49 protein-coding genes, 6 pseudogenes and 1 other annotated feature (1 of these 56 only partly in view) are annotated in these 57158 nt (G+C 65.5%); of the genes and pseudogenes, 26 read left to right on the top strand and 29 right to left on the bottom strand.

The features are described from left to right. Positions 1-24: 24 nt before the first annotated feature. A pseudogene (locus DK389_RS15010) lies at positions 25-807 on the bottom strand (IS5 family transposase). 804 nt (positions 808-1611) lie between these two features. Between DK389_RS15010 and DK389_RS15005 the strand changes: the two are divergent. Next, positions 1612-1890 carry a DUF6522 family protein gene (locus DK389_RS15005; RefSeq protein ID WP_109890717.1) on the top strand — a complete coding sequence of 93 codons (279 nt, stop codon included), beginning with the start codon at positions 1612-1614 and terminating at the stop codon, positions 1888-1890. A gap of 2165 nt (positions 1891-4055) precedes the next feature. Then, entirely contained in the window at positions 4056-4763 is a 708-nt protein-coding gene (locus DK389_RS14995) for a Crp/Fnr family transcriptional regulator (RefSeq protein WP_236960890.1), read from the top strand. A 460-nt stretch (positions 4764-5223) separates the two neighbouring features. Here the strand turns inward: DK389_RS14995 and DK389_RS14990 are convergent, their stop codons facing one another. The 4 genes and pseudogenes from DK389_RS14990 to DK389_RS32410 all read right to left on the bottom strand — a co-directional run bounded on the left by DK389_RS14990 (position 5224) and on the right by DK389_RS32410 (position 8747). Beyond that, on the bottom strand, positions 5224-6432 hold the full coding sequence (locus DK389_RS14990; RefSeq protein WP_109896011.1) for an IS256 family transposase: 1209 nt from the start codon (positions 6430-6432) through the stop codon (positions 5224-5226). 253 nt (positions 6433-6685) lie between these two features. Next, a pseudogene (locus tag DK389_RS14985) lies at positions 6686-7267 on the bottom strand (transglutaminase-like domain-containing protein); the annotation flags it as partial. Positions 7268-7560: 293 nt separating this feature from the next. Next, positions 7561-7908: a 4-fold beta flower protein gene (locus DK389_RS35635; RefSeq protein ID WP_418292036.1), complete on the bottom strand. Its 348-nt coding sequence runs from the start codon at positions 7906-7908 to the stop codon at positions 7561-7563. 656 nt (positions 7909-8564) lie between these two features. Then, positions 8565-8747 (bottom strand): hypothetical protein, encoded by a 183-nt coding sequence (locus DK389_RS32410; RefSeq protein WP_162560660.1) that lies wholly within the window; start codon positions 8745-8747, stop codon positions 8565-8567. Between the two features lie 741 nt (positions 8748-9488). Between DK389_RS32410 and DK389_RS32405 the strand changes: the two genes are divergently transcribed. Beyond that, on the top strand, positions 9489-9860 hold the full coding sequence (locus tag DK389_RS32405; RefSeq protein ID WP_162560659.1) for a hypothetical protein: 372 nt from the start codon (positions 9489-9491) through the stop codon (positions 9858-9860). 472 nt (positions 9861-10332) lie between these two features. Here the strand turns inward: DK389_RS32405 and DK389_RS14975 are convergent, their stop codons facing one another. The 3 genes from DK389_RS14975 to DK389_RS14965 form a co-directional block, all read right to left on the bottom strand. Continuing rightward, entirely contained in the window at positions 10333-10533 is a 201-nt protein-coding gene (locus DK389_RS14975) for a hypothetical protein (RefSeq protein ID WP_109890711.1), read from the bottom strand. Positions 10534-10720: 187 nt separating this feature from the next. Then, positions 10721-10939, bottom strand: coding sequence for a DUF6481 family protein (locus DK389_RS35630; protein ID WP_418292035.1), 219 nt, complete (start codon positions 10937-10939; stop codon positions 10721-10723). Positions 10940-11040: 101 nt separating this feature from the next. Beyond that, positions 11041-11250 carry a cold-shock protein gene (locus DK389_RS14965; RefSeq protein ID WP_109890709.1) on the bottom strand — a complete coding sequence of 70 codons (210 nt, stop codon included), beginning with the start codon at positions 11248-11250 and terminating at the stop codon, positions 11041-11043. A gap of 362 nt (positions 11251-11612) precedes the next feature. On the opposite strand from DK389_RS14965, the gene DK389_RS32400 reads away from it, so the two are divergent. Further along, a complete protein-coding gene (locus tag DK389_RS32400; protein WP_162560658.1) occupies positions 11613-11849 on the top strand; it encodes a hypothetical protein in 237 nt (78 codons plus the stop codon). 30 nt (positions 11850-11879) lie between these two features. Here the strand turns inward: DK389_RS32400 and DK389_RS14960 are convergent. Further along, a pseudogene (locus DK389_RS14960) lies at positions 11880-12068 on the bottom strand (integrase core domain-containing protein); the annotation flags it as partial. Positions 12069-12463: 395 nt separating this feature from the next. On the opposite strand from DK389_RS14960, the gene DK389_RS14955 reads away from it, so the two are divergent. From DK389_RS14955 to DK389_RS14945, 3 genes are all read left to right on the top strand, one after another. Continuing rightward, the gene (locus tag DK389_RS14955) at positions 12464-12697 is read left to right on the top strand and encodes a hypothetical protein (RefSeq protein ID WP_109890707.1); all 234 of its coding nucleotides are present in this window, start codon (positions 12464-12466) and stop codon (positions 12695-12697) included. 101 nt (positions 12698-12798) lie between these two features. Continuing rightward, complete coding sequence (locus DK389_RS14950; protein ID WP_109890705.1) at positions 12799-13044, top strand: hypothetical protein; 246 nt, start codon at positions 12799-12801, stop codon at positions 13042-13044. Between the two features lie 338 nt (positions 13045-13382). Beyond that, positions 13383-14440 (top strand): IS630 family transposase gene (locus DK389_RS14945; RefSeq protein ID WP_109888638.1). Its coding sequence is split into 2 segments (ribosomal slippage): positions 13383-13875 and positions 13875-14440, totalling 1059 coding nucleotides; the frame shifts between segments, so codons are not numbered across the junction. A gap of 652 nt (positions 14441-15092) precedes the next feature. Here the strand turns inward: DK389_RS14945 and DK389_RS14930 are convergent. Further along, positions 15093-16444, bottom strand: a protein-coding gene (locus tag DK389_RS14930; protein WP_109889188.1) for an IS3 family transposase whose coding sequence is annotated in 2 segments (ribosomal slippage) — positions 15093-16106 and positions 16109-16444 — 1350 coding nt in all. Because the reading frame shifts where the segments join, the coding sequence is not laid out codon by codon here. A gap of 326 nt (positions 16445-16770) precedes the next feature. Between DK389_RS14930 and DK389_RS14920 the strand changes: the two genes are divergently transcribed. Continuing rightward, the gene (locus DK389_RS14920) at positions 16771-19200 is read left to right on the top strand and encodes a DUF927 domain-containing protein (RefSeq protein ID WP_236960888.1); all 2430 of its coding nucleotides are present in this window, start codon (positions 16771-16773) and stop codon (positions 19198-19200) included. Between the two features lie 1392 nt (positions 19201-20592). Here the strand turns inward: DK389_RS14920 and DK389_RS34260 are convergent. Then, complete coding sequence (locus DK389_RS34260) at positions 20593-20955, bottom strand: hypothetical protein (RefSeq protein ID WP_109890697.1); 363 nt, start codon at positions 20953-20955, stop codon at positions 20593-20595. A 222-nt stretch (positions 20956-21177) separates the two neighbouring features. Between DK389_RS34260 and DK389_RS14910 the strand changes: the two are divergent. From DK389_RS14910 to DK389_RS14900, 3 genes and pseudogenes are all read left to right on the top strand, one after another. Beyond that, positions 21178-22838, top strand: a pseudogene (locus tag DK389_RS14910) (IS1182 family transposase). Between the two features lie 169 nt (positions 22839-23007). After that, positions 23008-23154 (top strand): hypothetical protein, encoded by a 147-nt coding sequence (locus DK389_RS14905; RefSeq protein WP_194075210.1) that lies wholly within the window; start codon positions 23008-23010, stop codon positions 23152-23154. Between the two features lie 46 nt (positions 23155-23200). Further along, entirely contained in the window at positions 23201-23836 is a 636-nt protein-coding gene (locus tag DK389_RS14900; protein WP_109890695.1) for a MarC family protein, read from the top strand. Positions 23837-24200: 364 nt separating this feature from the next. On the opposite strand, the gene DK389_RS14895 is transcribed toward DK389_RS14900, so the two are convergent. From DK389_RS14895 to DK389_RS14860, 8 genes and pseudogenes are all read right to left on the bottom strand, one after another. Next, positions 24201-24629 (bottom strand): SPW repeat domain-containing protein, encoded by a 429-nt coding sequence (locus DK389_RS14895; protein WP_109890693.1) that lies wholly within the window; start codon positions 24627-24629, stop codon positions 24201-24203. Positions 24630-24745: 116 nt separating this feature from the next. Further along, positions 24746-25492, bottom strand: coding sequence for an NADH dehydrogenase ubiquinone Fe-S protein 4 (locus DK389_RS14890; protein ID WP_109896408.1), 747 nt, complete (start codon positions 25490-25492; stop codon positions 24746-24748). A 26-nt stretch (positions 25493-25518) separates the two neighbouring features. After that, complete coding sequence (locus tag DK389_RS14885; RefSeq protein WP_109890691.1) at positions 25519-25863, bottom strand: hypothetical protein; 345 nt, start codon at positions 25861-25863, stop codon at positions 25519-25521. Between the two features lie 14 nt (positions 25864-25877). Beyond that, a complete protein-coding gene (locus tag DK389_RS14880; RefSeq protein ID WP_236960886.1) occupies positions 25878-26288 on the bottom strand; it encodes a hypothetical protein in 411 nt (136 codons plus the stop codon). A gap of 115 nt (positions 26289-26403) precedes the next feature. Next, complete coding sequence (locus DK389_RS14875) at positions 26404-26925, bottom strand: Hsp20/alpha crystallin family protein (RefSeq protein ID WP_109890689.1); 522 nt, start codon at positions 26923-26925, stop codon at positions 26404-26406. Between the two features lie 92 nt (positions 26926-27017). Beyond that, entirely contained in the window at positions 27018-27500 is a 483-nt protein-coding gene (locus DK389_RS14870) for an Hsp20 family protein (protein ID WP_109890687.1), read from the bottom strand. A gap of 289 nt (positions 27501-27789) precedes the next feature. Beyond that, positions 27790-29130, bottom strand: a pseudogene (locus DK389_RS14865) (HWE histidine kinase domain-containing protein); the annotation flags it as partial. 77 nt (positions 29131-29207) lie between these two features. Beyond that, a protein-coding gene (locus DK389_RS14860) for an IS3 family transposase (RefSeq protein WP_236960848.1) occupies positions 29208-30559 on the bottom strand; the annotation gives its coding sequence in 2 pieces (ribosomal slippage) (positions 29208-30221 and positions 30224-30559; 1350 coding nt in all). A gap of 20 nt (positions 30560-30579) precedes the next feature. Here DK389_RS14860 and DK389_RS14855 point away from each other — a divergent pair. Then, positions 30580-31059 carry a RusA family crossover junction endodeoxyribonuclease gene (locus DK389_RS14855; protein WP_109890685.1) on the top strand — a complete coding sequence of 160 codons (480 nt, stop codon included), beginning with the start codon at positions 30580-30582 and terminating at the stop codon, positions 31057-31059. Continuing rightward, the gene (locus DK389_RS14850) at positions 31056-31721 is read left to right on the top strand and encodes a HepT-like ribonuclease domain-containing protein (protein ID WP_109890683.1); all 666 of its coding nucleotides are present in this window, start codon (positions 31056-31058) and stop codon (positions 31719-31721) included. The genes DK389_RS14855 and DK389_RS14850 overlap by 4 nt, the downstream gene beginning before the upstream one ends. Positions 31722-32182: 461 nt before the next feature. Here DK389_RS14850 and DK389_RS14840 read toward each other — a convergent pair. The 8 genes from DK389_RS14840 to DK389_RS14805 all read right to left on the bottom strand — a co-directional run bounded on the left by DK389_RS14840 (position 32183) and on the right by DK389_RS14805 (position 43873). Beyond that, positions 32183-33411, bottom strand: a protein-coding gene (locus DK389_RS14840) for an IS3 family transposase (protein ID WP_109890679.1) whose coding sequence is annotated in 2 segments (ribosomal slippage) — positions 32183-33123 and positions 33123-33411 — 1230 coding nt in all. Because the reading frame shifts where the segments join, the coding sequence is not laid out codon by codon here. After that, positions 33014-33130 (bottom strand) — a sequence feature (AL1L pseudoknot). Its footprint overlaps the gene before it by 117 nt. 277 nt (positions 33412-33688) lie before the next feature. Continuing rightward, positions 33689-35971, bottom strand: a complete 2283-nt coding sequence (locus DK389_RS14835; RefSeq protein WP_109896406.1) for an AAA family ATPase — start codon at positions 35969-35971, stop codon at positions 33689-33691. Positions 35972-36305: 334 nt separating this feature from the next. Beyond that, positions 36306-36722 carry a hypothetical protein gene (locus DK389_RS32395; protein ID WP_162560656.1) on the bottom strand — a complete coding sequence of 139 codons (417 nt, stop codon included), beginning with the start codon at positions 36720-36722 and terminating at the stop codon, positions 36306-36308. A 638-nt stretch (positions 36723-37360) separates the two neighbouring features. Next, positions 37361-38716, bottom strand: a complete 1356-nt coding sequence (locus DK389_RS14825; RefSeq protein WP_109890675.1) for a TAXI family TRAP transporter solute-binding subunit — start codon at positions 38714-38716, stop codon at positions 37361-37363. Positions 38717-38728: 12 nt separating this feature from the next. Further along, on the bottom strand, positions 38729-39700 hold the full coding sequence (locus DK389_RS14820; protein ID WP_109890673.1) for a DMT family transporter: 972 nt from the start codon (positions 39698-39700) through the stop codon (positions 38729-38731). 34 nt (positions 39701-39734) lie between these two features. After that, on the bottom strand, positions 39735-41006 hold the full coding sequence (locus tag DK389_RS14815) for an arsenic transporter (RefSeq protein WP_210206763.1): 1272 nt from the start codon (positions 41004-41006) through the stop codon (positions 39735-39737). 74 nt (positions 41007-41080) lie between these two features. Next, a complete protein-coding gene (locus DK389_RS14810) occupies positions 41081-41935 on the bottom strand; it encodes a hypothetical protein (protein WP_335645553.1) in 855 nt (284 codons plus the stop codon). A gap of 732 nt (positions 41936-42667) precedes the next feature. Beyond that, complete coding sequence (locus DK389_RS14805; RefSeq protein WP_109890671.1) at positions 42668-43873, bottom strand: DUF2252 family protein; 1206 nt, start codon at positions 43871-43873, stop codon at positions 42668-42670. Between the two features lie 300 nt (positions 43874-44173). Here DK389_RS14805 and DK389_RS14800 point away from each other — a divergent pair, with 300 nt between their 5' ends. Further along, positions 44174-44878 carry a GntR family transcriptional regulator gene (locus DK389_RS14800; RefSeq protein WP_109896402.1) on the top strand — a complete coding sequence of 235 codons (705 nt, stop codon included), beginning with the start codon at positions 44174-44176 and terminating at the stop codon, positions 44876-44878. A gap of 18 nt (positions 44879-44896) precedes the next feature. Here DK389_RS14800 and DK389_RS14795 read toward each other — a convergent pair whose 3' ends face one another. Beyond that, positions 44897-45313 (bottom strand): nuclear transport factor 2 family protein, encoded by a 417-nt coding sequence (locus DK389_RS14795; protein ID WP_109890669.1) that lies wholly within the window; start codon positions 45311-45313, stop codon positions 44897-44899. Positions 45314-45539: 226 nt separating this feature from the next. Between DK389_RS14795 and DK389_RS14790 the strand changes: the two are divergent. The 12 genes and pseudogenes from DK389_RS14790 (at position 45540) to DK389_RS14740 (ending at position 56296) form a co-directional block, all read left to right on the top strand. Continuing rightward, positions 45540-46752, top strand: a pseudogene (locus tag DK389_RS14790) (ABC transporter substrate-binding protein). Between the two features lie 22 nt (positions 46753-46774). Next, a complete protein-coding gene (locus DK389_RS14785; protein ID WP_109890667.1) occupies positions 46775-47644 on the top strand; it encodes a branched-chain amino acid ABC transporter permease in 870 nt (289 codons plus the stop codon). 4 nt (positions 47645-47648) lie between these two features. Beyond that, on the top strand, positions 47649-50141 hold the full coding sequence (locus tag DK389_RS14780) for a branched-chain amino acid ABC transporter ATP-binding protein/permease (RefSeq protein ID WP_109890665.1): 2493 nt from the start codon (positions 47649-47651) through the stop codon (positions 50139-50141). 47 nt (positions 50142-50188) lie between these two features. Beyond that, a complete protein-coding gene (locus tag DK389_RS14775) occupies positions 50189-51088 on the top strand; it encodes a polysaccharide deacetylase family protein (protein WP_109890663.1) in 900 nt (299 codons plus the stop codon). An 87-nt stretch (positions 51089-51175) separates the two neighbouring features. Next, positions 51176-51364, top strand: a complete 189-nt coding sequence (locus DK389_RS14770) for a DUF4089 domain-containing protein (RefSeq protein ID WP_109890661.1) — start codon at positions 51176-51178, stop codon at positions 51362-51364. Next, on the top strand, positions 51361-52767 hold the full coding sequence (locus DK389_RS14765) for an AtzE family amidohydrolase (protein WP_109890659.1): 1407 nt from the start codon (positions 51361-51363) through the stop codon (positions 52765-52767). The genes DK389_RS14770 and DK389_RS14765 overlap by 4 nt, the downstream gene beginning before the upstream one ends. Positions 52768-52776: 9 nt before the next feature. Further along, complete coding sequence (gene hpxZ, locus DK389_RS14760; RefSeq protein WP_109890657.1) at positions 52777-53157, top strand: oxalurate catabolism protein HpxZ; 381 nt, start codon at positions 52777-52779, stop codon at positions 53155-53157. Positions 53158-53389: 232 nt separating this feature from the next. Then, positions 53390-53593, top strand: a complete 204-nt coding sequence (locus tag DK389_RS32390; protein ID WP_162560654.1) for a hypothetical protein — start codon at positions 53390-53392, stop codon at positions 53591-53593. Between the two features lie 21 nt (positions 53594-53614). After that, positions 53615-54675, top strand: a protein-coding gene (locus DK389_RS14755; protein WP_109890655.1) for an IS630 family transposase whose coding sequence is annotated in 2 segments (ribosomal slippage) — positions 53615-54119 and positions 54119-54675 — 1062 coding nt in all. Because the reading frame shifts where the segments join, the coding sequence is not laid out codon by codon here. A 15-nt stretch (positions 54676-54690) separates the two neighbouring features. Next, on the top strand, positions 54691-55257 hold the full coding sequence (locus DK389_RS14750) for an FkbM family methyltransferase (protein ID WP_109890653.1): 567 nt from the start codon (positions 54691-54693) through the stop codon (positions 55255-55257). Positions 55258-55416: 159 nt separating this feature from the next. Continuing rightward, positions 55417-55806, top strand: coding sequence for a hypothetical protein (locus DK389_RS14745; RefSeq protein ID WP_109890651.1), 390 nt, complete (start codon positions 55417-55419; stop codon positions 55804-55806). 208 nt (positions 55807-56014) lie between these two features. Continuing rightward, positions 56015-56296 carry a hypothetical protein gene (locus DK389_RS14740; protein WP_162560653.1) on the top strand — a complete coding sequence of 94 codons (282 nt, stop codon included), beginning with the start codon at positions 56015-56017 and terminating at the stop codon, positions 56294-56296. Positions 56297-56317: 21 nt separating this feature from the next. Here the strand turns inward: DK389_RS14740 and DK389_RS14735 are convergent, their stop codons facing one another. Further along, a protein-coding gene (locus tag DK389_RS14735) for a helix-turn-helix domain-containing protein (RefSeq protein ID WP_236960884.1) crosses the window boundary here: on the bottom strand, positions 56318-57158 show its 3' portion. Its footprint extends 98 nt past the window's final position; 841 of the gene's 939 nt are visible here — the last part of the coding sequence; the start codon falls outside the window, past its right edge; its stop codon occupies positions 56318-56320.

Raw genomic sequence — 57158 nt, 5'->3', positions numbered from 1 at the left:
TATTGCTACGCTCGCTACGGCCTGTTATGACTTGAGCCAGTCGAGTGCGGCGGCAAGGCAGAGGACACCGGCGAAGCTGGTGGCGGTCTTCTCGTAGCGGGTGGCGACGGCGCGCCATTCCTTTAACCGCGCCCAGAGACGCTCGACCCGGTTGCGGTTGGTGTAGATCCAATCCGGACAGGCGACAGGCGCCTCGTGCCGCTGCGGCGGGATCGCAGGCCGTGCACCCATGCCCCAGATGTGCGCGCGGAAGCGATGGCTGGTGTAGCCCCGGTCGGCCACCACCCACTTGGGCACGCCCGGCAGCTGCTCGAGCAGCGGGATGGCCTGAGGCAGTTCATGTGCTTGCCCAGGCGCGATCCGGAACGCGATGGCGCGACCAGCGCCATCAGCGATCACGCAAGCCTTGGTCCCTGAGAGGCCACGAGAGCGGCCAAGCGCCTCACGCTTGCTCCGCTCAGCTTGAGATCCCCCCTTCGCGCAGCCCCAGCCGCCTTCTGGTGCGCGCGCACGCTGGTGCCGTCGAGGAACACCATGCCGAGTTGCACCCCGCGCTCTTGCACAAGGCTGAGGAGCCGCTCCCAAACGCCGGCACGTGCCCACCGGATGAAGACCTGAGCGGCCCGCCACCAGGGTCCGAGTTCGGCTGGCACGGCGCGCCACTTGGCGCCGTTCTGATAGCGCCAGAGGATGGCCGAGACGGTGCGGCGCAGATCCTGTGGTGGCGTCTTGCCCTTCGGCCGGCAGGCTTCCAACCCTTCCACACACCAGCGGCTCCAACTCGGCCCATTGTGCGTCCGACAGCATCGCTCCTCCGCGCTCAGGAGAGGCGAAACGCTCACCACATCAGGTGGTTCAAGCGATCACAGGCCGTAGCCGAGAGGAGGCCCGCACCGCCGCCGAGCAGGGTCTGCTGGAAATCCAAAAGACCCTCAGGCTCGCGCGGGCCCAACGCGCGCTGATCCGAACCCTTGATGTTTAGCAAACGGCGGGCGAGCGCCCAGCCTGCCCAGCTGTATCTCAGCGCACCAAGTGCGACCTCCGCCAGGTCGAACTCTGGCCTGTGCTCATGTCACTTGCTCCAGTTTGCTGCAGCTCGGTGGTGACCGCGCCGATTGCTTAAACGGCGGCCGTCCAGCGGATGGCCGTGGTGGTGCCAACGTTGAAGCTTGCGGCCGCCTGACGAGGCGAGCTTGCCGCCGTCACACACGCTCCAGGAGATCCTTGTGGTTGCCGGGCAATGCGACGCTTCGCCTCCTGAACGGCGCGTTGCATTACCCAGGAGCTTGCTCGGGCAGCCCACTCCTGTGGCTCAGACAAAATGGAAGACGCTGAATAGCCGTCAACCTGAGCTACAGACGGAGCTGGGTAACGGCCGCCGTGCCCAGGCGCTTGAGGTACACCCGAGCGGCGCGTACTTGTGATGCTAGGGCTTAAAACCATCGTTGATCACGTGCGACCATCCAGCTGGCGCTCACATGGAATAGCGTGACAGTAGCAGTTCGGGAAATATTTCTATGATAAAGTGCTGGTATTACAAAAAATACTAATTAAATCGATGAAGGAGGCTCCATCGCTGCTTTTGCCGCTGAGCTGAGAGAGGTCCTTCCTATGCACTTTGAGTTAGATGAGCATGGCGATTGGATCGTCGACTTCGACGAACTTGGCGGCAGGTTTGGCACCTCAGCCGGCTATCTCCAGCATCAGATCAAGCTTGGCCTTCTCAAAGGATTTCTGGAGGCGGGAAGCGGCGAGAACGCGGGTCGATCCAGGATCACCATTCGAGCAGGCAGATCGGCATGGCAGGGCACATTCGACCGCGCGGGGTTCCTCGTGGAGGAGATCATGTTCCCCGAAGCACCATGGTTGCCGGACAGAACTTTGCGCTGACGGATGCTCCTTTCAAAGATTGAGCGACTGGGGCTCGCAATCGCAGCACTCCACATCGGCGGAAAGACTGACGGCACACCTCAGTGAACCGTGAATACCGACATCAACGTCCCGTAGGCTGAGTTGCTCTCAATTTCTCGACGCTCCTTCCGTCGTGGGAGCGCACGTTGCGGGCACTCGGTCGCCTGTCTTTTCTGGATGATCGGAGGGCTCCCGCTCGGGCCGAGCCGTGGCTTTACTGCGCAGGCCGCCGAGTATCGTCCCGCCACCGGAGGTGAAGTGTAGGGTCCGGAGCTTTAACTTCTGGCGGGTCAGCCAGGTGGCTGCGCACGTTCATAGTCCCCGAAGAACCGGACTCACTCGCCCTGATACGATCAGGAATGGTCTCGTGTCTCGGAGCCATGTTCGGCGATTGCGCGGCACTCGACCCCCCTCCGGTCGGCGCTTGAGCCAGTGCAGAAGCAGTCAAAATTCCGAAGAACGCGAACGACATGAGTAGATATCTCATAACATGTTACCTGCGCATGACTAAAGTAAGGGCAAGAGCTGCCAGATCGTTCCTGCTGAATCCTTTTATTTTATCGTGTTTACCTTAGCCGTGTGGCCTCGCGCTTTGGTCCTCCGAGCCTTCGGAGTACCAGCAGATCGTGTCGCTCACGTCGCCCAAAGCCCATGTGGGAAGCAGCATTGTCGTGCGGCACTGAGCATCGCACCCTTTCAAGCGCTAGTACCGGGCAACTCTATTGTGTCGTCGATCTATGTGCTGCTAAATATCAATGGCGGCTTAGCCAGATTGTCGCGCTCCGCTGCAATATAGAGAGAGCCGGATCGAGAATAATAACAAATGATGCTTGTGAATTATTATTTTGAATTGCGGTTGAAATTCTTTATGGATCGCCCTACATCAAGCTGAGGAAGGATTTCCCTCGCTTGCGTTCGGTTCTACCGAAGCGCACATAATTTCTTTCAGTTTTCCCGCATACCTCTCGGACGCCCTCAAATGCGCGGTGATGTATATGTCTGCTGTTCATGCGAAGTCTTGGATTGATGACCGTCTCAATCAGGTTTTAGTCGCGACCATGCTTGCTGGTATTGGGGCAATGTATTTTGTTATAGGGATGGATTTACGATGGTAGGATGGGATCTGCATGCCTCACTTGCAGCTTTGCTCGAACATAGCGCCCAAGCATGATAAATGAGCCCAATCTCAGGGGCTGCAAACATGGAACCGCGCCCTACCACCATTAGCAGGTCCGGCCACCTCTCCATTGGAATGGTGATGTTCTGGGAGCGTCTCTGGCGGCGGATCGCTCCGGAAGGAGCCCGACTTTGACGCACATAGACCATCTTGCGCAGCTCGATGAGCAATTTGCCGCTGCCGACGAGGCTTGGGCCCGCGAAGTTCGAGGGCACTATGGTGGCAACCCGTTCTTCCATCATGACAAACCAAGCGGGCGTGGTGAGCCAAGCAGCCGGCTGCGCTCAGCACACGAGGCACGCGAGCGCGCCTTCGCGGCCTGCTGCGCTGCACGCGGGCTCCACGCAGCAACGCGCCCGCGCGAGGATGAAGAGTTCGTCCATCTACGTACATAAGGATCGGACATGGCGGGCGACTTGGAACATGCAGCCTTGCAGCACGATCGGGTAGCCTGGGCCGAAGATGCAACCGACGCGATGCTGAAGACCATCGTGGAAAGCGAAGCAACAGGCTCCGTTTTTAGTGCTGTGAGCGACGGCGGAATGCTCACTACATGGCGGGAGCCCGGGAGAACGCAACTGGGTCCCGACTTCAGCTGCCTCTTCATCACGTCGGTCGACGTGGACCACTGGGCAGAGTTGCACCGGCTCGGTGAGGACATCTACGAGGCCGGGGGCTGGATGCATTGGATGAGGCCATCATTCACGTCGTCCAGCTGGCCCCAGCTCAGGCTGACTGGCGGTCCAGGGTGCTGGAGAGTGTCTGGTTCGACGTCGGGCGCACCGCGCGACCTCCATGAGGCGCGTCGTACTTTCAGCCTCGGAAGAGAGGCGCAGCTGAGGTTCTGCCGGTTCCGATGGGAGCCCGACCCGCGGTTTGACCCCCGATCGTTTGGCTATCTAGCTGAAGAATGATCGAGGCTACCTGGCACTCACCACACCTTCAGCCGCCGTCAAACCCGCTGGTCATGAAGCTCGAACGCGGCGCCGACCTCTCCGAGGCGGACAAGCGTACGCTGGAAACTCTGTCCGCTCGCACACGCGAGGTCGAGGCGCGGCAGGACCTCATCCAGGAAGGCGAGCGTCCGGAGGTGGTCCATCTTGTCATGAGTGGGCTGGCCTGTCGCTACAAGGTTCTGCCAGACGGCAAGCGTCAGATCCTGGCCTTTCTGGTCCCAGGCGACTTCTGCGATCTGCATGTCGCCATCCTCGGCTTCATGGATCACAGCATCTGCACGCTGACCCCATGCACAACCGTAGCGATCTCAAGCGAGACCATTGCGGAACTAGCCCTGAACCATCCCCGCATCACCCGAGCCTTGTGGTGGGCGACCTTGGTCGATGAGGGCGTCCTGCGCGAATGGCTCACCGGCATGGGCCAGCGCTCCTCAGAAGCTCAGACAGCTCACCTCTTCTGCGAGCTGCTGGTGCGGCTCCAAGCGGTCGGGCTCGCAGCATCAAACAGCTGTTATCTTCCGCTGACGCAGAACGAACTGGCCGACGCGCTGGGGATCTCGCCCGTTCACATGAACCGCACCCTGCAGCAGCTGCGCACCGTTGGCTTGATTGTTCTGGCCAAGGGCATGCTCACGGTGCCGGATGTTGCCCGTCTACAAGCCTTCGCTCACTTCAATCCCAACTACCTGCATCTCCTCCGCCGAGCCAGGCAGGCTTGAGGATGGCAGGCTGCTCTGAGTTGGAAGCCTGCCTCAGAGCAGCACCACCAGCATGCCGATGCTGAACAGCGAGCCCGCTGCAGCTGCAGACAGAGCGAGGAGTTCAAGGAGATCCAAAGGCTGCTCCTAGAGATGCAAACAACGGCTGCAGAGGCCGGGCTGCGCGCGGTTCAGAGGAAGCTTGGGGACACCGACCACGTCGCTTCTGGGGATGCGTTGAGCGCGACCGGTGCCTGCCGTCCCGAGTGGGTCGACCGGGGTGCCCCACGATCCTCTGCCCTGTAGACAGACCAGGCAATGCCAAAAGTTAGTGACCTCTCCACGAGCGCCCCGGAGGATCCTGACGGGCGCATTTGTGGGAGCGGTGTAACTGGCCGCAGCGACAGGGGGCGCGTAAGCGCGGCCGGGTTACGTCCGTCAATGAGGTGGACTTTCGGGGTGGAATTGGAGCCGCCATCGGTCAGGCAGCCTGTGGTGGAAGTGTCGTGACGCTCTCCTCGATCAACGCCGGAGCAAACCCGGCCATGCCCTCGATCTGCATATAGCGGTGCTGAAGCTGCCACTCGTCGTTGGCCTCCAGAAGCACCGCACCGATCAGGCGTTGGATCGAGTCCGTGTTGGGGAAGATGCCGACCACATCGGCGCGCCGCTTGATCTCCTTGTTGAGGCGTTCCAGCGGGTTCGTGCTGTGAAGCTTGGCCCGATGCTGGAGCGGGAAAGTCAGGTAGGCCAGCACGTCCTCGCACGTGGCCTCGATGAAGACCTTCAGCTTCGGCCAGCGGTTGTGCAGTTGCTCGCCCAGGTGCTGAAGGGCGGCCCGGGCGGCGTCCTGATCGGGCTGCTGGAAGGCGTGGCGCAGGCCGGCAGCCACCATGGTCTGCTGGGTCCGCGGCACGTAGGCCAGCGCGTTCCGGGTCCAGTGAACGCGGCAGCGTTGCCAGGTCGCCTTCAGCACCCGGCGGATGGCCGCCTTGAGCCCCTCGTGGGCATCCGAGATGACGAGCTGCACGCCCGAGAGCCCGCGCTTGACCAAGCTCCGCAGAAAGTCTGTCCAGAACACCTCGGCCTCACTGGGGCCGATGTGCAGGCCGACGATCTCGCGCCGGCCTTCGGTGTCCACCGCGACGGCGACTATGGCGGCCACCGAGACGATGCGACCGCCCTCGCGCACCTTCAGGTAGGTGGCATCGAGCCAGAGATAGGGCCACGCACCCGAGAGAGGGCGCGTCAGGAAGGCGTTCACGCGCTCGTCGATCTCCTTGCACAGCTTCGACACGGAGGACTTGGAGATGCCCGACAGACCCATGGCCTGCACCAAGTCGTCCACGCGCCGGGTCGAGACGCCGGCGATCCACGCCTCCTGGATCACGGCGACCAGCGCCTTCTCGACCGTGCGGCGCGGCTCCAGGAAGCCGGGGAAGTAGCTGCCGGTCCGCAGCTTGGGGATCTTGAGGTTGAGTGAGCCGAGCCGTGTGTCGAGGCTGCGCTCGCGATAGCCGTTGCGGTAGGTGCTGCGTTCGCCTGTGCGCTCGTAGCGGCCCGCGCCGATCAGGCCCTCCACGTCGGCCTCCATCAGGATCTGCAGGACCGTCTCGGCCAACGAGCGCAGGAAGTTGCCGTCGTCAGCCTTCTGCAGCGCCTCGATCAGTGCCACTCTGTCGTCGGTCATCGGGTGCTCCCGGCTCAGGTTGAAGTCCGCAAACTCCACCTTAGCCGCCGGCCCCGATGGCCACCCCAATCCCCACCGAAACGGTCCCGGAAATTACACCTCGTCCGTGGACGCTACCCGCGGCCCGGCGCTGGCGCCTTGAATGTTGACTGTTCCCGAGAGCCGCAACAGGCGTCGTTTGGTCGTGCTGTTCCCTGGCTTCTCTTCATCGCATCTGTGCCGGGGCCACGGGAGGAAACGAGCTTTGCCCACCTCATTGCGCGGTGACGCTGACCTCGACCGTCATCTCCTGCAGGGCGTGGGCAGATCCGTGGAAGCTCCCTACAACCGGCATGGCCTGTGGGAGGTTGCGGGCGACGGCGACCGGGACCAGGTTCGCGCCGCCCATGCTGCGGTTCGTGGGATCGAAGGTGATCCAGCCCGCCCCGGGCAGGTAGACCTCGCCCCAGGCGTGGGTCGAGCCTGAACCCGCCGAGCCCACCAGGGTTCGCGTTGGATCATGCAGGTAGCCCGAGACAACGCGAGCGCCGAAGCCCAGACTACGAGCCGCCTCGACGAACAGGGTCGCCAGATCCCGGCAAGAACCCTCACCGAGAGAGAGGGTCCGACCCGGCGGCTGCGTTCCCTCGTTCTCCCGTGCCCTGTAGGCGATGCTCGCTGCGACGCCGGTGTTCAGGTCCTGGAGGAGTGCGAGGGTGTCGGTTCCGAAGCCCGCGACCTAGCCCTTCGCCCAGGCCAGCAGATGGCCATCGTCCGGATATTGCTGAACCGTCAGACCGCCGAGGTCGGTCCACTCGTCATTGGAGTAGCGGAAGGGGTAGGAGATCACGCCGGCAGTTCCAGCTCGGCCAAGCCGATCATCGGCTGTCTCCTGCGGACGTGTTGCACCGCACAATGATAAAGTAAACGGAGGCAGAACTGTTCCGCCAGGGCATGGGCAAGCCTCCCATTGCCTCTGCGTCACTTCAACCGTGGCCTCAACTCGCGTGAAGCGGACTTTCTGTAGAACGGCTGACGGTAAATTCGGCGGTATCCCGCTAGCCCTCTGCCGGTGCGCGAGTTCGTGTCGGATGCCCTCTGGATAGCCCAATCAGAGAGTTTCAAGTAATCGAGAAATGTAAATAGGTTTCACGCCAACTCGGCGAATTTTGAGTCGGACCATTCTGCAGACCCCGCAGGACGCGCAGGAACTGCTTGGCGTAAGCACCGGGGTGGCGGGGTTTGGGGGCTAGATTTATAAGGCCCGCCCCTGCGCGACGGTTTTCCAGGGCCGCGAATGGCATCGGATTCGAACAGGAGGCAATGGCCCTCATCGTCGATAATCCAGCCGTCTGTGAGCCAACCTACGAAGCGGCCGGAGAATGCAAATACCTTGTCGTCAAGAAGATAGGCGACAGCGCGGCCTTCCCAGAGATAGATGGTCCGCCCATCGCAAAAGGCAGTAGCTCTGCCCTGGTCGTCGTAAAGGTCGATCATAGCTGCCTCGGTTCCGCGCGAGGTTTGCAGCGAAGGTACAGGCGAGACGGTTACTGCCTCTCAGGCAGCATAGTCTCGCTAACGATGAACCCAACGTGATCCAAAATGGCATACCGCCTCGAATCGCCGCTGCGAATGGTGGTCCTAGACCGACCGGCATTCTTACCGCTGCCCGCCTCCAGAGTGCCTATAAAACGTCGAGCTTTGTCTGGCTCTGAAAGCAATTGTCTGAGATGCCGAATTTGCCACAGGTTTCGGCAGAATCAAATATCTAAGAGCTTCTTCGTTTTAAACTCGTGATTTGCGTCGAGTGTGACTAATGCTCTCGTCTGGCCGCCACTTTGTCTCCGCTTGAACTTTGGCGCTGCCTCGGATGCCGCACGAACAGTAGCTTCTACATCAGCCGCCAACTTTGCGAGCCGCAACGTTCTAAGACGAGCCGTCTTCTCGTCGCGAGCCAGGAGACCCGCGTTGTGCGCAGCCCAAGCCTCCGCGCGCTCCTGTGTCCAGCGCTTCCGCCGGTCCGCAAGAGGCTCGCGGCTAAGCGGCACGTATTGGGTTAGGTTGCTCAGGACTGACTCCTCTTCGGACGGTAGACCTAAAATCTGCAGAGCTGAGAGACAGGCCGTCTACCGATAGCTTGTGAAGCAATGCACTCAGGCTCTTTTCTCAGCGTCTCGGGCTTGGCGTAGAGCTTTGAGATAGGAAATTTTATCGTCGAGTTGCTGAATGGCTTCGTCTTGCTCTGCCTGCTGACGAGCAACTTGATCCGCATGTAGTTTCAAATCCAAATCGGACTTTCCGCTCTGTCGCGCCTTGGTAAGTCGATCCATGCTCATCGGACACAGCCCTGCATCATGAGACCGTCACTGCTTGACACTAGCGGAGATGCTCGAGCGCGCCCCTTCTCATATCCAATGCAAGCAAAATTCTTTGCCGCGATCTCGTCTAGGATAAAATTAATATCTCTGAGATCCAAAACTATTTTAGCGAGATCCGTTGGCCTGCATGTTTCCGAATGCATGCGTTCTAGCACAGTATCAGATACAACCATCAGATTAAGCTCGCACTTACCCCGCACAATCGAGAGCATTGCAGTTCCCCGCCCGAAACGCGTGGAGCATTCCATGCATACACTCCTAACATAATCATGGCTCTGCTAAGCCACTCGGCAAATTCTCGAAGCAAAAAATCTACATCTCGATTACAAATAATTCACGGAAAGTCGGTCGGTTCCAAAATATTATTCGATTTCCAGCTTGCGCGATTCCGGATTTCGTTTAATTTCCTAGGCGCGCGTTGTGGCATCCTGCGCTCAGCATCGGGAGCAAGAGTGAGGCCTTCCCTGCCTCGCATGCAAACAGCGTTTTGGTCCTCGATCGCGTCAATTCCCGTACAATGCGAGCTGATCCCAGATCGGCCCGCGAGGACAAGATCGTTGTTAGCAATACTGGATTCGATGACGCGCCGCTCCGCAGCGAGCGGCTCTCGCAACGGTGGACTTTGCGGGTTTTAGTAGGGGTCGAACCATGAAAAGATCTGTGGCAGTTTCGATTTTTCTTCTACTCGGATCAAGTGTAGTGTCTGCACAATCGGCAGATAACCACACGCGAACCTGCGAGCAAGAAGATCATGTCTGTCAAGCAACACGTAGTGAATTCAATGCATCATTTCCAAAAGCCTTTGCCGGAGAGCATGAGGCGCAACGCAACGTGTCGTCGTGCTTGACCAACGGGTGCGACGACGCGGTTCAGAGAGATCGCGTCTTAGGGTGTGCTTGGCGGTTGATGATTATCAAATTCATGGCGGAGGCATCAGAGCTTGCCGATAAGGCCTTTTTTAGTGCAAATTGCACAGGTAGCCTCACCGACGCGGATATTGGCCAGATAGAGAAACAGGCCGACGGCTTGTTACACACAGTCTATAGAAAATCGATGCGGCCGACGGACTGATCAATTGTTGATCTAGCGTGGTCCTTTTGCCGCCCAGCCATAGACGTTAAACTGCATTATTACAACGCCACGGTCTTAGCACTCACCTCGCGCCCGACGGCCTGTCCCAAATTGTGATTCTGCGTATTGTTGGTCCGTCCCGATTCGGCCGAGCATCCAATATCAGCCATCGCCTCCTCTGCGAGTGCCTGCTGGTCCTGACTCCGGGTGAAGATCCGTCGCAGCGTTCGTGGACCTCGACTGAAGGCGGTGACGCGCGGAACGGACCTCGCATGCGGCGATCATTTCCTTCTGCATGTCGTTCAAGTCTCTGACGCGTGGCCTCTTCGCTGAGATGCGGGCGAGTACAGGGCGCTCGTGGCGCTGATTTCCACCCCGGCCAGGATCGCGATGGCAAACACCACGAGTGTGCCTCTCGATCGCTGCCAGTGTGGCGTCGCGGGAAGCGTGCGGACTGAGGTGTTCCCTCTTTTCAGGGGGCGAGGGTGAGTTCGCCCTCTAGCACGGCGCGCTCGCCTAGGGCCGATTTCACGCGGTACGCTGGCTCGCCCGAACGCTCCTCCGGCATGAGCCGAACGATCTCGTAAATGCTGCTGACAGCACCCCCGCGATCGGCGGAGCCGTGCTGCCGGGCCTGCCGCACCTGCTGACCGATCTTGAACTTGTGAGACATCTGCAATCCTCCTGACTTGGCCATTCTGCGGAACGTGGCCGTCCTAACGCCGCGCTCTGGCCTTACGGGCAGCAAAGCGTGCGTCGCGCGCTGCCTTCTGCTCGGCAGCGAGCGTGGCTTGATGCTCCGTCTTCTCGGCGGCCTGATGGACAGCTTTGGCCGCCGCACGCTCCCGCGCGGCAAGGGCCTAAGCCTCGTGCTGAGCCTCGGCTGCAAGACGGGCCATCCCCCGCTCGTTAATTCGAGCTTCTCGTGCCTGGATGACAGCTCGCCGTGCAGTTTTCTGTGCGAGAACAAGTGGGTCATCTGCTGCGGGGCGTGCCCGGAACCGGGCTAGCGTCATCTGCCGCGCCTTCGCCACGGCCTCAAGGCGGTCAACGAGTTGGTTGGCTTTGAATTGGCCCACGGGAAACCTCCTGCGCAGCACGGGTTGGCTTGGATGCCTAGGAAAAAAGAAAAGCCGCTCCAGGGGGAGCGGCTTCCATAATGATCAGAGATGAGGAGACCTCATGCGGCTTGCAGGCTTCCAGCTGATTGCTTGCCGGTGCGGCGGTCCGTTTCCATCTCGTAGGAGACCTTCTGGCCTTCATCGAGGGTCTGCATGCCGGCGCGCTCGACGGCCGAGATGTGGACGAACACGTCCTTGCTGCCGTCCTCAGGTTGGATGAAGCCAAAACCCTTGGCTCCGTTGAACCACTTCACAGTGCCGATGCTCATAGGTATTTCCGTATCTCGGTAGGCAATAAGGCATGACGAGCGCATGCAATCACGCGCTCGGTCGCTCGTCGTCGAAATAAGGGAGAAATGCAGAACGCGCGCCCAAGCGGGCGGCACGGCCGGATATCTGGCCGAAAATCGATATTTGACATGTACGCCGCCAAGGAGGCATTTACAAGCGCGCAAGGGCGAGCTTAGAAAAAAGATAAAAATATTATCTGACGAAGGAAATGGAACGCTGCTTTTTCGCAAAAATTACCTGTAATATGTGTCGGGAGCTGAGAGTCTCAAGCAGGTAGCTGACCTCTTTGAGGCTCCCCGCATCTACGTGTAGGAGGCGAAAACGTATAATGTTACGCTCCATGAAATTCGGCCGCAAGGTTCCTATGCCTTCGATGATCCAGATCAAGCACGGTCTCAGGAAGATGGCCGCGACAGATGCGCTGGTTGCGGCAGTGCGCGAGATGAACTTTACACCAGAAGAACTTTCTCAGCTTATTTCTGTTCTCGCTGAGACGCATGGCATTCCGCCGAATGAAGCGCAGATGCTGTCTGCTCGCTTTGGAGCAGCGCAGAGGACCGCAGCAACAGTGACCTGACCCGTATTTTGGGCCGGGCCAGATGGGAAGTTACTGCATGGTAGCGGCCATGGGTAGGCGGAAGGCCAGATCCGGGAAGCTGACGGGCGCGGGCGGCTGGTAGCCCAGTGACGAGTGCGGCCGCACGCGATTATAGCTGATCTGCTAAAGCCCAATCACGGCCTGTGCCTCCTTCAGCAAGGAGAAGATCTCTTGGCGTAGGCACTCGTCGCGCAGCTCTGCTCGCAGATGCCCGCCTCTTTGCAGGCAACCGCGATGCTCTTGCCCTGGGCTGTCTGCACCTCGATCTGGCGCAATGTTAGCACCACGGGCTCGGCACTCAGCCTCTGTCCTCGCCTCATTTCCAGCTCCTCCGGTCCTGGCTGATCCTCGCAATCAGCCTGGTCCAAAACCAGCCGGTCAGGTCAGATAGCCTTCGAGGCTAAATCGAGATCGTATAATGAGGCCGGGTTCCTTCGCGTGAGCGCGGTTACAGAACGCTAAAAGCAGCCCTCCGGACCGTCCCCTCTAGCTCAAAGCTGATGTTGATTGGTGAACCCGCCCCCTCGCCTTGGCCCTCGGCCGGATACAGCGTAGGGTGTGCGCCTCAGCGATGTCCGCCGGGAAGGAAGGCTATGCCCATCACCTCCGGCGCCGACGACGCGCCAACTTACACCTTCGCGGTCTACAATCCGCCGGCACCCGGGTTGCCGTGGGTCTGTATGTGCTTGCACCCGGACGGGCGCGTCATCGCTGCCACGACCTTCAGGACGCGCCGCGAGGCTGATGCCGAAACGGAGCGCTGCGCCTCGGACATGGCGGACTTCATCGAGGCGCGGAAGCAGAAGACCGTGAAGTCCCTGCACTAGGCCGGGTCTGCTCGCAGGCGAACGGCTTGTGGGCGCTCATCTACTTGCGAACAACACGATGGGTGAGGCGTTGGCGGAGATAGGTCGCCGGAGATCGCCCCATGCTCCACAACGCCGAGGCCGAGTTCGCCCGCTACCTGTTCGCTGTGTATCCGCCGCCGATGCCAGGGATGCCTTGGCTGAGCGTCTGCATCGCGCCGAATGGGCATGTGCTCGACTCAGAGGCGTTCGCGACCGTCGAGGAAGCGAATCTCGTGACCTGCAGAGCGCAGGCAGTCCTATTCGACAGCCTCTCGCAGCGAGTAGAGATCGCGCACGTCCCGGTCGCGGATGGCGCCTTGCACTAAGCCGCCACTGCTGCAGCCGGCTGATTGCCTTCTGCCGGAGCCGTTCGTGCAGGTCCTTCGCCTCGGCCTTGAGTGAGCCAGTGCCGGTGAGAACAGAAAGCCGACCACTGAAGTGGCCGCCAGCGGCGTTGCAGTGGGCATCAAGAGTGCAACTGCGATACGGAGGCAAGAGGTCCCCGGCGATTGCGGAGGCGAAGCGGCGCGGCATGATCGAGCCGAAGGCCGGGGCATAGTGGCTGTAATACCAGTCCTCGGTGAGGGTGACTCACGTGGGGTGAGTAGCCCAGCGAACCCGGGTGTGATTCCTTCTCTGGGCGTGGTTGCCCGAGGAGGATGTGATGGCCGCTCCCGTGCCGCTCCGGTCAGATTTCGATGCGCCGAGGCTGCGCGCGCTCGCCAAGACCTCACGGACTCCAGCCCAGACACGCCGTCTCCTGGCACTCTCAGCCATCTATGCCGGCCGATCGCGCTCGGAGGCGGCGCAGATCGGCGGGGTCGGGCTGCAGACCGTGCGCGATTGGGTGCTGGCCTTCAACACACGGGGACCTGACGGCCTGATCGACGGCAAAGCGCCCGGTGCGCGCCCGCGCCTGAATGCGGCCCAATGCGAGGCGCTGCGGGCCATGGTGGAGCAAGGCCCGACGCCAGCTGCCCACGGTGTGGTGCGCTGGCGCCTGGTCGATCTGGCCCAGATCCTGTGTGAGGACCACGGTGTCTCGGTTTCCGAGCAGACGCTGAGCCGCGTCCTGCGCGCCATGGGCTTCCGTAAGCTCTCGGCGCGGCCTCGCCACCACGCCCAGGATCTGCAGGCGGCGGAGGTTTTTAAAAAGACTTCCCGGCCCATCTGGCAGAGATCGCGCAGGCAACCGGCGGCAAGCCGATAGAGATCTGGTTCTCAGATGAGGCCCGTGTCGGCCAGAAGAACACCATCACCCGGCGATGGGCACGCCGCGGCACACGGCCGGCAGCTCCGAAGGATCAGCGTACCGAATCCGCCTACATCTTCGGAGCGCTCTGCCCTGCACTCGCTAAGGGCGCCGGTCTCGTCATGCCACGCTGCACCACCGAGGCGATGAACCATCATCTCTCCGAGATCGCCCAGCATGTCACACCGGGCGCTCACGCCGTCCTGCTGCTCGATCAAGCAGGCTGGCATCTCACCAAGAAGCTTGTCGTGCCGGGCAATCTCACCCTCATGCCGCTGCCGGCGCGCTCGCCTGAGCTGAACCCGGTCGAGGCCATCTGGCAGTTTCTACGCCAAAACTGGCTCGGCAACCGGATCTTCGGCTCCTACGACGACATCGTCGATCACTGCTGCCATGCCTGGAACAGGCTCATTGATGAGCCCTGGCACATCGTCTCCATCGGCCGACGCACCTGGGCTCATGAGTGCTGATCAGTGAGACTTGGTATAAGAATTTGCTTCCCGAGTGATTTTCGAAAGCGTTGGCGCGGCGGACGTGGCCGAGCACTGTCCTCGGGTCACGATGCCCTGACTGATCCACAGCACCCAAGCGTCGCGCGGCGGTGTCGAGGCTAGCGCGTTCGCTCGCGTGAACCACCATCCTCGGCAGCCCGTCGCCGAGGTGTCAGCGAGTTCGTCCGCTCGGGGGGTAGAAAACTAGGAGCCAGCGGCCCCTCCGAGTTAGGTGGGGTCGGCGCGTGGCAGCCTTGCGCGAGGTGGGCCCAGCGCTCACGAATGTCGCGGGTTGAGGCGAAGGTGGTAGTGCGGACGCGCAGGGCCGCAAGCTCATCCTCAATCTCCCGCCGCACCCGCTCGGCCTCGGTGGTGTCCTGATTGCAACGCCCCTCGTTCTGAATGAGCAGTGCCTGTTTACCTCGGCGGGCCTCCAGAGCGTCGAACCTGTCCTCAGTCGATCCGGCCATAGCCAACTGCTGTCCGTTTAGCTTCTACGAACATCCTTTACGCGAGTTGTAGGGCGAGCTTTTCATCCTCCTGCGTGCGGGCCAGGATGTCCGTCGTCAGATGATTTGAGACGATCTGGGACGCTCAGGAACGGAGGCTCTGGTCCACCTGGGTTGAGAGGTTAGGCAGCCCGCGCGTGGTGGCGCAAGCGGCGGTCGATGAGGGTCTGACGCTTGATCTGCGCCCGCTCGCGCAGGATGCCCTCGCCGCGGCCGAGATAGACGTCAGCGGGGGTGAGATTGCCCAGGCTCTCGTGAGCTCGGACGTGGTTGTAGTGCTCCACGAAGGCGGCAACCCGGGCCTCCAACTCGCCCGGCAGGTAGGCGTGTTCGAGCAGGATGCGGTTCTTGAGCGTCTGGTGCCAGCGCTCGATCTTGCCCTGCGTCTGGGGATGGCGCGGCGCACCGCGGATGTGGGTCATGCCTCGGCTGCCAAGCCATGTCGCCAAGTCACCCGCGACGTAGCTCGATCCGTTGTCGGTCAGCAGCCGCGGGCGATGCGCCACCGGCACCTGATCGAGCCCGGCCGCGGTCAGCGCCAGATCGAGCGTGGCGGTGACGTCGCTGGCCTGCATCGTGGCGCAGAGCTTCCAGGCCACGATGAAGCGCGAGAAGTCGTCCAGCACCGTCGACAGGTAGTACCAGCCCCAGCCGACAACCTTCAGGTAGGTGAAGTCGGTCTGCCAGAGCTGGTTGGGCGCCGTGGTCTTGTCGCGGAACGCGTCGGCGGCCTTGACGACGATGTAAGCGGGGCTGGTGATCAGGTCCTGGGCCTTGAGCAGGCGGTAGACGCTGGCTTCCGAGACGAAGTAGCGCCGCTCGTCGGTGAAGCGCACCGCCAGTTCGCGTGGGCTGAGTTCCGGCTCCTCCAGCGCGAGGGCGACGATCTGCTCGCGGATCTCTGTCGGTAGACGGTTCCAGACCCGGCTGGGCCGGGATGGTCGGTCAGCCAATGCCTCGGGACCGCCTCTCAGGTAGGCGTCGTACCAGCGGTAGAACGTCGATCGGGTGATGCCGAGCTTCTCCAGGGTGCGGCGCACCGGCAGGTGGGATTGCTCAACCAGCCGGATGATCTCCAGCTTCTCAGGGGCTGGGTACCTCATGCCTCGTCGTCCCCAGCCCCGCTCATGCTTTTTTTGAGCAGGCGGTTCTCCAGGAGGAGATCGGCCACAACCTCCTTCAGCGCGCCCGCCTCGCGGCGCAGCTCCTTGACTTCGTCTGCTGTCGCCGCCCGCGCCGTGTCGCCCGCCAGCCGCTTCTTACCGGCTTCCAGGAACTCCTTGGACCAGCCGTAGTACATCGAGCTGGCGATGCCCTCGCGCCGACACAGCTCGGCGATACTGTCCTCGCCGCGCAGGCCCTCCAGCACGATGCGGATCTTCTCCTCGGCCGAGAACTGCCGGCGGGTGGCCCGGCGGATGTCTTTGATCACCGCGTCTGCCGGCTTGCGTGCCAGTCCGGATGTCTGCTTCATCGTCGTGCCTCAGGACTACGATGAACCAGCCATCCTCCGTTCGTGAAGGGCCTCGATGTGTCTCAGGAGCGCTGACGGCGGACAGGGCAGTTTCAAGGTAAATCTTTACACAGGTCGATGGTGCGACTTCGCCACGGGTGACAGGGGAGGCGACCTAATCGCGCTCGCTGCTTTCCTATTCAACCTGAAACAAGATGAGGCGGCCCGCAGCGTCGCCGAAATGCTGGGCGTCGACGCGTATGAGTAATGATCATTTCGCTCCGCTGCCAGAGCTGATCTCGACAGGTCCGCGCCGAGCCACATCGACGGGTAATTTCCCGGCTGTCATGCCGGTGCCCGTCGGTGCTCCACCGGCCCTTCCGCGACGCCATAGGAGTTACGGCGAGCCGGCGGCCGCCTGGCCCTATCTGAATGCAAAAGGCCGGGTGTTATTCTACGCCTGCCGCTTCGCCCTACCGGACGGGAGCAAGAAATATTGTCCTCTCTCCCTGTTTGAGGGCGCCGGTGGAACCCTCAGCTGGGTTTGGAAGGGGCCGCCTGCGCCTCGACCACTATACGGCCTTGACCTGCTCGCGGCCCGACCCGACGCGCATGTGCTGCTATGCGAGGGGGAGAAATCGGCCGACGCCGCCCTCAAGCTCGTACCGGATCACGTTGCCATTACTAGCCCGAACGGGAGCAAGAATGCCCGGCACGCGGATTGGAGTCCCCTGCGCGGACGCCACGTCGTGATTTGGCCGGATGCCGACGAGCCTGGCCTCGACTATGCCCGTGAAGCCGCCGTGCTTGCACTCAACGCAGGGGCGTTCACTGTCGCCATCATCGATCCGCCTTCAAACGTTAGCGTAATCGGGTGGGATGCGGCCGATGCCCTCGAGGAGCGTTGGTCGAGCGAGCGCGCTGGGCAGCTCGTGGCCACGGCGAAACCTTTTTCGACCGCGGGCAGAAGCAACCAAGATGAAGCCTGGATCGACGTGAGCGGCGCCGCCGCGACGTCGGTCGACAAGAACCTGCCACCGATCGCTCGCCTCCGTCCCGCAATTGAGTGGCCACGGGGCTACCGCATGACGGCCAAAGGGCTTGCCTTCAAGCCGCAAGAGGATGAGCCCGGCGAGTGGCTGTCGGGCCCGTTCGACGTGCACGCCCTTGTCCGCACGGAAGAGGGCACCGGCTGGTCGGTGGCGATCTCCTTCCGTGATCCGGACGGCCGCCTGCAGACCGTCGTCGTAGCCCTCGCGGACCTCGCTGCCGGCGACGCCGCGGAAGTGCGTCGCGAGATGGCCGGCAAGGGCCTGCGCCTCGCCTCAGGCCGCAGTGCCAAGGATCGCTTCATCATCGCCCTCGCCAGCCTGACGGTTGACCTGCGCGCCATGCTCGTGAGTCGGAGTGGATGGCACGCCAACGGAGAGGTGTACGCCGCGCCCAACTTCACGGCCACGACACCCGAGCGCGAGGCCGAGCCGATCGTGTTTCGTGCCGATCAGCAGGCCGACGGCTTCCGCACTGCCGGCGACCTGGCGGCCTGGATCGACGAGGTTGCCTCCCTGGCGGCCGGGCAGAGCCGCCTCCTGTTCTCGCTCGGCGTTGCCTTCGCCGGCCCTCTCCTCGAACCGCTCGGCCAGGAGCCCGGCGCGTTTAATCTCGTCGGCCCTTCCTCGTGCGGTAAGACGACGGCTCTGCGCATGGCGGGGAGCGTATGGGGCGGTGGCGGTCCGCTTGGGTTTGCGGTGACCTGGCGGACCACTGCGAATGCGCTGGAGGGTACGGCCGCCGCGCATAACGACAGCCTGCTCGCCCTCGATGAGCTGGGTATGTGCGAGCCCAAGGATCTCGACGCCGCCGCCTACGCTCTCACGGGCGGCTCGGGCAAGGGACGCCTCAAGGCGGACGGAGATATGCGCACCCGGCAGCGGTGGCGGATCATGGTCCTGTCGACAGGCGAGATCACGTTCGCGCAGCGCATCGCCGACGGAGCCTTTTTGCGTGGGGCGCGAGCTGGGCAGATGGTGCGGTTCGTGGATGTGCCGGCCGACGCGGGGCAGGGGCACGGCCTGTTCGATCACTCAGCCGGGTACGGCGATGCCTCCGAGTTGTCCAATGCCGTGCGCGAGCGGACAGGACGCCTCTACGGGACAGCAGGGCCCGCGTTCGTCAACGCTCTGCTTGCGGACCGAGAGAAGGCCATCGGTACGGCACGAGCCCTGATTGCGGCCTTTCTGGCCGAGCGGCTGCCGCCAAGCGCTGGCGGGCAGGTGCAGCGGGTGGGGACGCGGTTCGCGCTCGTTGCCGCGGCCGGCGAGCTCGCAGTCTCCTTCAGGCTCCTTCCCGTCGAGCCAGGTGCCGTGACGGCGGCTGCAGAGAGTATTTTCCGCCAGTGGCTCGCCCAGCGGGGCGGCACGGGCGCGAGTGAGGACCGCAACGCCGTCCGAGCCGTGCGGGACTTTCTGCTGCGGCACGCCTCAGCCCGTTTCATCAAGGCCCAGCACGGGCACGACGAGGGCTCTTGGCGAGCGCAGAACGTCGCCGGCTTCCGCCTCGGCCGTGACGACGAGAACGGAGACTTCCTCTTCCATGATGGCGGGTGGGAGGAGGCGACACAGGGTCTCGACCCGCGCGCCGCGGCCGACGCCTTGGCGGAGGCTGGCTTCCTCGTGCGGGATCCAGGCGGCAAGCGAAAGCGAGCAGAGCGCGTTGGGTATAGGACCATGCGCGTCTATCGGGTCGTGGCCTCGATCCTCGACGGAGAGGATGCGTGATCCGCGATCCTGCGCCCTTAGCTCCCGACTTGCTTGCGCGCTTGGCTGCACTGAGTGAGGGGCGACCCATCCGTCGGGTGGTTGTCACACCTATCACCCGTTGTGTCACACCGTCCGGGGCCAAAGGTGTGACGGCTTTTAACGAACCACATCAATACTTTAGTTCACCTGTCACACCCGTCACACCCGCCACGCCTTCTGAAACGATGCAGTGCGAGTGGGAGGAGCGTGCAGCGATCCTCGAACATGATGGCGGCTGGCCCGACCCCTGGCTGAACGGATGGCCTCCAGGTTGTCTGACATGCTGGCGAGAGGGGCAGGGCATGAGGATTGGGCGGCACTCGACCGTGAGCTGCTAGAGCTTGAGCGATCGAGAGGCCCGGCACGAGCTGCGAGCAGCGGACCGGAACCCCAAGGACCGACCTCCTCATGAGGGCGGGCAGGAATAAGAGCCCTCCCTCTCCATGCGTCGGACGCGCCCCACGCGGGGGGCAGAGGGACACGCCATACAATGAGCGGGTCCCATCCGGAGGGTAGCCACCTGCGGGCGAGAAGCACCCGGCCTTTTTCCAGTTAGACCCCTTGAAAGCTGAGGTGACAGAGGTGACAGGGGCAAAAACTAGGTGACACCGGCTGCGGCAATGCGTTTAGACATAGATCCTCGGCCACTGAGCTTGCTGATGTGACAGCTTTCGCAAAGCAAATCATCTGCCTGAAGGCCAAAATTCTAGCTAGTCAGAGTTGGATCGATGTGAAGCCGGTCGGCGGTTGTTACGCCTATGACGATTGCCGAACATGACCGCCTTTACGGTGACGTCGGCCAGCCTCCACAAAAGCAGCCCTCAAAGCCGCGCGCTGTGTGGCGTTCGCGCCCAAAGAGGTGTGACAGGTGTGACACCCTGATTAAGCCTCGGAAAGATCTGGGGAAATCCTGTCACACGCGGAGAGCGAAGAGGTGTGACATTCCAGGTGGCAGGTGTGACAGCGGTTCATCCCCCCGCATGAGCTATCTCAATTGATCAAGGTGCTCGGGCTCGGTCGCAGGCCGTAAGCGTGAGCGGTAGCAGAACGGACGGCGAATTCAGTTCACGTTTCAACCTATTTCGCCTGATCCGGAAATGGTGCCGTTGGGCGTCGCTGATTGAGCGAGGGCTGCGGGCGCAGGCCCCCGCTTTTCCAATCCGCGCTGTACCCCGGCTTCGCCTAATCCCCTTCGAGCTTGCCGCCTGTCGGCCTCCCATCTCCCCAAGCGTTGAGTATCCTCATGCCTAAGTCCAACTTGGAGCTGCCAAACTCGACACCACCCATCGAAAGAGGCTGCTCACGAACGCCAAATTAGGCGTACGGGCCGCCGAACAGGTCGCCCAAGGCTTTGCGCCGGAACAAGGTGAGCTATCGCCGTCGCTGATGCTCAGGCCGGTCGTGCAACAGGTGGCGCCGCTGACAGAAAGCAGCGAGGTTCGAGGCCGTGTTGTCGCTCGTGTCGCGGTGAGCGGTCGCAAGCACGACCTTCGTCATTCGGACAGCAGCAATCTCCTCGGTAATTGGCAGGCTGCGCAGGACCTTGCCTCGTCCGTCCCGCCACACGCCGGTCGCAGCGTCCCACCAGCGGCCGTCACCCAAGTGAACGACACGATGTCCGTGTGGCCGACCGCAACCTTCGCAGCGCCCACCGGCTCTGCGGAAGCGGATCACGGCTGAGAGCTGCGGCCAATCGATTGGGTAGAAGAAGCGGTGCTCGCGCCGGATGGGCATCGTGGTTCTCGGCGCTGACGTGCCAATGAAGCCTGACCGTACCGATGGGCTCGCCGCATGCCTAGATCTGTCCTGTCACAGCATGGCCTGCGCCGCTGACAGACCGGGTCTGGGGCGGCTCTCACCCTCGCAGCCCTGTCTCAAAAATCGTCGGACACTGTTGGCGAATTCCGGAAGGTAGGGTGCTGGGCGTAGGCTGAGCGTCCCGCTCGGAGGTCGCCCATGTCGCTCCGGTTGCAATCACCGCTCCCACCTGTGCCTGAAGATACCGCTCGCGTCGCCCAGATCGCGTTCCGACGCGGCAATCCCTATCTGCTCCTGCGCACCCGCCTCGGCACCATCTTCGCCGACACTGAGTTCGCCGACCTCTATCCCGCGCGCGGCCAGCCCGCCTACGCACCCTGGCGTCTGGCCCTCGTCACGCTCCTGCAGTTCCGGGAAGGACTGAGCGACCGCCAGGCCGCCGAGGCAGTCCGTGCTCGCATCGACTGGAAGTACCTGCTCGCCCTCGACCTCACCGATCCAGGCTTCGACTACAGTGTCTTGTGCGAGTTCCGCGGCCGGCTGCTGCAGCACGATGCCACCGGACGGCTGCTGGCCCGCATCCTCGACGCCGCACGCGACCAGGGCGTGCTCAAGGGCGCGGGCGCCAACGCACCGACAGCACCCACGTGCTCGCCGCGGTGCGCGACCTCAACCGGATCGAACTGCTGGCCGAGACGCTGCGCGCGGCTCTCAACGCGGTCGCAGCCCTTGTCCCCGACTGGCTGCGCCGGGTCGTCCCATCCGACTGGCACGAGCGCTACGATCGCCGGATCGAGGATGCGCGCCTGCCCACGACCGGCCTCAAACGCGAGGTTTACGTGCTCCAGGTCGGGGCCGACGGCTGCCGCCTGCTCGACGCGCTGGATGGCGCGGACGCCCCGCCACTCGCTGTCGCCTTGCCATCCGTCGCCGTGCTGCGCCGGGTGTGGGCGCGGCACTTCGCGCGCGCAGGTGACGGCAGCCCACTTGCTGGGGCCGGCATCCGATTGCGCCCGGTGCAGGGGCGTGGACCCGGTGACCGGATCGAGTCGCCCTACGACGTCGATGCTCGGTTCCGGGCCAAGTCCGGAACCGACTGGACCGGCTACATGGTCCACCTGACTGAGACCTGCGACCCCGACCTGCCTCGGCTGGTCGTTCACACCGACACGACGCCAGCCAACGTGCACGAGGCGATGCGCACCGCCGCGATCCATGCCGCCCTGGCCAGCTCGGGACTGCTCCCTTGCGAGCACCTGGTCGACGCTGCCTACGTGAGCGCCGAGCATCTGGTCACGGCCCGCGAGCGGCATGGCATCGCCCTGATCGGCCCGACGCGGCCGAACCAGAGTTGGCAGATGCGTGAGGAGGATGCGTTCCAGGTCACCGACTTCGCGGTCGACTGGGAGCGCCACCGCGTGCGCTGCCCCGAGGGGCACGAGAGCACGAGTTGGGGCGGGTACCGGGACAAGGCGAGCGGACGCCCATTCATCCGCGCGGGCTTCAGGCCCGCCGTCTGCCGCCTGTGCCCTGCCAAGCCGCGTTGTACCCGGGCGGCGAGCCGCCGCCTCAGCCTGCATCCGCGCGCCGAGCACGAGGCGTTGGCGGCTGCGCGGCAGCGGCAGGAGAGCGAGGAAGGCCGGCGGCTCTACGGGCAGCGGCAAGGCATCGAGGCGACGATCGCGCAAGGCGTACGCAGCTTCGGCCTGCGCCGGGCACGCTACCGCGGGCTGGCGAAGACGACCTTGCAGAGCGTGGCGACGGCGGCCGCTCTCAACGTCGATCGCCTCGCTGCCTGGCTCTCGCTGCGTCCGCTGGCACCCACGCGCACCTCACGCTTCAAGGCCCTCACGGCATAGCTGTCGAATTCGCCAACAGTGTCCCGTCGTTTTCTGGACACAGCGCTTTGCGCTGTTTGGAGCAGCAAGCTGGGTGGGTATGGCTAAAAACCTTTGAACGAGGGCGCGTCCGCATTTACGACACGCTCCACCCCGTCATGCCCTGCTGACGTACTTCGAGAAGCAGGGCATGATGCGGCGCGACGAGTTCGCCGTCTTCCCAGCAGCCGGGGTGGAAGTATGGCGAGCGGAGAGGGCGGATCAGAAGCTGATGCGGCTGACTGAGATCAACGCTAAGGGCATGGCGCTCGAGCCGCTACCCAACGTCAGGAACTGATAGCGACTTCGGTCCGGGAACCGTAAAGGCACGCGAGCAGGACAGCGTGACAGCCTACGTGTCACCAAGCATCACATCCGCGTTTGTCACGCTACTCGCCACTATCGGACCAATCGAGACGGCGGTGCTGTTTGCGAGCCTCACCAGTGGCGTGCACAGGCCCGAGCGCACAACGCTTGCTCTGCGCTCGGTGCTCATCGCCGGCATCGTGCTGCTCGCCTTCGCACTCGGTGGAGCGCCGGTCCTCGACTACCTTCACGTCAGTGTGCCGGCTTTCCAGGTGGCCGGCGGCATCATGCTGTTCCTCCAGGCTCTCACCTTAGTCTTCTCGAGCCCCGGCCTGTCTTCAATCAGCGAGGGTGAGAAGAAGGCGGCAAGAAGTCTCGGCGACATCGCCGTCTTTCCGCTGGCTTTTCCAGTGATTGCAAGCCCTGGCGCTCTCGTGGCTGTCGTTCTCCTGATGGGCCGCGCAAAGGACATGGTTGAGGGCGGCGCGATCTTGGCGATGCTTGTGAGCTGTCTCCTGTTGACATACATCGCCATGCGGGCCGGAGAGATATTGACGCGCTGGCTAGGCCAGACCGGCGCAGACGTTGCCGGCCGGATCATGGGGGTGCTGCTCGCCGGCCTTGCCGTGCAGTTCGTATTCGACGGGATCCGAGGCGGATTTATAACCTCATGATATCCTTGATGAGCTCATGAGGTTTGGCTGCAAGTTCATCGCCGCTCTGATCTTCTTGCGACACCACTCCGTCCTCATCCATTGCTCTGTCGCCGATGCGGCAAGCGCGAGCGAGGCTGTCGGGCCACCCGAGAGCCGTTGCCGTCCGCTTGAACCGTTCTCCTGCGGGCGTGACTCCGCACCGCCTCCGGACGCGGCAACCTCATGACAGGAGCTGCGTCAAAGCCGTCGTGTATCGTCCGGCTGTCTCGATCAGACTCACGGGCCTGCCTCGGGTAGCGAAGATCGAGCAGCGCCCGGAACTGCAGAGGGACCAGCATGACTGGCAAGCCTCCCGCAACGACGCTCGTGAGCACGAAGGCGGTTAGCATGCCGGCTCTCCGCCATTCCGGAAGATGCAGCTGCCTCTACATCCGCGAACGGGCACGCTGCCCGTCCGACTAAGAGCCGTCCTGCTGATCCAGAGCTCGGCAACTGCGAGCGCGGCAACCGCAAGCCCGACCAGGTTGTGAATGCGCGTGAGCTGCGACAAACCCTCAAAGTGGAAGAGCCACGGCACGCCTGCCAACCAGAAGCCGATCGCGATCTGCGTCCGCGCCTTCCACTTACGGAAGCGCAGCGCGGCCGAAGAGCCAAGGCGCATCACGAGGGCGCCGCCAAACACCGTGCTCCACAGCGCGGCCGGGCTGGAGGTTTCGGCCAACATCCACGGTGAAGCGAGCAGGACTAGGCCAAGCCCGGCGCTCACCAGATTGCACACAGCCCGATAGGTTTTCGTCTCTTGTCCCAACATCCCTGACCCTCCTTCTCTGAAGCAAAGGTCGATCCTCCCTCCGTCGTCCGGCGAGCAGGCCCGAGCGGCACCTGCCCGATCACGGGCGAACCATGTGCGTGGTCGCTCTCGGTCATTCAGGCAGCAAGCACCTCCAGATCCTGCCGCAGGAGCGGAGCAGCCGCAGCCGGCGCATACGGCTTTGGCCGCCCTGTCACACCCAGACTCAGGAGCGCAGCCTTGACCTCGTCGAGGCGCGAGGGCTCGCCCTCCGCCATGCCTTCCGCCGCCGCAATCTCCTTCAGGTATTCGTCCCAGGCCCAGCGCTGGAGGATCTCCCGCTTGCACCCACTCATCAGGCGCGGGTGGCCGAGCACGTCCGCAGGGCTGCTGAAGACGGCAGCGGGATTGATGTGAGCCCGGTCGAGGTCCGGCAGCTGGGTTCGATCAGCCGCGCTCCAGGATGGGCCAGCTGCTGAGCGGGCCCCGGCACCGAGCCTGCGCCCGAAAGCGGCCACGGGGCGCCGGTTCCACTGCCAGGGTGGGACGCGCTTGAGCTGAGTGGCCCGCCCGGGTTCCGGCTCGGCGCTGTACTCGAGGCCCAGGCGCTCCGCGTAAGCCACGGCCTGCGCCCTCGTGGCGAAAGTGAGCTGCACCTCTGTCGCGAGCGTATCGTCGCCTCCGGTCCAACCGATCAATTCGTCGATCTCCGGAGGCGTCTGCCGCTCGAAGCTGAGGATCCAGTCGTTCTCGTGCGCGCGACCGGCCGTTTCGACCGGCCGCTTGCGGCGCCGGATGAGCGCGCGCGCGCCTGCGAGCCAAGGCGGACAGGTGACGTCCGCGGGCGGGCAGTTGTGCCCGATACCGATCACATGGTCTTGCATGGTTGCCTCTCGATCCATCATTGCGATCACGATCCGAAAGCGCCCAGATGCGCCGCCGCCTGCACGCCGAAGCTGGAGGCAAACGAGAGCAGCGCCGCATCCCAGGCAGTCAGGTGCGGGCTGTCGACCGGCGGCCCGGCCTGCGTGATTGCCAGGCCAAGCCAGACGAAGCCCGCAAGCGACAGCAGCGCCGCAAGGGTGCCCGGCATTGCCGGCATCGGCAGGACGATCGCTAGGCCGAGGCAGAGCGTGACCGAGATGAGCCAATCCAGGAACAGCATCAGGTTCGCGTCGAGCGACGACCTGAAAAGCTGAATTCGGCGGCGCCACGCCGACCGTCGGCGCCAATCCTTGAGGTGGAAGGTTGCCATCGCTGCCTCCCAGTTCAGTTCAGGATGCCTTCTGTTGGTGCGACATCAGCCGGCTTCCGGGGCGTGAGCACGAGCGGAAAGCTGCGGCCCTGTTCCGGCGCTTCGGCGGCCGAACCCGTAGCGGCGATCCCGTCGAGTCCGAGCAGGGCCGCGAGCACGGCATCGAGTGGCACCGGCTCGGCCTTGCAGCCGGGCAGGCAGCGGAGCGCCGGGCAGGACTCGACGGCATGGGCATCCGCGGTCCAGGACGCCAGGATGGCGCGCTTCTCGGCCTTCGACAGGCCAGGATAGGCCAGGACCTCGCGCGGATGGCGGAACACATCGCCGGGGGCGATGAACGCCTCCCACGGATCCACGGCCGCTGGCCGGATGCTGGCCGCGGCGATAGGCCCGAGGCGTTCGATGGGGGGTTCGATCTGCTGCATGTGATCCTCCTCGGTTGAGCAAAGGATGAGCGACCAGCGCGACCCGTGTCCGCGCCGGCCGCCGTGTCATGCGTTCAGTCGTTCAGCTCGCGCCCGTCGGAACGGACGCTCAGGCTCAATGTGCTGTGTCCTGCGGCTTGGCGCCGTTGATCGCGATGCGGCGCCCTTGCTCTGGCGCCTTAGCCGAGCGCGGGAGCGCCACGCTGAGCACGCCGTTCTGGAACGAGGCCTCGGCCTTGTCCTCCTCGACGGCAAACGGCAAGGCGATCACCCGCTCGAAGCGACCGTAGCTGCGCTCCGAGTACCCGCGCTCTCTATCCGTCATCTCAGCGCGCTTCTCGCCGCGCAGCGTCAGGACACCGTCGTCGATCGTCAGCTCGACATCCTTCTCGTCCAAACCCGGCAGTTCAGCTGAGACGCGCAGACCCTGGTCGGTCTCCACCATCTCGACGCTTGGCCAGCCGAGGCTGCGGCCTCCTAGAGCTGGAACGCCGCCGATACCCGAGAACACATCGTCGAACAGGCGGTTCATCTCGCGATGAAGCGTCAGGAACGGGCTCATGGGCTCATCCCGCATCCTGCTCGGCACCGGCGCATTTGTGCTTCGGCCCCACGGGATCAGATCTCTCACACTCATGGCTTGTCTCCATCAGCATGGTTGAAGGCATGTGACCTCCCCCGCGAACCGCTGGGCCCACGTGGGATCTCATCGTTCCGGGTCGGGTCAGCTCAGGCGGCGTTGGCCTCGCCCTCGATTTGCACGGGCTTGTTGTCCTGGCCGACCGCACCCTGCGCACCGCCGATGGTGATGCGGCGCGGCTTCAGGGCCTCGGGCACCTCGCGTTTGAGGTCGACCGCCAGGAGGCCGTTCTCCAGGCTCGCTCCCGTGACCTTCACGTGCTCGGCCAGGTTGAAGGTCTGGCGGAAGGTGCGGGCCGCGATGCCGCGATGCAGGTACTGGTGCTCGCCGTCCTGACCCTTCCTCTGGCCCGTGACCAGGAGGGTGGTGTCGTGCTGGGTGAGCTCGATATCCTCGGGCTTGAAGCCCGCGACCGCCATGGTGATGCGGTACTCGTCCTCGGCCACCTTCTCGATGTTGTAGGGCGGCCAGGCGGCGGATGGCTCGACCCGCTCGGCCTGGCTGAGCAGGTCGAGAAGCCGGTCGAAGCCGACGGACGAGCGGAACAGGGGCGCAACGTCGTAGGTCCTCATAACCACATCCTCCAGTGAGCAACGTGACCACAAGGGACGCCGGACACCGAGTGGCCGGCGCCCAACTGGCGAGCCCATTTCGGGCCTCGCACGCGCGTAACGTGCGGCGCGGAACTAGGTTCCAGGGCAGTGCGAAAATTTGCGAGCCTCTGCGAGCGCCCTCACCCGATTGGCAGCGGCTTGGGTTCCGGCTGATGGAATCTGCTCTGGGGCTTCCATAACTCCCAATCCCCGAGCGGCTTCGCGGGCTGGGATTTATGGAACCGGGGGTGACTGCCCGTTTCCCAGTTCAGGAAGTCTGCTCAGCTTCGCCGCCGCGCCGCAGCTCGGAAACCAGTGCTTCAACAGTGAACACCACGCCGCGCGGGCGATAGTCGATCTCTGCCGTGCCGCCCAGCTCGGCGGCAAGCGCCCGCTCGATCAGTCGTGTGCCAAAGCCCTTTTGCGTAGGCGGCGTAACCGGCGGCCCGCCCAACTCCTCCCAACGCAGCCACAGACGCTCAGGGGCGGAACCGTCTACGATGTCCCAGTTCAGGATCACCCGGCCCTCGTCGGTCGAGAGCGCTCCATACTTCACCGCGTTGGTGGCCAACTCGTGCAGGGCCATGACGAAGGCCAGTGCGAGGCGTGGGCTGAGCCGCACCTCGGGGCCACCGGCCTTGAACCGTCGCCCACTGCCAGCCTGGAACGGTCGCAGCGCACTCTCCACAATCTCCGCCAGCGTCGCTCCTTCCCAGCTCTCGCGCGTCAGAACGTCATGAGCGGCCGACAGGGATTGCAGGCGGGCCTCAAGGGTTTTCCGGGCCTCGTCGAGGGAAGAGGCGCTACGCAGGGTTTGATGTGCGATCGACTGCATCGTCGCCATCGAGTTTTTGACCCGGTGGCTCAACTCGGCCACCAGCAGCGCGCGATGTTCCTCGCCGCGCTTGCGCTCGGTGATATCGATCGAAACGCCGGCCATGCTCAGTGGCGAACCGTCGGCGTGGTAGTAGGTTTGCCCCCGGATTTGTAGCCAGCGGACCTCCCCCTTGGGAGTGCGGATGGCGTACTCGATGTCGTAGTCGGTCTGCTGCTCAATCGACGTTCTGACGGCCGCCTGCATCCGCGCCCGGTCCTCGGGCATGATCGACGCCAGCAACTCGTCGTAGGTGAATGTATCGCCGACCGGGCGGCCGAAATTCTCCTTGCAGAGGTCGGAGGCGACCAGCCGCTGATCGGCCAGATCAAGCGTCCAGGTGCCGAACCGGCCTGCCTTGAGCATAAAGCGCAGCCGGTCCTCGCTGCGGCGCAGATCGCTCGCCCGGCGCTCCACTTCCTGCTCCAGAGCGTCGCGATCCTTCTGGAGGCGCACCAGCCGGTCACGCTCCAAAGTGACATCGAACTGTGAGGCAAAGAAATATGTCAGTTGGCCATCGACATCGAACACTGGAGAGATCAGCAGTCGGTTCCAAAAAACCTCGCCATTCTTCTTATGGTTCAAAATCTCTATTTCGATTGGCACGCGCCGCTCGATCGCATCACGGATCTTCGCGACATCCTCCTGATTGGTCTCCGGACCTTGGAGGAAACGGCAGTTGTTGCCCAAGATTTCACTGCGCGCGTAGCCAGTGAGCTTGGAGAACGCGTCGTTAGCTGTCCGTCGTCAGATGATTTGAGACGATCTGGGACGCTCAGGAACGGAGGCTCTGGTCCACCTGGGTTGAGAGGTTAGGCAGCCCGCGCGTGGTGGCGCAAGCGGCGGTCGATGAGGGTCTGACGCTTGATCTGCGCCCGCTCGCGCAGGATGCCCTCGCCGCGGCCGAGATAGACGTCAGCGGGGGTGAGATTGCCCAGGCTCTCGTGAGCTCGGACGTGGTTGTAGTGCTCCACGAAGGCGGCAACCCGGGCCTCCAACTCGCCCGGCAGGTAGGCGTGTTCGAGCAGGATGCGGTTCTTGAGCGTCTGGTGCCAGCGCTCGATCTTGCCCTGCGTCTGGGGATGGCGCGGCGCACCGCGGATGTGGGTCATGCCTCGGCTGCCGAGCCATGTCGCCAAGTCACCCGCGACGTAGCTCGATCCGTTGTCGGTCAGCAGCCGCGGGCGATGCGCCACCGGCACCTGATCGAGCCCGGCCGCGGTCAGCGCCAGATCGAGCGTGGCGGTGACGTCGCTGGCCTGCATCGTGGCGCAGAGCTTCCAGGCCACGATGAAGCGCGAGAAGTCGTCCAGCACCGTCGACAGGTAGTACCAGCCCCAGCCGACAACCTTCAGGTAGGTGAAGTCGGTCTGCCAGAGCTGGTTGGGCGCCGTGGTCTTGTCGCGGAACGCGTCGGCGGCCTTGACGACGATGTAAGCGGGGCTGGTGATCAGGTCCTGGGCCTTGAGCAGGCGGTAGACGCTGGCTTCCGAGACGAAGTAGCGCCGCTCGTCGGTGAAGCGCACCGCCAGTTCGCGTGGGCTGAGTTCCGGCTCCTCCAGCGCGAGGGCGACGATCTGCTCGCGGATCTCTGTCGGTAGACGGTTCCAGACCCGGCTGGGCCGGGATGGTCGGTCAGCCAATGCCTCGGGACTGCCTCTCAGGTAGGCGTCGTACCAGCGGTAGAACGTCGATCGGGTGATGCCGAGCTTCTCCAGGGTGCGGCGCACCGGCAGGTGGGATTGCTCAACCAGCCGGATGATCTCCAGCTTCTCAGGGGCTGGGTACCTCATGCCTCGTCGTCCCCAGCCCCGCTCATGCTTTTTTTGAGCAGGCGGTTCTCCAGGAGGAGATCGGCCACAACCTCCTTCAGCGCGCCCGCCTCGCGGCGCAGCTCCTTGACTTCGTCTGCTGTCGCCGCCCGCGCCGTGTCGCCCGCCAGCCGCTTCTTACCGGCTTCCAGGAACTCCTTGGACCAGCCGTAGTACATCGAGCTGGCGATGCCCTCGCGCCGACACAGCTCGGCGATACTGTCCTCGCCGCGCAGGCCCTCCAGCACGATGCGGATCTTCTCCTCGGCCGAGAACTGCCGGCGGGTGGCCCGGCGGATGTCTTTGATCACCGCGTCTGCCGGCTTGCGTGCCAGTCCGGATGTCTGCTTCATCGTCGTGCCTCAGGACTACGATGAACCAGCCATCCTCCGTTCGTGAAGGGCCTCGATGTGTCTCAGGAGCGCTGACGGCGGACACCCTATACCCTTTTGAATTGGTGTTGGAGGGGACGCCCATTTCTCTGCAGGGAAGCAGCGCCTCAAAGGAGCGATGGAAGGCAGCCGTAAGAAGCAGAGGACAAGCTCGTGCCTATGAGACGGATGAGATAGGATTTCTCTACGAGTGCCCCGCAGCAATAACTATCTATTACTTTCCAACGGATCCAATGGTTGGCGATGTGGACAATATAGTAAAACCAATCATGGATGCGCTAATAAACGTTGGATATAAGGATGATAATTTTGTAGAAAGCGTTCATGTGCAAAAGTTTGAGCCTGGGATTGAATGGGTTTTTGAAGATCCAAGCGAGCAACTTGCTCAAGCTTTGGATTTAGATCCTCCTGTTGTCTACATCCGTGTAATTGACGACATGAGTTGGAGAAAAGCAAAATGACGATGGCTCAAGAGTTCCAGGAGACCGAGCGCCACTTCATCGAAAGGTTGAGGCCCCACTATGAGGCAAAAGGGTACGATTTTGTCCCATATCCAGGGCCAGACCGATTGCCTGAATTTATGGGTGGCTACAGGCCTGATGCGATTGCTTTAAAAGGTGATCATAAAATTGCTATAGAAGTAAAAAATCGGAAAACTCCACATGCTGATTTAAGTCTAAAGCGCATACAACAGCTTTTCGAACGCCATCACGATTGGCAATTACGGATAATGTTTGTTGGCGGAGACACACAGGCAGGTATTTCGATCCCTGCCAGTACGCCCGAAATCGTCCGGCGCCACCTAACTGAGGTGACCGAATTAATCAAACACGCGCAGCCTCGAGCGGCATTCCTTGTCGGTTGGTCTTTGTTGGAGGCGATTGCGCGTATCGTTGAGCCCGCGTCGGACAAACGCCCATATTCACCGGGAACGATTATTCAGACATTGGCTATGAATGGATATATTGATCCTGAGGTCGAAGGTAAGGTGAGAAGTCTTATTAGTATGCGGAATAGAATTGTGCATGGCGATCTTGAAACAGAACCATCTAAAATGGAACTCGATTTGCTGTTAAAAGTTATCGTTTCTATACTTGACCGACTACGTGTCAGTTCATCATAGTTAAAAGCTTCTTTGCATGGCGTGCGACTTGTCTTGAATGAAATATCTTTGTCATTCAACAAAGCTCAGGGAGGGCTTTTCGACGTCAGTAGTTTGGCGGGTGTTGGCTTTCCACCCTGAGCGATCCTCCGTACGGCCAAGCTGATCGGTTCAGGTCCTAGTCCGCCTCCTCAGCCAATTGCTTCCCTTGTAGGACGGGCGTGAGCCTAGGCTGCCCATGGCTCTCCAGGAAAGCGTTCCAGGGCCGAGTGCCCATACGCTGCAGGGACATGTTACCGAGGCTGAGCCCGAGAAGGCGCAGGCGGCGCCTGTCGCCTTTGGTCATGTAGATGGCAACCGGGCCAAGCTCATCGTCATCGTCGTGGGGAGTGGCGGGGTGTGGCCCCGCCAACAGGCGCTCAGCCTCCAGTGCCTCCACGGTGTGAACCGCACCGGGTTTCCCGGAGGCTGTTTGGTTTGGATCAGGCGGCCAAGGCTTGAACCTCGACCTCTGCATAGTAGCGCGCTTCCGCCTCGGCGGGAGGCACGTTGCCGATCGGTTCAAGCAGCCGACGGTGATTGAACCAATCGACCCACTCGAGCGTGGCGTACTCGACCGCCTCGAAGGATCGCCACGGCCCACGCCGATGGATCACTTCGGCCTTGAACAGGCCGATCACCGTCTCAGCGAGGGCGTTATCGTAGCTATCGCCAACACTGCCGACAGACGGTTCGATGCCGGCCTCGGCCAGGCGCTCGGTGTAGCGGATGCTCACATACTGCGATCCGCGATCTGAGTGACAGACGAGCCCGCTGCTGGCGAAGGGCCGACGTTGATGAAGGGCCTGCTCCAGGGCATCGAGCACGAAGTCTGCCCGGGCTGAGCGCGACACACGCCAGCCCATGATCCGGCGGGCGAAGACGTCGATCACGAAAGCCGCATAGACGAAGCCGCCCCAGGTGGCGATGTAGGTGAAATCCGCTACCCACAGCCTGTTCGGGCATTCGGCCTTGAACTGTCTGTTGACCCGGTCGAGCGGGCAGAAGGCAGCCGGATCGGGAATGGTCGTGCGAACTCTGCGTCCGCGGACGACGCCCTGCAGTCCTATCGCCCGCATCAGCCGCGCCACCGTGCAGCGCGCCACCGCGATCCCCTCGCGGGCGAGTTGCCGCCACACCTTGCGCACGCCGTAGACGCCGAAGTTCGCCGCGTGAACGCGCCGGATCTCGGCCATGAGCACGGCATCCCGCTTGGCTCGAGCCGGCAGTCTGCCGCGATCGGCCCGCCGCGCGGCATGAGCGTGGTACGTCGACGGGGCGATCGGCAGAACCCTGCAGATCGGCTCGACCCCGTAGGTGGCGCGATGATCGTCGATGAAGGCGATCATGACCGGGACCGGCGGTCGAGCTCCGCCTGAGCAAAATACGCCGACGCCTTCCTCAGGATCTCGTTGGCTTGCCGAAGCTCGCGGTTCTCCTGCTCCAGCGCCTTGATCCTCTCGCGCTCGTCCGTGGTCGGCCCGGCTCGTACGCCGCCGTCGCGTTCGGCCTGTCTGACCCAGTTCCGCAGCGTCTCACCCGAGCAGCCGATCTTGGCCGCGATCGATTGGATCGCCGCCCACTGTGAACCGTGCTCGCTCTCATGCTCCCGAACCAGCCGGACTGCCCGCTCGCGAACCTCAGGGGAGAAGGGTGGAGTATGCTTCGTCATGGCTCCAGTCTCTCAAGAGTTGGAGCCTCCGAAAATCCCGGAGCGGTTCAGTGCGCCGCAGGTCCTTTTTCTTCCCCACGCTCTACCTCCGCTATCTGCCACGCTTGCCCATGCGCGCCGGGCTGTGGCCGCTCCATTCGTGGTGCGGTAACGGCTTGGCTTTAGATGGGTGTGAGTGCGCGTGGCCCGCGACCATGCTTGACGGAAAGCGTCGGCCGCCTCAGCCAACGCGAGAACCCGCCCCTCCAAGGCGTCTTGGCGAGCACGAGGAATCATCTCATGTACGCCTAATAAACTGGATAACTCTTTGGCAGAAATTTGAAAGCTCAGCTCCATTTATCAAGACAGTTAAATTAGCAGTATTTGAGTCATGATGAAATGTGTTCGCATATTCCCTTAGATCATCAAGCTCAACTATGTCATTTCTATTTAGCACTTCGTTTGGAGTTCCCAATCTCTGCTTACATATATTTATGAATGGCCCAATCATTGCTCCAGGCTGGAAAAGATCTGGGTATCCTACTCGAAGGTAAGCCTCCAGCATCGGCCTAAGAGACTCGGCAACAGAACGCTCGATAGATGGATCGGCATTTTGAATATAAGACATCACAATTTCATGGCGGCGATCATTTTCTGAAACACAATCGTCGTGTACATTCCAAGAAGTAATCGTTGTTGAGTCCCGATTTTGGCCGTCGCGCACCCGATCTAACCTCAACTCTGATCGTTGACTAGGTGCAGCGTCTTTCCACAGCGGGCAAAGAAATGTCTTTGAGTGCGAAAGAACAATCATTTGACTGACACGATTTAGGAGTTTTCGCATCTCACTTATTGTATTTCTATTGCGATGCTCATCTAAGCTAGTCATTGGGTCATCAATAACCACAATTTTATCTCCGATATTATGGTCATGATCAAGAGAAGCGAAGAAGAATGCCAGAGCTAGGGTATTTCGGTCGCCCGCACTCAATGTATTTCGAAAACTTAGGCCACTGACTGAAGTAATGGATACAGGAACCGCATTAATGAGTACGCTATAATTACATGACGATCCGCCTCGGTTGTTGACGGATTGGACTCCGGTCACCCTAAAAGAAGCTCCGAGACGCCGTAGGTATTCATTGATAGCTGTCTCATATGTGGGAAAAATCGCGGTTCTGTATTGGTCAAGCGCCGCGCGTGCTTGGTCGCGCAAACGTTCAGTTGCAATTTTAGCAGCCTTTTCGTCGACATATGCCTGACACGCTGCAGTAATGTCAGGAGCGAAACGAGCTTTTCTCGCTCGCAGTTCCGCAAGATCAGCTTCCAGCACAGCTGCATTAGTACCCTCAGTCCGCTCTCTGACGAGAGCTATAGGCTCATTGTAGGACTGGTAAGCCGCCGACAGATCGAGAACTTCCTGCCTTATCTGATGATAAGTATCAATTGCAGCAACAATGTCCTCCGACATCTCTATACAATCGAGAGGTGCTGCATGTTTATCCCGGAAAATTTTTATCACACCTTCCCGGGCCACTTTCCAAGCTCGAGCCACTTCTACTGTATCTATTTCGATGGCGGGAATAGACGTAAATGCATTCCAAAATTCCTGTGTTTGTACAGCCACTCGAAAATCTCTTTCAAAAGCGGCAGGTACGTCTCTCCCATGTGTCGCGGTAATGGATTTGCCTTGGCTGACTATGGCAGCTTTTAGCTCTTGATAGTTTTCACTGAAATAAGCTTGATAATGCACTATTACAGGAGATAGAGTTAGATCTTGGGCGCAAAAAGGACAACTGTCGTCTGATATAAGAGATACGCCGTCTGCAATCCAAGCTTCGCCACCCACACCTAGCGTTTTGATGTGGGCCCGAACACGGGACGCCGCCTCTGCTTCTAGATCTGCGAGGCCACGCAGCAGGACGGAATTCAACTCCGCTACATCAAACGCCGGCAGGTTTAATGGCTCGAAGCCCGGCTTCGTGCGAACGGCGTCAGCGGCATGCGCAGCAGCTAGGCTGCGCTCCGCTTCTGCAATGGCTTCATCAATGTCTGCTCGCGCCTCAAGCGCGCAGAAGGCATCCACATTGAACCGGCCGCGTACATAAGCAGGGATTGCATCGGGAAGCGACCGAAGTCGCTTATTATGCCCTTCTATGGCTGCAACATGCCGTTGGAGTTCGGCATTTAAGCTGACCCCCTGGGCACCAAGAATAAACTCATGAATATTTTGCCGATGCTCGGCGGCAATTTCTATACCTGAACATATGTTATCAGAAACGAACTGGTCATCGAACACTGCAATTTGCGGCAGCAGTCTAGACCAAGTACCATTCTGAAATGCGATCGACCCTGTTTGATCGCGCAAAATAATGTGTGGGTCATGTGTTGCAGTAAGACGGCGACGCTCGTTTACAAGATTCACATCGCCGGTTGAGGCAGATTTCAATATGGCTGCTAAAGTTGTCTTTCCTCTCCCATTTTCAGCATATATCAATGTTAACTTAGTGAGATCAAATTGCCCTCCATTGACATTATCAAATTGTCCAATGTTTCTTATAAGCTGAATCTTCTTTAACAAATTCCGCTCCCCCAAATATTATAATTTACTTCTGATGGAGCGATACGAAATATGCGTGTCGCTTCATCTGGAAGGGGCTATAAAATATGCTGAACACTGAAAAATCCAGGCGCCGCCTTTATGGCAGCCAGATTAGTGCGGCTCCTGATCATAATTCGCAATCGAGTGCGGCTTTGCTGTAACAGTTATGTCGTCATACTCCTATATTGTGTTAAACTTACATTTTCATCTAGGAAATATTATAAGTACATCTTAGTATTTATGAATGAATATTCTCTAATGCTCGGAAAATATCGTCAGATTTTCTTATCGGTGCGCACGATGCGGAGTGCGCTCAGTGAGCTGAGCCGTCGCATCCTCTCCTTTGCGCTCGACTGCCTCGCCTGTCGCTGGACTGACGGGAGGTGGCCAGGACCTGCAGGATGAGTTGCCGGTGCCGATGGCCCTCCGCCAGCGTGCGCTGCGTCGTCGCTAGGAGGGTTTCGGCGAGCCGAGTGTCGTAGCCTTTCGCCCGCATGTCCTCGACGACGATCATCTGATCCAGCACGCGCCGCTTCCAGTCGGCCAGATGGCGCGTGGCCTGCACCAGGTGTGCGTGTTCCCGCTCCAGCCAGACGAGATAGCGCTCGTGGTCTGGATCAGGCCGTGGCTCGGACCAGCCCCGCGCTCTTCTGGCTCGCTTGCGTGGATAATCGGGCGCTTGGACCGGTGCTGATAACCTTCGCTTATCGGAAGCCAGGATCAACTTCATCCGAGGCTTCTGATCCGTCTCACCGTTCCAGAACGAATGACGTCAGGGGTTGGCCGAGACTGGGCATCCCGAGGATCTGGTGGCCAATCTGGCAACGGCGCCGGCAACACTTGGCTGAACGCGGCTCAAGCGAGTTCGAGCGAGTTCGAGCGAGCCTACCAGCACGAGGCAGGACGCACGATTTTTCCACCTTTGCACGAGCCACTTCAGACTGAGACGCACCCTTCTGCTCCGACGAAGTACAGCATTTAGTACAGCATGGAGGAACGATGGAGGTCATTTCCCCTTCACGCTACGCCTGCATCTGTCCAATCCATCTGGGGGCGACCGAGAAGCGCCAGGGACCGGAAGCGATGTCGTCTTCAGCGTCTGCGGTCACTCGGCCCTCGGCTTGACTGTTCCCCGTGCCATCCCGGCCCGCTCGGCGCGAAAAAACATCGGCCCGGCCGGTCCGGCGCCCCTCGCGCTGCACCGACAGCGAGGCGGGCGCGGGCACGATCCGGGAAGCCGATGGGAGGATGGACCGACGGGGTATCACGCGCAGGTGGTCGTGAAAACGGCCGCCGTCAATCACCGGGCGGCCCGGACCCGCGACCGCGGGCCTGCGGCGCCGCCATCGACGCCGTCCGCCTCCGGCTCTACGGGGAGCCCGTCCGGCGCCGAGCATCCTGCAGGGTCGCCCGCGCCGTCTCGATGGCGATGGACACGGCCGACATCGTGCGCGGATCCGGCTCCCGCTCGCGGGCGTAGCGGACCGTGTCCGCGGCCAGCGCGTCGATCTCGGCGCTCAGCCTGTCCAGTTCGAGCCGATCCCCCGTGCCGCGGGCGAGACCGATCACGTCGATCAGCCGGTCCATGATCTCGTCGATGCGCTCCCGGCGCAGGCCGGCCAAGCGCTGGCGGATCCACGCCAGGACCGAGACGAGGCCACCGGCGAGGGCGCCGAGGAGGTAGAGCGTGTCGCCGTAGCGGTCGACGAAGCCGTGCTGCTCGCGCTCGAAATAGTCGATCGCCCCCGGATGGATCGGGATGCGCGCGCTGGTGGCTGCCGCCGTCGTGTCGTAGGCCGGCGCCTGGACGTATTCGGCGGCCTCCGTCGCCCGCGCGGCCGCTGTCCGCTTCTCGAAGAGCTGCTGGGTCACGTCCGCGGCGACGGCCCGGCTCAGGGAGGCGCGCGCCATCAGCCGGTAGGAGGCCCCGACCGTCTTGACGTCGTCGGCCGGCAGCTTCGGGTCGCCGCCGAACAATCCGCCCGGCACCGTCACCGATTGGAGCTTCGGGAACCGCTCGATCACGGCACCGTCGTCCTCGACCGCGACGAACTCGACCCTGCCGGTGCGGGCCGCGGAGCGCACGGCGCCCACGAGGGCCAGGGCCTTCGGCGCCGAGGGCGCGATGATGCTGACGAAGGCGTCGATGCGGCGCTCGCGGAAGGCCGCCGCGACGGCCTCCTGCTCCACCCGGACGAGGCGCACGGCCCGGTCGCGGGCGGGTCCGCCGCCCGTGTCCGCCTCCAGGGCGAGCCCGTAATATCCGAGGATGGTCTGGAGCAGCGAGAAGTCGGCGTCCCGATGCGCGGCGATGCCGAGCCGCTTGCCGGAGAGCTTCGGGAAGGTCCTGATGGCGCCCGGGTCGGGCGAGGCGATGATCATGGCCTGGTCGCGCAGGATCGCCAGGGTCAGCCCGTTGGTCGGCAGCAGCACGTCGGGCCGGACGACGGCGAGATCGGCGCGCCCGTCTTGGAGGGCGGCGGCGCTCTCGCGCACATCGTCGAAGGACAGGATCCTGAACCGGATCCCCTCACCGCCGGCGTCGAGGGCGTCGGCGTAGGCCTTGATCAGCTCCGGCTCGGTCCCGTCGCGCGGGGCGACCGCGATCGTCAGGACTGTCGCCTGCAGCAGGGACCAGGCCGCCCCGGCACCGACCGCCAGGACGAGGGCCGCCGCCAGCAGGAGCGTCCGCCGGCGCAGGAGCCAGGCCAGCTTGGTCCGCATCGTCCCGGGCCGTCAGAACAGCGAGATCAGGGCGATGCCCGCCACCATCAGCGCCGCCCCGCCGAGGCGCGCGGGACCGGCCCGCACCTGCTTCATGCCGATCCAGCCGAAATGGTCGAGCGCCACCGAGGTCAGCAGGTTGGCGGTGATCAGAAGTCCGTTGAAGGCGCCCGCGCCGACCTTGTCCACGAACAGGAGGCCCGCGAACACCGCCACGGCGCCCGTGAGGCCGGCGAGCGGCATCCACCAGCGCATACCCGCGACGTCCTCGCGCCGCGGCAGCGGGTTCGGCCGCAACAGAAAGACGAGCACGAAGGTGAAGACGACGGGCAGGAACGAGACGAGGGCCGCGAGCCAGGGGTTCGTCAGGGCCGTGCGGAGCTGCGCGTTCCAGGCCACGCCGATGGCCTGGAGCGCGCCCGCGACGACGATGAAGGGATAGAGCAGCTTCGGGTTGAGGCCATGCCCCGCATCCGCCCCCTCCCCTGCCCCTGCCCCTGCCCCTGCCCCCTCCCCTGCCTCTGGCCCCTTGTCGGGCGTGACGCGCGCGATGAAGATCACGCCGACGGCCATCAGCAGGCCGCCGAGCCAGGGCATCGGCTTGAACCCGCTTCCCTGGAGGCCGAACAGGCCGAGGGCATCCAGCGCCAGCGAGGTCAGGATGTTGGCGGTCAGCGTCAGCCCGTTGAAGGGACCGGCCCCGACCTTGTCGACGAGGGCGAGGCCGCCGAAGACCGCGACGGCACCCGCGAGCCCGCCGAGCGGCGCGTACCAGGGCATGCGGCCGAGGCCGTCGAGGCCCGGCAGCGGCGTCGGCATGACGAGGAACAGGGTCGCGAAGACGAAGACGATCGGCAGGAAGGAGATCGCGGCTGCCAGGAACGGGTTGACGAGGCAGCCGCGCAGCTGCGCGTTCATGGAATTGCCGAGCGCCTGCAGGCAGCCGGCCACGATGATGAAGGGGTAGAGCAGCGCTGCGTTCACGTGGGGCACCCCTCCGGACCGGACGGTATCGGGATCAGACGAGGATCAGGCCCGCGAGCGCCAGGACGAGCGCCGGGGGCATCACGAGGAGCCCGAGCTTCAGGAACTGCCACGCGGAGACGTCCTCGCCCTCGCGCCGGATCGCGGTGAGCCAGAGGATCGTCGCCAGCGAGCCCGTGACCGACAGGTTCGGCCCGAGGTCGATGCCGATCAGGATCGCGCCCGCGACCGTCTGCGGGACCTGCGCGGCCTGCACAGAGGCGCCCGCCAGCAGGCCCGCCGGCAGGTTGTTCACGAGGTTCGCGCCGAACGCCACGAGGGCGCCCCCGGCCCAGGCGGTCGCGGACGGGTCGGCCCGCGCGGCGTCTCTCAGGAGGTCGGCCAGCATCCGCAGGACGCCGGTCTTCTCCAGGGCCTCGACCAGGACGAACAGCCCGGCGACCAGCGGCAGCACGCTCCACGAGACGTCCTTGACGACCGCGACGAGGCCGCCGCGGTTGATCAGGAGCACGACCAGCGTGGTGGCGAGGCCCGCGGCGAAGGTCGGAAGACCGAGGTCGAGCCCTGCCCACGAGGCGCCGATCAGGACCGCGCCCGTGGCAACGATGCCGGCGCCCGCGACCTTGCCACCGAGCGGGAGCGCCGGCGTCTCGACATCCGTCGCGACCGTCTCGCCCTGCAACTGCGCGTTCTGCGTGAGGCGGAGCGCCGCGTAGGTCGCCACGATGGCGAGCAACGAGGGAAGGCTGAAGGTCGCGAGCCACTGCCCCAGCGGCGGCATGTGCTCGGCGAAGACCACGAGGTTGGCGGGGTTCGAGATCGGCAGCACGAAGCTCGCCGCGTTGGCGATGAAGGCGCAGACGAGCAGGTAGGGCAGCGGCTCCTTCACTCCCGCGGCCTTGGTGGCCGCGAAGACGGCGGGGGTCAGCACCACGGCGCAGGCGTCGTTCGACAGGAAGACCGTCACCACCGTGCCGACGACGTAGACGAGCAGGAACAGCCGCGTCGCCGAGCCCCTGGCGGCCCGCACCGCGTGGGCGGCGAGCCAGTCGAACAGGCCCTCCTTCCGGGCAATCTCCGACAGCAGCATCATGCCGACGAGGAAGAGGTAGACGTCGGTGCCCTTGGCGACGCCTTCCAGCGCCACATGCCACGGCATCAGGCCGAGCACGACGAGGAGGATCGCGCCGAGCCCCGCCCAGATCGCCTCGGGCCAGGAGAAGGGCCGCAGGATCACGCCCAGCGTCGCCAGGGCGGCGATGATCCAGGTCGCGAGGTTGAGGGGGAGCCCCAGGGTGGCAGCCACGTTCGTCGTCTCTCATCGTCGGGAGGTCCGTCGGCCGCGGAGCGGCCGGCGGCGGGTCGGTCAGCGGAGGCCGCTCACCATTTGCGGCCGGCGCGGTTCGGGCCGAGCTGGTCGCCGCGCACGCCCCGGCCGAGCCAGGGGCCGATCCGGAAGGCATCGCTTCCCGGCTTGGCCGGAATCGCGGTCGCCGCGTGCGGAAGGGGGGCGGCAGCCGGCGGCTCGATCACGTCGGTATCGACGAAATCCGGCCCGTGCCCCGACCAGCGCGCGTCCACAGCCTCGACCTGGAGGCTGCGCGCGCCGGCCGGCCACCCGATCCGGCTCTCGAAGGTGCGCGGCGAGACGCGGGCCATCCGGACCCAGGCGCCCGTGTCCACGCGGCAATGGCAATAGGCCGGCTCCCGGTCCGAGAGGACGAGGGCGCGCACGCGGATGCGTCCGTTCGCGTCGCGGGTCATGCCGCTGGTCTCCTCGGTTGCCGGCCGCGTCGCGATGCGCCGGTCGGCGGGACTGGTGATGAGCACGAAGGGGGGTGCCCGGTCGAGGGCCCGGAAGCGCCAGCTCGTCACCGGTCCGTCCAGGGCCGCGACCGCGTAGCCAACCGAGCCGTCCTCGTTCTGGCCGACGGAGCGGGCCGCGGCGTAGAGCGTGCGCCCGTCATGGGCGAGCTCGTTGTAGTGGGTGTGGCCCATCTCCACGAGGCGCACCCGCCCGCCCCAGAACAGGCCGGCGACGTCGAGCCGCTCGTCCGGCTCGCGCAGGTCGTCGGGATAGGCGTGCATGAAGATTGCGCAGGGCCGGCCGGCCTCGGCCGCCGCCGCGATCTCCGCCGAGAGCCAGAGCGTCTGCGCGCGGCCGAGGCGGAAGTCGAGGCCGATGCCCTTGCGGCTGAATCCCGCGCTGACGACGTCCACGAACAGGCAGCGCACCCCCGAGACCGTCTCGGCGGCGTAGTATTGCGCGACCTCCCGCTCGATCTCGGGCTGCGGCAGGCGGTTGACGACCGGCGCGTGGCCGCCCCCGCGGGGGCTCCCCGCGAGGGCCGTGTACAGGTCGTGGAAGCCGGCGATCGAGCCGTGCTGGCGGTCGTGGTCGCCCGGAACCAGCCGGACCGGCAGGTCGGGATGGCGCGCCAGGGCCGCGCGCAGGATCGCGTATTGGCGGGCCGTCCCGTCCTCCGCGATGTCCCCAGGCAGGTAGACGAAGTCGAAGGCTGCGGCGGGGCGATCCCGGCGATCTGGTCGAGGATGGTCGCGAGATCGCGCGCGTTTGCCTCGCCGCGGCCTGTCAGGTGAAGGTCTCCGACGTGGAGGACGACGAACGGATCGCCCCCGTCCGCCGGCTCGACGTCCCCGCAGGACGGGGCGGCCGCCTCAGGCAAGGCTCGGATCCTTCGCCGGCTCTCGGGCTCCGTCCCGCGGGTCATCCCCGTCATCGTGCATCTGGCAGCGCTCCATCGGCCCGTGCCGCCGTCCCGTTAAGACGCGCCACCCGCGCGGACAACCGCCGCTCAAGTCTTGGTCAGTTACTAAGTTCCTCTTTAATCCATCACGAGCGCGTGAAAGCGTGCGATATATTGGATACGACCGGAGGATCCGCTCGGAAACACCGTGAATTCACCCCTGAAGGGATCGAATCGAAGATGCTCCGGGCAGACGCCCTCAGGCGGCATCCGCGCTCGCGTAGCGGCGGCAATGGTCGAGGTAGCCGACCTCGTGGCGCCCGGCGAGGGCGACGACGCTCGTCCAGAGCCAGGAGGGCGCCTCGCCGGCGCGCGACACGTCCGCGGCGACCTCCCGGCGCCAAGCGGCGCGCGCGGCCTCGTCCATCTGCCGGCCGTGCGCCTTGCCCACCACGTAGGCGAGGTAATGCGCCGCCCGCACCGCCTCGACGCGGCTGAACTGGTCGACGTCGAGCTTCAGGTCCTGCGGCGCGAGCTCGCGCATCACCACCGGCTTGTCCATGAGGTGCACAGGCAGCATGCGCTCGCCGAGGTTCGGCGAGAGCGCCCGCGCGCCGGCCACCACGCGCTCGGCAGGATCCGACGGCATCTCCGCCCCCGGCGCGGCGGGGGCGGCGGGGGCGACCGCCTCCTTCAGGTCGACGAGCGCCAGCTTGCGCTTGCCGTCCGGCTCGGCGATGCGCACGAGCGCGGCGTAGCGCAGGAAGCCGAGCGAAGAGCAACCCTTCATCCAGTAGGCCGCGTCGATCATGCGGATCTCGGCGCGCGCGCTGCGGCCGTTGAGCGCCAGGACGAGGCGGCGCACGTCCTCGGCGCGGAAGAGGCCGTCGAGGGCCTCGCGCTCCGCCCGGTCGAGCGCCCAGAACTTGCGCCCGAGCGGGATCGAGGGCTCCACGTCCTTCAGGCGCTCGCGGGCGAGGTGCTTCCACTGCCGGCCGAGGGCGCGGCGCCGGACCGTGCGCACCGCGTCGGGCTCGGGCGGAGCCTCGTCCGCCTCCGGCTCGCCCAGGCCCAGCGCGTAGCCCTGGATCATCTCGTGCAGCATCCGGGCCGTCACGACCCCCGGCAGGTCCGAGCCCCGGGCGGCGCTGGCGAGCGACAGGCCGAGGCGGACGAGATCGTGCGTCGGATTGCCGATGACGGTCTGGTCGAGGTCGCGGACCTGAATGTCGACGCGACCGTCGGCGTCGGCGAGGGGGCCGAGGTTCCCGAGGTGGCAATCGCCGCAGATCCAGACCGCCGGCCCCTCCGGCAGTGTGCCGCGGGCGAGGCCGTCCAGCCACTCGTAGAATTTCAGGGTGTTGCCCCGGACGTAGGCATGGGCGGATCTCGCCATCTTGAGGGTGCGTTGGCGCTCCAGCAGCGCCGCACGCGTTTCAGGACCCTGCGCGTCACGCTCCCACATCCACAGAACCTCGGCCGGTTGTCACCTGTCGCCGACGGCGCATCGCGCCGCGGCCGCCCCACCAACGTCCGGAACCGGCCGGCGTGGCGCGGCCGATCGTCTCTTCTGTGGATGACGGGAGCGTCCCGCGCGTGCGGTGGGTCTCCGCCGCAGGCCCGGCATCGGCGGCGTCGCGGTCCCGCGCGCCAAGGTCTAGCTTTCCGCACGCGTCTGTGCACTTGCGATGGATCGCGCGTCCCGGGTCGCCACGCGGTGTCGAAGGGCGGAAGAATGCGCATTCGGGGCCAGGACATCTCCCGCATGACGGATGCTGGTAGACGACGTGAGGGGCCGGACCGCGTCGGTGCGATCTGCCGGTCACTTCGCCGCGCGATCGTCGAGCGGGCGCTGGCGCCGGGCGACCGCCTGCCCGAGGACGCGCTCGGCGAGCGCTTCGGCGTCAGCCGCACGATCGCGCGTCAGGCTCTGGGACAGCTCGCCGCCGAGGGCTTGGTCGAGCTGCGCCGGAATCGGATCGCGGTCGTCGCGACGCCGAGCTGGGAGGAGGCGCGGGACGCGTTCGACGTCCGGATCGGGCTCGAACGCTTGGTCGTGTCCCGCTTGGCGGGGCGCCTGAGCGCCGAGCAGAAGGCGACCCTCGACACCCATATCGCGGGCGAGGAGGCCGCGGCGAGCGGGCCGGAAGCGACCTCGATCCGCCTCGCGACCGAGTTCCACCTCCTGCTCGCGGAGATGACCGGCAGCGCGGTGCTCCGGCGCTACGTGGCCGAACTCGGCTACCGCTGCGCCCTGATCCTGTCGCTCTACGCGCGCCCGCACTCGTCGGATTGCGCGGTGAGCGAGCACCGGGCCATCGTCTCCGCCCTGGCCGAGGGCGACGCGGCGCGGGCGAGCGCGCTGATGGACCATCACCTCGACGCCGTGGCCGAGCGGGCGCGGATCGCCGCCGCGCCGCTGCGCGACCTGGACCTCGTCCGGCGGCTGGCGCCCTACGTCGAGCCCTGATCGCGGCCGGCGCGGCGATCAGTCGGCGAGGCCCGCCCGCGTCAGCAGCCGCTCGGCGCTGTCGTTCCAGACCTCCATCGTGACGATCAGCCCGTCGCGGACGGTGAATCGGTCGACGTAACGGTTGCCCTCGAACGCGGTGCCGTCCGGCCACGCGCCGTAGAGCGTGCCGAGGCTGTAGACCGTGGTCTGCCCCTCGCCCGGCACCACGTCGAGGCGCTCCATGCGCTTCTTCACCCAGGCGTAGCGGCCGGCATTGAACGCCGTCACCTCCCGCGGATGCCCGAAGCGCCGGGCCCCCGTGAACACGATCTCCAGATCGGGCGCGATGTAGCGGGCGGCGGTCTCCGGGTCCGGGACCATCGAGGCTTCGAGATAGGCGGTGACGATCGCGGCGGCCTCCCGCGTCGCGTCGGCGGCGATGTGCTGGCTCATGGGTCGTCTGCTCCGGTCTCGTTCAGCGCGCGGCGCGCGGTCCCGGGCGAGCCTGCCAGGAAGCCGCCGATTCCGCCTGCGAAAAGTGTATGCATTTTCTCACGGAAGTGTGCACATTTTGTGCGGTGGCTGCACACGATTGGCCATGACAGGCGCGAATCCGCCTGTACTCTGCTGGCATGGGCGTTGCGGATCGCTCCCCAGCCCCGCCGGAGACCGAACCGCCATGTCCCTCCGAATCCCCGCCCCCCGTCCCGATGCCCGCCGCCCGACGCGTTCCCGGTTCTGCGGGCTCGCGCTCCTGTCGCTCCTGGCGGGCCTCGCGCCGCTCGCCCCGAGCCGGGCCGCGGAGCCGGTCAGGATCGGTCTCGTCACCGCCCTCAGCGGCCAGTCGGCGAAATCGGGGGAGGCGATCTCCCGCGGCATCGGGCTCGCCATCGACGAGATCAACGCGAAGGGCGGCGTGCTCGGGCGCCCGCTGGAACTCGTGGCGCGCGACGACGAGGCCAACCCGTCCAAGGGCGTGCTCGCCGCCCGTGAGCTGATCCAGCGCGCCGGCGTCGCCGCCCTGATCGGCGGGCTCGACACGCCGGTCTCGATGGCGATCGTCCCGATCGCCAACCAGATGAAGGTGCCGTTCGTCGGCCCCTGGGCGGCCGGCACCGGCATCACCCGCAACGGCGCCGCCGACAATTACGCCTTCCGGGTCTCGGCCGTGGACGCCCTCGTCGACGAGGCCCTCGTCGCCTACGCGGTGAAGACATACGGCGCGAAGAAGCCGGGCATGATCCTCGTCAACAACGCCTGGGGCGAGTCGAACCAGCAGGGGCTCGCAGCGGCGCTGAAGGCGGCGAACCTGCCGGCCGCCGGCATCGAGAAGTACGAGGCGAACGACGTCGACATGGTGCCCCAGCTCACCCGCCTCCGGGAGGCGGGCGCCGACACCCTGTTCCTCGTCGGCAATGTCGGCCCCTCCGCCCAGGTGGTGAAATCCCTCGATCGCATGGGCTGGAGCGTGCCGGTGATCTCGCATTGGGCCCGGCGGGCGGGCGCTTCGACGAGCTCGCCGGCCCGAGCGCCGCCAAGGTCCACTTCATCCAGACCTTCACCTTCGCGGGCAACGAGGCCCGAAGGCCAAGGCCGTGCTCGCCGCGCTGAAGGCGAAGTACCCGGCCATCAAGTCGATGGCGGACGTGACACCCGCGGTCGGCATCGCCAACGCCTACGACGCCACCCACCTGATCGCCCTCGCGATCGCGGCAGCGGGCTCCACCGAGGGGCCGAAGGTCCGCGACGGGTTCTACAAGATCGCGACCTATCCGGGCCTCATCAAGACCTACGAGACGCCGTTCGCGCCTGGCCGGCACGACGCGCTCGGGCCCCAGGACTACGTCTTCACGCGCTTCCAGAACGGCGAGATCGTCGCGGTGACGCAGTGACCGGCGCCGGGAGGGCACGCCCATGCTGACCAGCGTCCTCGTCAGCGGGCTCGGCCTCGGCAGCATGTACGGGCTGATCGCGCTGGGCTTCCACATCACCTACGCGGTCTCCGGGACCGTCAACTTCGCGCAGGGCAGCGCCGTCACCCTCGGGGCGGTGCTCGGTTACTGGCTCGCTGTCGGGCTCGGCTGGCCGATGCCGCTCGCGGTGGCGGGCGCGCTCCTCGGCTGCGCGCTCCTCGGCCTCGTCGTCGAGCGGATCCTGGTGCGGCCCTTCGTGGAGCGCGGCTCCGACGCGTGGCTGCTCGCCACCGTGGCGGGCGGCATCATCCTCGACAACGCCCTCCTCTTCACCTTCGGCAAGGAGCCGCGCAGCTTGCCCTCCGCCCTGGTGGCGAGCCCCATCGAGGTTCTCGGCGCCGGGATCTACCCGCTGCAGATCGTGATCCCGGTCGTCGGGATCGCGGCGGCGCTGGCGTTGCGGGCCGTATTCCGCGGGACCGATCTCGGCCGCGTCCTCCTCGCCGTGGCGCAGAACGCGGATGCCGCCCGGCTGATGGGGATCGACGTCCGCCGCACCGTGGCCTGCGCCTTCGCGCTCTCCGGGCTCCTCGCGGGCGCGGCCGGTCTCCTGATCGCGCCCCTGTTCTCGGTCTCGGCCGAGATGGGCGCGCTCTTCGGGATCAAGGCCTTCGCGGTCGCGATCCTCGGCGGCATCGGCTCGGCCACCGGCGTGGTGCTGGCCGGCCTGCTCTACGGGCTCGTCGAGGCGGGCGTCACGGCGACCCTCGGCTCCACCTACACGCAGATCGTCGTGTTTTCGGTGATCATCCTGGCGCTGGCGCTCCGTCCGGACGGCCTCCTCGGCCGGGCGGCGGTCAACAAGGTCTGAGCCCATGCGCCGCCTCACGCGCCCCCTCGCACGCCACCTCCGCGCCCCCGCGGCGATGCCGCTGGCGATCCTGGCTCTCACCGCCGCCGGGCTCGGGCTCGTCGGCCTGAGCCAGGGCTACACCCACTTCGTCATCGCCCTCGTCGCCCTGACCGTCGTGGCCGGCACCGGCCTCAACGTGCTGCTCGGCCTCGCGGGCCTGATCTCGTTCGGGCATGCGGGATTCTACGCGCTCGGCGCCTACGCGAGCGCGATCCTGACGCTCGCGGGGATCAGCTTCTGGCTCGCCCTTCCCGCCGCCGGCCTGCTGACCGCCCTCGTCGGCGCGCTCCTCGCCGTGCCCGCCATGCGGGTGAAGGGCCCCTACCTCGCGATGATGACGATCGCCTTCGGCTTCCTCGTGGAGCACGGGCTCGTCGAGGGCGGGGCGCTCACCGGCGGCCAGAACGGGCTCGTGATCACGCAAGGCCCGGTCCTGTTCGGCGAGACGCTGGCCGAGCGGGGCCTCGCGATCCTCTCGGTGCTCGGCGCCGGCCTCAGCCTCTACGGGTTCCACCGCCTGCGCCTCGCCCGCCTCGGCCGCGCCCTGCGCGCCGTGCGGGATTCGGAGGCGGCGGCGGCCTCGCTCGGCTTCGACCCCGTGCGGGTGAAGACGGCGGCCTTCGCGATCTCGGCCGGGCTCACCGGCCTCGCGGGGGCAGTGCTGCCGCCCCTGATGCTGTTCATCGCCCCGAGTTCCTTCCCGTTCTCGCAATCGATCCTGTTCGTGCTCTCCGTGGTGGTGGGCGGGGCCGGCACGGTGCTCGGGCCGCTCTGCGGCGCCCTCGTCACCGTGCTCCTGCCGGAGCTGCTCGCCGGCCTCGCCGAGTACCGGCTGATCTTCTTCGGGCTGACGACGCTCGTGGTGCTGTGGCTGGTGCCGGCCGGCATCGTCGGGACGCTGGCGCGGCTCCTGCCCCGGATGGCGGACGAGCGCGCCCCGAGGCCGGACGAGACGGTCGGCCTTCCCGGCCGGACGGAGGGCGACCCGCTCGTCATCGAAGGGCTCGGCATCAGCTTCGGCGGCATCCGCGCCGCCGACGGGGTCTCGCTCACCGCCGCCGCGGCCCAGGTCACGAGCCTCATCGGACCGAACGGCGCCGGCAAGACCACCGTCCTCAACATGGTCTCGGGTTTCTACCGGCCGGATGCGGGGACGATCCGCCTGGGACGCCGCGACCTCGCTGGCGCGCCGGCCCACGCGATCGCCCGGGCCGGCATCGCCCGCACCTACCAGACCACGCGCCTGTTCGGCTCGCTCAGCGTCCTCGACAACGTCATGCTGGCGATCGCGCCCGGCAGCCTGCTCCGGCGGAATGCCGCCGAGGATGCCCGCAGGGCTGCCGCTCTGCTCGCCTTCGCAGGCTATGCGGGCCCGCTCGGCAGACCGGCCGCGGAGCTGCCGCATGTCGACCGGCGCCTCGTCGAGATCGCCCGGGCCCTGGCGGGCGCCCCGAAGGTGCTCCTCCTCGACGAGCCGGCCGCCGGCTTGACCCGTGCCGACACCGACCGGATCGGCGGCCTCCTGCGGCGCATCGCGGAATCCGGCGTCGCGGTCATCCTCGTCGAGCACGACATGCCCCTGGTGATGGGCACCTCCGACCACATCCTGGTCATGGATGCGGGCCGCCCGATCGCGACGGGCCGGCCCGCCGAGATACGCCGCGACCCGGCCGTCCTGCGCGCCTATCTCGGCGGCGCCGAGACCCCGGCCCGGCCCCGGCCCGCGCCCTGGCAGGGACCGGCCGATCCGGTCCTCGCGAGCCATCGCCTCCGGGCGGGCTACGGCGCGGCGCCGGTGCTCGACGACCTCGCCCTCTCGGTCCGCCCCGGCGAGACGGTGGCGCTGCTCGGCGCCAACGGCGCCGGCAAGTCCACGGCGATGCGGGCCCTCTCGGGCCTGCTGCGCCCGGTCCAGGGCAGCATCGTCCTGGCCGACCGCGCGATCGCGGGGCTTCCGGCCCACGCCATCGCCCGCCTCGGCCTCGCCCTCGTGCCGGAGGGGCGGCAGGTCTTCCCGGAACTGACCGTCGTCGAGAACATCCGGCTCGGCGCCCGCAGCCGGCGCGGGCGGATCGACCCGGCCGAGGTCGAGGCCCTGCTCGACCGCTTCCCGCGGCTGCGCGAGCGGGCGCAGAGCCGGGCGGGCCTCCTCTCGGGCGGCGAGCAGCAGATGCTCGCCATCGCCCGCGGGTTGATGGCGCGGCCGCGCATCCTCCTCCTCGACGAGCCCTCCCTCGGGCTCGCCCCCGCGATGATCAACACCCTCTACGCCGTGGTGGCGGATCTGCGCGACCAGGGCATCACCATCCTGATCGTCGACCAGATGGCGGCGCTCGCCCTCACCGTCGCGGACCGGGGCTACGTGCTGGAGCAGGGTCGCGTCGTCACCGAGGGCAGCGCGGCCGAGCTCCAGGCGGACAAGGGCCTGGAAGCGGCCTATCTCGGCGCGGCCTGACCCCCATCTCGAACCCCGGCGGCCGCGGGCCGGGCAGCGGAGCACGCATGCGATCGACCTCGGACCCACGATCGACCTCGGACCACGGACGCTACGGCTACAGCGCCCTGCCCGACCGCCCGGTCTACGACTGGCCGGGGGGCAAGCGCCTCGCCGTCTATCTCGGGCTCAACCTCGAGACCTTCGCGTTCGGCGAGGGGCTCGGCGCCGAGCTCGCGCCGGGCGGGCCGCAGCCGGACGTCCTGAACTACGCCTGGCGCGACTGGGGCAACCGCGTGGGCGCCTGGCGCATCCGCGACCTGCTGGACGAACTCGGCCTGCCGGCCGGCGTGCTGGCCAACAGCAACCTCTACCGGGACTGCCCCGGCCTGATCGAGGCGTTCCGCGCCCGCGGCGACGAGATCGTCGCGCACGGACGCACCAACGCCGAGCGTCAGGGCGCGCTCGACGAGGCGAGCGAGCGCGCGCTCATCGCCGAGGCGACCGCCGTGATCGCGCGCGCGGAGGGACGGACGCCCGCGGGCTGGCTGGGGCCGTGGATCTCGCAATCTCCGGCGACGCCGGATCTCCTGGCCGAGGCCGGATATCGCTACCTGCTCGACTGGGCGCACGACGACCAGCCGATCTGGTTCGCGACCCGGGACGGCGGGCGCATCCTCTCGGTGCCCTACCCGCAGGAGTTGAACGACATCCCGGCGATCGTCGCCCGCAAGGAGACGGGCACGCATTTCGCCGAGATGATCGTCGAGACCTTCGAGGAGATGCTGGACCAGTCCCGCAGGGCGCCGCTGGTGATGGGCATCGCGCTCCACCCCTACATCGTCGGCCAGCCCCATCGGCTGCGCCCCCTGCGGCGGGCGCTCCGGCACATCGCGGAGCGCCGCGATGCCGTGTGGATCACGACGCCGGGCGCGATCGCCGAGCACGCCGCCAGCCTTCAAGGCTGATCCGGGACCGGACCACTACAGACCCTGCCCCCGGCCCGGCGGCCGCGCCCCGTCGGGCGGACGGGAGCGAAGCTGAGGAGAGACGCCATGCCCGAGCCGATTCCGAACCTCGACGCCGGCACGGCCGCGGCCGCGGAGATGCTCGGCATCCCGGTCGAGCCCGGTTGGGCGGAGGCGATCGCCGCCAACCTGCGGGTCCTGAGGGAGGCGGCGGCCCTGGTCGAGGGCTTCCCGCTGCCCGACGAGGCCGAGGCGGCGCCGGTCTTCACCGCATGAGCGCGGCGTTGGACTGGAGCCTCGCCCCGGCCTCCGAGATCGCCGCCGCCGTCTCCGCCGGCCGGGTCGGCGCCCGCGCCGTGACCGAGGCCGCGCTCGCGCGGATCCGGCGGATCGACCCGGGGGTGAACGCCTTCACGGATCTCCTGCCCGAGCGCGCCCGCGCCCGCGCCGACGCCCTCGACCGGGCCCGCGCCGCGGGCGAGGCCCTCGGCCCGCTGGCGGGCGTGCCCTTCGCGGTCAAGAACCTGTTCGACATCGCCGGCCTGCCGACCCGGGCCGGGGCGCGGATCAACCGGGAGCGCCCGCCCGCGAAGCGCGACGCCGCCCTCGTCCGCCGGCTCGAGGCGGCGGGGGCGATCCTCCTCGGTGGGCTCAACATGGGCGAGTACGCCTACGACTTCACCGGCGAGAACGTCCACGACGGCGACACGCACAATCCCCACGACCTCGCCCACATGTCCGGCGGCTCGTCCGGCGGCTCCGGCGGGGCGGTCGCGGCGGGCCTCGTGCCGCTCGCGCTCGGCTCGGACACCAACGGCTCGATCCGCGTGCCCTCCGCCTTCTGCGGCTGCTTCGGCCTCAAGCCCACCTACGGGCGCCTGAGCCGGGCCGGCAGCTTCCCCTTCGTCGGCAGCCTCGACCATGTCGGTCCGATGGCGCGCTCGGCCCGCGACCTCGCGCTGGCCTACGACGCGATGCTCGGGCGCGACTCGGAAGATCCGGCGCAGGCCGACCGGCCGCCCGAGCCGGTGGGGGACGGGCTGGAGCGGGGGGCCGCGGGCCTGCGCGTCGCGGTCGCCGGGGGCTATTTCGCGCGGATGGGCGAGCCCGACGCCTTCGCCGCCGTGGCGCAGGCCGCCCGCGCCCTCGGGGCGACGGCGACGGTCGAGATCCCCGAGGCCGCGAGGGCCCGGGCCGCGGCCTACCTGATCACGGCCGCCGAGGGCGCGGCCCTCCATCTCGACCGGCTGCGGACCCGCGCGGGCGATTTCGACCCGGCCGTGCGCGACCGCCTGATCGCCGGGGCGATGATCCCGGCGCCCTTCGTGGAGCGGGCGCAGCGCTTCCGGCGCTGGTACCGCGCCGCCTTGCTCGACCTGTTCGGCTCGGTCGACCTGATCCTGGCGCCGGCCACCCCCTGCCGGGCGCCGCGCGGCGGCCAGAAGACCTTCGTGCTCGACGGGATCACCCTGCCGGTGCGGGCCAATGTCGGCCTCTACACCCAGCCGATCTCGTTCATCGGCCTGCCCGTCGTGGCGGTGCCGGTGCGGCTCGACGGCGGCCTGCCGCTCGGCGTGCAGATTATCGCGGCGCCCTGGCGGGAGGATCTCGCGCTCCGCGCGGCGCATCACCTGGAGCGGGCGGGCGTCGCGCGGGCGCCGATTGCCGCCCTCGATTGAGAGGCCGTCATGCAGATCGACGATCCGGAAGTGAAGGCGGAGGTCGAGGCGGCGTTCCGCCGCTACGAGGCCGCCCTCGTGGGCAACGACGTGGCGACGCTGGAGGCCCTCTTCCGCGACGATGCCCGCACCATCCGCTACGGCGCGGCGGAGAACCTCTACGGCATGGAGGCGATCCGCGCCTTCCGCCGCGCGCGCTCGCCGCAGGGGCTCGCCCGCGACCTCGCGGGCACGGTCATCACCACCTACGGCCGGGACTTCGCCACGGCGATGACCCTGTTCCGGCGCGACGGAGCCCCGGGACGGATCGGCCGCCAGAGCCAGAGCTGGGTCCGCTTCCCGGAGGGCTGGCGCGTGGTGGCGGCCCATGTGAGCGTCATCGAGGCGTGAGGCTCACGGGAGCCGCCACGACGCGTCCCGGCACCGTCGATCCCGGGACCGCATCCCGTGCCAAGTCGGCCTCGGGACCGTGTCCCGTACCAAGCCCGCCTTGCGGAGGCGGCCGCGACGAGATCTAAAGGCCGGTGGGCACGCGAACGCGCGTGGAGAGCGTGTCGTCCCGGCGCAGACGATTGCGGCACGGCAACAGGCGGATGCGACGGATGCTGTCCAGACGCACGAGATGGGAGCGATTCTGGAGCAGATCAGACTTGGCGTCGTCCACGACCAGGAATTGCACGCCGTACGTCTCATCAACCAGAGAAACATTGTCGTCTACGACGTCGGCGCCAACCGGGGACAGTCGATCGTCAGCTTCAAGCTGATACCGGTCGACGGTGATAGCGACTCACGAGGTTTCGTATCGGCGGCGGATCTGGTTCGATGAGGCAAACCGGGAGGGTTTGCCATGTCCGCTGCGGTTGCTCTGCGTGAGGATTTCAACGCCGACGATCTTCGACGTCTGGCCAAGGCCAGCCGAGACGCGGGCCAGAGCCGCCGGCTGCTGGCGCTGGCCGAGATCTACGAGGGCGGCAGCCGCACGGATGCGGCTCGGATCGGGGTGGTAGGGTTGCAGACGGTGCGCGATTGGGTGCTCGCCTTCAACGCAGCTGGCCCGGCCGGGCTGATCAACCGCAAGGCCCCGGGCAACCCAGCCAAGTTGAGCGATGCGCAGCGTCAAGCGCTGGCGCAGATCGTCGAGAGCGGGCCGGACCCGGATCGACACGGCGTGGTGCGCTGGCGGCTGAAGGATCTCGCCGCCTGGATCTACGCCAGCTTCGGCGTGAGCCTGGACGAGAGCACGGTGGGCCGCACGGTGAAACAACTCGGCTTCCGCAAGCTGTCGGCACGCCCGCGCCATCATGAGCAGGACCCGGCCGCACTGGCAGCCTTCAAAAAAACTTGCCCGCCGAGGTGAGGGCGATCCGAACCCGGCTGCCGGCTGGCACGGCCATCGAGGTGTGGTGGTCAGACGAGGCTCGGGTCGGCCAGAAGAACACGCTGCCCCGCCGCTGGGCGCGCCGCGGCAGCCGGCCCTCGGCGCCCAAGGACCAACGCACGGCCCACGCCTACATCTTCGGAGCGATCTGTCCCGAGAAGGGCAAGGGTGCCGGCCTCATCATGCCGAGATGCGATACCGCGGCGATGAACGAGCACCTCAGGGAGATCAGCTGCAGCGTCGAGGAAGGCGCCCACGCCGTGCTGATCCTCGATGGGGCGGGCTGGCACGTCGCCCACGACCTCGTCGTGCCCGCCAACATCACCCTGCTGCCGCTGCCAGCCTGCGCCCCGGAACTCAACCCGGTCGAGAATGTCTGGCAGTTCCTGCGCGACAACTGGCTCGGCGACCGCGTCTTCTCGTCCTACGAGGACATTGTCGAGCAGTGCTGTCAGGTCTGGAACCGGTTCATCGACCAGCCTTGGAAGATCATGTCCATCGGCCTGCGTGACTGGGCCTATCAGTTATGATCACCACCGATTGGTATGATGCATCCGGACGCGACGATCCATTCCTTCGAGTTGAACGCTCTGTTCCATCCGATCCTCGACGAGATATCCGCGCGCTACGCCGACGTTCACGTCCACAAGCACGGCCTGTCCGACGTCGCGGGCGAGGTCGCGTTCCACATCCCCGTCGTCAACGGCATCCTCCACTACGAAGAGGCGTCCATCGACAACGTCGCGCTCGACCGACCGTGGGTCCGCGAGCGCCTGACCGCGCTCGACCCGAATTTCCGGGTCTCGCGGCACGGCGGAACCGTGCGGGTCGGCGACCGGCTCGGTCTCCCGGCGCCGGACCTCATCAAGATCGACGTCGAGGGCGTCGAATTGCGGGTCGTCAGGGGGTTCCTCGAGACCCTGAAGGCCAGCAAGCCCATCGTGATCGCCGAGAACAGCGACTGGCAAGCGGTCACGGACCTGCTCGGCAGCCTCGGATACAGGCCCTATCGGTTCGATGCCTCCGGCGACAGGTTGATCGACTTCCACGGCGAGACCACGAACACGTTCTACGTGCTCGGCGGCCACGACCGCGGGATGCTGTCCCGATGACCCCGTTCGCAGGGTCCCCTGCATCGACATCATCCGATGCCGGGCTCGGCCCGGCCCCGCCCCCGCAGAACCACGGTTCTTGCCAGGGTTCTTGCCAGGGTTCTTGCGCTCGGGGGGCCGCGCAGTAGAACCGGGTGAGCGCCGCGAGCGAGGGTATTCATGCGTGAGGTCCGCTACTGGCACAGCAAGCCGTTTCGGCAGACCTACGGCCGGGACCGGGCATCGAAGGGTTTCCCGAGGCAGGATGCCGAGGGCTACTTCCTGACGATGGGCTATCGGATTCAACTCGACGACGGTCAGCCGGAGGACGGCGAGCCGAGCCCGGAACCGTCCCGCGCGACGGGTCGCGCAAGGCCCTCGCCCCCGCGCGATCGTCCCCGTCCGGAGGGCGCCCCCCGGCCGCAGGCGCCCGCCCGGCCTGCGGAACGGCCGGACCCGCAGAATTCGTACCGCAGGTTCGGCCATGCGGGCGGGTTCGACGGGTTCGAGGGGCGGATGGCCACCTCCGAGCCGGGCGGCTCGCCGCGCCCGAAGAGCGGCCACCGCTGACGGATCGGTCGCTCGATCAGGTCCCGGCACAGCCGCCGCCCGCCGCTCCCTGGCCCTGCCATGCCACCCCTCTCTCATCGGCGCCGCTCGCAACCGCGCGCGCCGAACGCAGGGACAACAATTCCGGACGCTCGGTCATTCCCGCCTCGGCCAGGATTCTGTTCTTCTGACAGGGGTGGGCTGCCTATCTCTGCCTGCAGGTGACCTGATGAAGCGTGCGAAGCGGATCCCGGCCTGGTTGGAGCGACGGGGCTTCACGACCCGGACGAAGGCGCTGATCGCGGCGGCGCTGAAGCAGGCCGCGTCCCAGGACCGCGACGGCGCGGATGCGGGAACCTCGCCGTCGAGCGGCGGCAACACCGTGTCCTTCGCGCAGTTGCAGCGCCTGCGGGCCGCGCGGCACGCGCTCGGCCGTGCCTCGTCGGAGCTTTCTGACGATCAGGGCCGCGGGACGGCGGCCCCCGGTCAGCCCCTTCGGCTGATTGGATAGGCGAGCGTCGCCCGACACCGCTCACCGCCGCGTCGGGCGCACGTCCCGCGGGGCGAGCCCGAAGCGGCGGCGGAAGGCGCGGCTGAAACTCGCCGCATCCACGTAGCCGCAGGCTTTCATGACGCCCGCGATCGTATCCGCGTCGCCTGCGGCGGAGGAGAGGCGGCGATGCGCCCGGTCGAGGCGCGCGTCGCGGATCGCCGCGGCGATGCCGCCCTCCGCGGCGAAGGCCGCGTAGAGGCGGGTCCGCGAGACGCGCAGGGCGGCGCAGAGGCCGGCCGGGCCGAGATCCGGGTCGTGCAGCCGCCGCTCGATATAGGCCTGGGCGAGGGAGCGCAGGGCGGTGGCCGACAGGTCGGCCTCGCGGCGCTCGCCCGGATGCTGGAGGATGCCGCGCAGCAGGTGCAGGGCTCCCTCGAGGGCGGGGGCGGCCTCGGCCTCCGACATGCGCTCGACCGTGGCGGCGAAGGTGCCGAGATAGCTCGCGAAGAGGTCACCGAGCGCGCTCGCGGGGAAGCGGCGCCCGGCGACCTCCTCCACGGGGCCGACATGGGCGAGGAAGAGGGGGCGCGGGATGTTGAGGCGGAGTTCCTCGTAGGGCTCGCGCGCGCCGAGGACGAAGGGCCGGTCGAGGGAGACGAGGCCGATATCGCCCACGCCGATGATGCCGCCCCGATTGCCCTGCTCCTGATGGCCGCACCCGCCGACGATCAGGCTGAGGCAGACGTCGTCGTGGCCGTCCCGGCGGATCTGCTGCGGCTGCCGCTCGACGACGAGCGGGCTGCTGCGGGTACGCATCAGCATGCCGTGGTCGAACACCGCGAGCAGGCGGCTCGCCGCGAACCCCGTCTCCGATTCGAGC

Source organism: Methylobacterium durans (assembly GCF_003173715.1).
Lineage (GTDB): Bacteria > Pseudomonadota > Alphaproteobacteria > Rhizobiales > Beijerinckiaceae > Methylobacterium > Methylobacterium durans.
This window is presented reverse-complemented; position numbering and strand designations above follow the sequence as displayed.

Excerpts from the sequence above, each read along its gene's own strand:
- DK389_RS14880 (WP_236960886.1), bottom strand. The coding sequence starts at position 26,288 with ATGCAGCAGATCGAACCCCCCATCGAACGCCTCGGGCCTATCGCCGCG.
- DK389_RS14805 (WP_109890671.1), bottom strand. The coding sequence starts at position 43,873 with ATGTGGGAGCGTGACGCGCAGGGTCCTGAAACGCGTGCGGCGCTGCTG.
- DK389_RS14965 (WP_109890709.1), bottom strand. The coding sequence starts at position 11,250 with ATGAGCATCGGCACTGTGAAGTGGTTCAACGGAGCCAAGGGTTTTGGC.
- DK389_RS14950 (WP_109890705.1), top strand. The coding sequence starts at position 12,799 with ATGCTCCACAACGCCGAGGCCGAGTTCGCCCGCTACCTGTTCGCTGTG.
- DK389_RS15005 (WP_109890717.1), top strand. The coding sequence starts at position 1,612 with ATGCACTTTGAGTTAGATGAGCATGGCGATTGGATCGTCGACTTCGAC.
- DK389_RS14875 (WP_109890689.1), bottom strand. The coding sequence starts at position 26,925 with ATGAGTGTGAGAGATCTGATCCCGTGGGGCCGAAGCACAAATGCGCCG.
- DK389_RS35635 (WP_418292036.1), bottom strand. The coding sequence starts at position 7,908 with ATGATCGACCTTTACGACGACCAGGGCAGAGCTACTGCCTTTTGCGAT.
- DK389_RS14990 (WP_109896011.1), bottom strand. The coding sequence starts at position 6,432 with ATGACCGACGACAGAGTGGCACTGATCGAGGCGCTGCAGAAGGCTGAC.
- DK389_RS14855 (WP_109890685.1), top strand. The coding sequence starts at position 30,580 with ATGAACCAGCCATCCTCCGTTCGTGAAGGGCCTCGATGTGTCTCAGGA.
- DK389_RS14825 (WP_109890675.1), bottom strand. The coding sequence starts at position 38,716 with ATGCGGACCAAGCTGGCCTGGCTCCTGCGCCGGCGGACGCTCCTGCTG.
- DK389_RS32390 (WP_162560654.1), top strand. The coding sequence starts at position 53,390 with ATGGGAGCGATTCTGGAGCAGATCAGACTTGGCGTCGTCCACGACCAG.
- DK389_RS14920 (WP_236960888.1), top strand. The coding sequence starts at position 16,771 with ATGCCGGTGCCCGTCGGTGCTCCACCGGCCCTTCCGCGACGCCATAGG.
- DK389_RS14745 (WP_109890651.1), top strand. The coding sequence starts at position 55,417 with ATGCGTGAGGTCCGCTACTGGCACAGCAAGCCGTTTCGGCAGACCTAC.
- DK389_RS14955 (WP_109890707.1), top strand. The coding sequence starts at position 12,464 with ATGCCCATCACCTCCGGCGCCGACGACGCGCCAACTTACACCTTCGCG.
- DK389_RS14870 (WP_109890687.1), bottom strand. The coding sequence starts at position 27,500 with ATGAGGACCTACGACGTTGCGCCCCTGTTCCGCTCGTCCGTCGGCTTC.
- DK389_RS14850 (WP_109890683.1), top strand. The coding sequence starts at position 31,056 with ATGACGATGGCTCAAGAGTTCCAGGAGACCGAGCGCCACTTCATCGAA.
- DK389_RS14740 (WP_162560653.1), top strand. The coding sequence starts at position 56,015 with ATGAAGCGTGCGAAGCGGATCCCGGCCTGGTTGGAGCGACGGGGCTTC.
- DK389_RS14905 (WP_194075210.1), top strand. The coding sequence starts at position 23,008 with ATGATGCGGCGCGACGAGTTCGCCGTCTTCCCAGCAGCCGGGGTGGAA.
- DK389_RS14885 (WP_109890691.1), bottom strand. The coding sequence starts at position 25,863 with ATGGCAACCTTCCACCTCAAGGATTGGCGCCGACGGTCGGCGTGGCGC.
- DK389_RS14770 (WP_109890661.1), top strand. The coding sequence starts at position 51,176 with ATGCCCGAGCCGATTCCGAACCTCGACGCCGGCACGGCCGCGGCCGCG.
- DK389_RS34260 (WP_109890697.1), bottom strand. The coding sequence starts at position 20,955 with ATGCCCATCCGGCGCGAGCACCGCTTCTTCTACCCAATCGATTGGCCG.
- DK389_RS14795 (WP_109890669.1), bottom strand. The coding sequence starts at position 45,313 with ATGAGCCAGCACATCGCCGCCGACGCGACGCGGGAGGCCGCCGCGATC.
- DK389_RS32395 (WP_162560656.1), bottom strand. The coding sequence starts at position 36,722 with ATGAAGTTGATCCTGGCTTCCGATAAGCGAAGGTTATCAGCACCGGTC.
- DK389_RS14895 (WP_109890693.1), bottom strand. The coding sequence starts at position 24,629 with ATGTTGGGACAAGAGACGAAAACCTATCGGGCTGTGTGCAATCTGGTG.
- DK389_RS14975 (WP_109890711.1), bottom strand. The coding sequence starts at position 10,533 with ATGTCTCACAAGTTCAAGATCGGTCAGCAGGTGCGGCAGGCCCGGCAG.
- DK389_RS32410 (WP_162560660.1), bottom strand. The coding sequence starts at position 8,747 with ATGAGCATGGATCGACTTACCAAGGCGCGACAGAGCGGAAAGTCCGAT.
- DK389_RS14995 (WP_236960890.1), top strand. The coding sequence starts at position 4,056 with ATGAAGCTCGAACGCGGCGCCGACCTCTCCGAGGCGGACAAGCGTACG.
- DK389_RS14765 (WP_109890659.1), top strand. The coding sequence starts at position 51,361 with ATGAGCGCGGCGTTGGACTGGAGCCTCGCCCCGGCCTCCGAGATCGCC.
- DK389_RS14890 (WP_109896408.1), bottom strand. The coding sequence starts at position 25,492 with ATGCAAGACCATGTGATCGGTATCGGGCACAACTGCCCGCCCGCGGAC.
- DK389_RS14750 (WP_109890653.1), top strand. The coding sequence starts at position 54,691 with ATGATGCATCCGGACGCGACGATCCATTCCTTCGAGTTGAACGCTCTG.
- DK389_RS14775 (WP_109890663.1), top strand. The coding sequence starts at position 50,189 with ATGCGATCGACCTCGGACCCACGATCGACCTCGGACCACGGACGCTAC.
- DK389_RS14785 (WP_109890667.1), top strand. The coding sequence starts at position 46,775 with ATGCTGACCAGCGTCCTCGTCAGCGGGCTCGGCCTCGGCAGCATGTAC.
- DK389_RS14780 (WP_109890665.1), top strand. The coding sequence starts at position 47,649 with ATGCGCCGCCTCACGCGCCCCCTCGCACGCCACCTCCGCGCCCCCGCG.
- DK389_RS32400 (WP_162560658.1), top strand. The coding sequence starts at position 11,613 with ATGAAATTCGGCCGCAAGGTTCCTATGCCTTCGATGATCCAGATCAAG.
- hpxZ (WP_109890657.1), top strand. The coding sequence starts at position 52,777 with ATGCAGATCGACGATCCGGAAGTGAAGGCGGAGGTCGAGGCGGCGTTC.
- DK389_RS14800 (WP_109896402.1), top strand. The coding sequence starts at position 44,174 with ATGACGGATGCTGGTAGACGACGTGAGGGGCCGGACCGCGTCGGTGCG.